Genomic DNA, 55,822 nt, shown 5'->3' with positions numbered 1-55,822 from the left:
TTCAGGCCGGCAAACAATCAGTCCGTGCAATCTCCGTTATTTTTTGTAAAATTTTTTTAGGTGAACCGACACCACACTTCTAGTACCATGCAGCGGCCTATTTGCAGAAAGGGGATATAAATGGCGACATACAAGCAACTCCTGGCTGAGAAGGAAGCGCTGGAAGCCAAGCTGAATGAAGTGCGTGCGACGGAAGTCGCCGGCGTGATCGACAAAATCCGGGACCTGATGACTGAATACGGCCTGACCGCCGAAGACATCCTGCCGCGCCGCAAGCGTGGCCGCCCGGCTGGTTCGAGTGCCAAGAAGCCCGCATCCGCCTTGCCGCCGAAGTACATGGACCCCAAGACCGGCAAGACCTGGTCGGGCCGCGGCCGCGCGCCGGCATGGCTGGGCAAGCGCCCGGAGCGTTTCCTGATCGAGCAGTAAGCCGCCAGCGCGGCCAGCGCGCGCCTGTCTCACGCGCCCGCTTCAATCGATGGTGCCATCGGCCTGCCGGGCGCGTCACTGCGCCTGGCAGACATACTCCTTGCGCAGCGCCCTGAAGCCCTGCTGGGTCGGCTCCGCCGTCAGGCGCGCGCCGCCACCGGCCAGCGGCTGCATGCGCAATACCTGCGCCGAGCACTGGCTCGCGGTTTCGTCCCGCTGGTAGCGGATCTCATACTGGCCGCCGGCAACCGGCACGAATGACACGCCCGCCGCGCAACGCAGCTCGGGCAGCGGCGGCGCCGCGGCCGAGGTCACCGCCACGTAGATGCGCCGGCCCGCCTCCACCAGCCGCTCGCGCGTGCGCGCCGGCGGCTCGGGCGAGCGCCCGGCCATGTCCAGGCTCCGGTCCCGTCCCATCGCAGACAACTGCCTGCCGGTTCCCGCCAGCACCAGCGGCCGCGCGGGCACCGGGCATTTGGCCGGATCGACCACGGTGAACGAAGTGTTGTCGTCGGTGCTGGTCAGCAGCCGCACGCTGGCGGCCGGGGCGCCGGCAGGCACCCGGTATTGCGCCACGCAGCCGGACAGCGCCACGGCGGCGGCAAGCATCGGCAACAAGGCAAGACGAGGCAGGACTGCGGACGACCGGTCATGGCGCATGGCGGCGGGCAGGTAGAACGATTAGGCCAACAGCGGACGTTGGCGGCACGATGGCGGCAAATCCGACAGGGATGCCACACGATGACGGCGCGGCCAGGCAACACGCCGCGCCCTCAAACCAACCAGCATACCTGCATCCGGCGCTTGGCGGCAGCCGCATAAACCCATGTTGAAAACCTGCGTGTGATATCCACAGAATCTGTGGATATCCTGGCCCTACATTCCCCGAAAGCCCCGGTCTGTGCGGCAACCCACCGGAGCGCCCAAATTTTAGGCAACGGGTTGCAGGCGCCCCGGAACCCGGCAACGGTGCGGCACCCCCGCCGCCAGCACGCCGTTGCGCTGCCCAGGCCACACTTCATCCCCCCGCACTCCCTTGAAGGGGGCACCGGCACCGCGTAATCTCAGTGTTACCGGGGGCTGCACTGGCGCACTTGCGCCAACTTGCCAGCCAGATAATGACAATGACACAACAAGAGCCTATCCAGGCCGGGCCGTTGCCTCGTGACCTGCTGCACGCACTGCGTGACGGCGGCTACGACGTATCGGGACTCGCGCCTGCCCCGGAATCCGATACCGACTCCGACCCCAGCGACCTCAGGCCCGCCATGCCGGCGGCCGGCCCGCAACAGGCCTGCCACGTGCTCTGCGCGGTCTACCGTGCCACCGGCGATCCAACCATCGGCCTGTGGCTGGGCAGCCGGATGCAGACCGACCTGCTCGGGCTGGCGGGCCTGACGGCCATGGCCGGGCCGTCGCTGGGCACCGCGCTGCGGCGCATCGCGCGCTACCAGAAGCTGCTCGCCGGCGACCGCATCGAACTGCGCCGCCAGGGCGACGAAGCCTGGGTCTGTATCCGCCCGAGCGATCCCGAGGCGCCCGACACCCGACCGCGCATCGACATGGAGCTGTGCTCGCTGCTGGCCTTCGGGCGCCAGTTCACGCGCAAGCCGCTGCATCCGCTGCGGGTGTCGCTGCGCATCGGCCAGCCGGACTGGCACCTGCGCTATACCGAGGCATTCGACTGCCCGGTGCGCTTTGGCGAGCCCGAAGACGCCATCGTGTTCGGCCGCCGCGACCTGGCCTTGCGCCTGGCTGCCCGCGTGCGCAGCGGACCGGCCGGCGCGGGCGCGGGCCATGCCGCGCGCGAAGCGCGGCCGGCGTCCGCGTCGCTGGACGACGTGCGCGCGGCCCTGCAGGCGCTGGCCGGCGACCGCGCCCTCAGCCTGGCCGCGGTGGCACGCCACCTGGACATCAGCGAGCGCACGCTGCAGCGCCGGCTGATGGCGGCGGGCACGAGTTTCCGCACGCTGTGTGAAGAGGCGCGCCGCGAGCTGGCTGGCGGCTACCTGGCCGGAGGCGCGATGTCGCTCGGAGAAATCGCGTTCCGGCTCGGCTTTGACGATGCCAACTCGTTCTTCCGCGCCTTCCGCCGCTGGACCGGCATGACCCCGGGCGACTACCGGCGCGCGGCGGCGCCTCCACCCGCGTAGGGCAGGCCGGCTCACCCGCCGTGGGGTTGCTCCCACGGCGGGGTGTCGCCGAAGCACCCGGCCAGGAAATCGACAAAGGCGCGCACGCGCGGGGGCACCAGCCGCCGCTGCGGCATCACGGCGTAGATGCCGGTGTCGGCGAGCGGGTAATCGGGCAGCACCTGCACCAGCCGCCCGGCGCGCAGGTCGGCGCAGACATGCCAGGTGGAATGCAGGGCGATGCCAAAGCCCGCCAGCGCCGCATCGGACAACAGCTCGCCGGTATTGGCCTCGATCCGGCCGCGCACGCGCACGGCAATCTCCCCGCCGGCGCCATCGCCCAGGCGCCAGACATCCTGCCGGCCCTGGCTGCCCACCAGCACCAGGCAATCGTGCCGCGCCAGGTCCTGCGGGGTGCGCGGCGTGCCGCGCCGGCGCAGGTAGGCCGGCGCGGCACACAGCAGCCGCCGGTTATTGGCCAGCCGCCGCGCGACCAGCGTCGAATCGTCCAGCGCACCGATGCGGATGGCCAGGTCGAAACCCGCGCTGACCAGGTCCAGCACGTTGTCGGTCAGGTTAACGCTGAGCGTCAGGCCGGGATGCAGCGCCAGGAATTCCGGCAACAGCGGCGAGATATAGAGCCGCCCGAACGAGGACGACGTGGTCACCCGCAGCGTGCCCGATACCCCGGTGCCGGCCTGCCGCAACGAGGTGCCCAGCGCTTCCAGGTCGTCCACCAGCGCACGCCCCTGCTCGGCCAGCACCACGCCTTCCGGGGTGGCGTGCAGCCGCCGCGTGGTGCGATGCAGCAGGCGCACGCCCAGTTCACGCTCCAGCCGCTGCAGCCGCTGGCTGGCCACCGCCACCGACAGGTCCAGGCTGCGTGCCGCGGCGCTGATCGAACCCAGGTCGAGCACGCGCAGGAACAGGCCGATATCGCCGATCCGGTCCATGATTTTCAAGATTCCATTGAAACTGATTATGGATCATGCCGGTTTTTACTGAAGACGGAAAGGCACAGACTGCGGGCTTCCTTCCTTTTGCCGACGCATCCCCCGAACATGGCCCCCCCAGTCTCCACCAACTCCACACCCGGCGCTGCATCCGCCCGCGGCCGGCTGCCGGTTGCGCTCTACGCGCTCACCGCCGGTTCCTTCGGCATCGGCTGCGCCGAATTCGTGATCATGGGCCTGCTGCTTCAGGTTGCCGCCGACCTGCGGGTGACCATCGCCGCCGCCGGCATGCTGGTGTCCGGCTACGCGCTGGGCGTCTTCGCCGGCGCGCCGGTGCTGACCCTGCTGACGCGGCGCATGCCGCGCAAGGCCGTGCTGCTGGCGCTGATGGTGATCTACACCGTCGGCAATGCCGCCTGCGCGCTGGCGCCCGACTACACCACGCTGATGATCGCGCGCGTGCTGACCTCGCTCACGCATGGCACCTTCTTCGGCGTCGGCGCGGTGGTGGCCACCGGGCTGGTGCCGGAGGACCGCCGCGCCTCCGCGATCTCGGTGATGTTCTCCGGCCTGACGCTGGCCACGCTGCTGGGCATGCCCGCCGGCGCCTGGCTGGGCCTGCACCTGGGCTGGCGCTCGACCTTCTGGGCGATGACCGTGATCGGGCTGCTGTCGCTGGCGGTGATCGCGCTGCTGGTGCAGAAGAGCCAGGACCACGGCGCCCCCGTGGCCCTGCGCGACGAACTGGCCACCATCGGCCGCCCGCAGGTGCTGCTGGGCCTGTTGATGACGGTGCTGCAGTCGATGGGCATCTTTGCCGTGATCACCTACGTGCAGCCGCTGCTGACGCGCGTGTCCGGCTTTGGCGAGGCGGCGGTGTCACCGATCCTGCTGCTGTTCGGCGCCGGCATGATCCTTGGCAACGTGCTCGGCGGCCGCTTTGCCGACCGCACCCCGACGCGCGCGGTGCTGGCCACGCTGACCACGCTGACGCTGGTGCTGGCGGCGATGACGCTGGCCATCCACAGCCAGGTGCTGGTGGTGGCCTTCGTCGGCATCCTGGGCATCGCGGCCTTTGCCACGGTCTCGCCGCTGCAGCTGCGCGTGCTGCGCCACGCCCAGGGCGCGGGACAGAACCTGGCATCGAGCTTCAATATCGCGGCATTCAACCTGGGCAACGGCCTGGGTGCGTGGATGGGCGGCGTGGTGGTCGATCACGGACCGGGTCTGACGGCATTGCCGTGGGTTGCGGCACTGGCGCCGATGGCTGCGCTGGGGGTGGCGCTATTCAGTGTGCGGCTGGAACTGGGGTCAGCGAAAGTAGCGCCGATTCCGGAATCGATTTGACGTTTCGCGGAACTTAGACCACAAGTCGCAGCGTCATGTCATCGGCCCGTTGGTTGGCGCCCGCGCGGTAATGCTCATTCATCCTCCGGCGAGGATTCCAGCTGTTCTAACGTTGGCAGCGCCCCGTGCAAATCTTCGGGCAGCGTTTCCGTCATTCGCACAATGTAGTCGAGGCAATAGTGCAACAACCTGTTGCACTATTGCCTCGTCTGGCCAAGCTGCAGCGAACGTCCGCATGTATTTCAGGCTTCGCGATGAAAAACCAGCCATCTCGGGGAACGATTGACGCAAATCGCCCGCAAGCCTGTCGATCACCTTTGTCCCCCAGCCTGCTGCTGTCTGCTGCGGGAGAATCGAACGCCCAAGCCTCCAGTAGAGCAGGATCAGTTCGCGGTTTACTGAAAGCGACGCGGCAAGGCGAGTACGGTGGACTTCTTCCTTGAGACGGCCCAGCCAAGCGGCATATTCGGCAGCGCCGGGCATGGCATTGCGCTGCGATGCGAGACGTTTCGACATGGCGGCCATTCTTTCATGGCGCCACAGCGGCCTGTAGGGCAAGACGCAGAAATCAGACTACTCCACTCACTCAGCCAGGCTTGCCATCGACCCGCCGCCGAATCAGGCGCGGCGCATACGCCAGCGCATAGAGGCCGAACCCGGTCACCCAGCACGCCCCGGCTCCCCACACCCAGTGCAGGTAGCCACCCGGCCAGGCCATCGGCCCGAACACCCGCAACACCGCCGCCGTGGCCACCAGCCAGTACGCCGCGGTTTCCGCGCGGCCGGCCACCAGCATGCGGCCGGTGTGACCCAGTGCGGTGCGCGTGATCATGGCGATGATCGCCACGCCAAGCACGCCGACAGTGAAGGCATGCGTCGCCAGCCCCGCCATCACCAGCCCCAGCGCACCCAGCGCCTGCAGCAGCAGCGCCACCGGCAGCCACGCATAGGCCAGGTGCAGCACCCACAGGATCGGCCGGTTGCCTACCGCATGGCTGCGCCAGCCAGCCACGCGCACGGCCAGCACCGCCGCGGCCAGCAATGACAGCGCCGCCGCCAGCCAGACCGGCAAGGGCAGCACCCCCGCAGCCAGTCCCAGCACCGCGGCCGGCACCACCATGCGCTCCACCTGCCGGTATTGCCGCAGGCGGAACCCCGGGATCGCGTTGGTCGTGAACATCGGGATGACGCGCCCGCCGATCACCACCACGAACAGCGTGACCAGCGCCACGCCCGCGCGGCAGGCCAGCATCGCACCGGCGTCATGGCCGCGCGCCTGCAGCCACAGGCTGGCGACATCGGCCGCGCCCAGCAGCCACAGCGCCAGGGCCAGCGGATAGTTGCGGCGGTTGCCGGCGCGGGCCAGCGTGCGCGTGAAGGCCAGCGCGGCCAGCGGCAGGAACGCGCCCTCGATCACGAAGGCCGCCGTTCCCGGCGCCACCCACATGCCCACGCGCCCGGCCAGCCACAGCAGGAACAGCGCGGCAAGCGCGGCGCCAGTGGGCGTCGGCTGGCCGGTCCAGGCCCGCCCCGCGGTGAACAGGAAGCCCACCACGATGGCCGCGGCAAAGCCGAACACCATCTCGTGCGCGTGCCAGAACATCGCCGGCATCACCGGCGCCGGGCCGACTGCGGCGGCGCCCGCCAGCATCGCCGACCACGCCGCGATGGCCAGCGCGGCGAACACCGCCCCGCCCAGGTAGAACGGCCGGAAGCCCAGTGCAAACAAGGCAAAGCCGCGCGGCGGCGGTCCGGCGGGCGCCTTGCCAGGCGGTGGCGAGCGCCGCACGGGAAGAATGGGAATGGTGTCCATGGCTGGCTACGGGAATCGGGTGGTGCGGCGCGCGCCGGCTTCTTGATCCGGCGCACGGTCTGCCGCAGGTGCGCAAACGGATGCCATTCACGCTGACTGCACGATAGCACCGCCGCCGCGCCGGCGACCTCCGCCGGTAGAACTACCTCCAAAGGCAGGCTGCGCGCCCGCGTGCGCTGTACGGCCGGCGAATAGGCAGCACCAGTGGCGGCCCCTACTCTGGCATCACCCCCGCCAAAGTTGACACAGGAGCATGGCCATGGCCACCCACCCACGCGCGCCGGAGCCCATTGCGCCCGGCGCCGCAATCACGCTGGCGTCCAGCACTTTCGCCTTCACCATCTGCTTTGCCGTCTGGATGCTGTTCGCGGTCCTCGGCATCCCGCTCAAGCAGGAGCTTGGCCTGAGCGACACTGAATTCGGCCTGCTGGCCGCCACGCCCGTCCTCAGCGGCTCGCTGATCCGGGTGCCGCTGGGCATCTGGACCGACCGCTACGGCGGGCGCATCGTCTTCTTCGTGCTGATGCTGGCCACCGTGATCCCGATCTGGCTGATCTCGTATGCGCACACGCTGTGGCAGCTGCTGGTGCTGGGCTTGTTCGTCGGCCTGGCGGGCGGCTCGTTCTCGGTCGGCACGCCGTATGTGGCGCGCTGGTTCCCGCGCTCGCGCCAGGGGCTGGCGATGGGCATCTTCGGCGCCGGCAACTCGGGCGCGGCGCTGACCAAGTTCGTCGCGCCGGCGATGATCCTGGCCGCCGGCACCTGGACCGTGGTGCCGCGCGTGTATTCGGTGGCGATGCTGGTCACAGCGCTGCTGTTCTGGGTGTTCTCGCGCAGCAACCCGGCGCACCTGGTCAAGTCCAGCGTCGGCTGGCGCGAGCAGCTCGCCGTGATGCGCGACCCGCGCGTGTGGCGCTACTCGCAGTACTACTCGGTGGTGTTCGGCGGCTATGTCGGCCTGTCGCTGTGGATGACCAAGTACTACATCGGCGAATACGGCTTCGACATCAAGACCGCCGCCTTCCTGGCCGCGTGCTTCTCGCTGCCCGGCGGCGTGCTGCGCGCCATCGGCGGCTGGATCTCCGACCGCTACGGCGCGCACCGCACCACCTGGTGGGTGATGTGGGTGAGCTGGGTCGGCTTCTTCCTGCTGAGCTACCCGCAGACCGATTTCATCGTCCAGACCACCAGCGGCCCGCAGGGTTTTCGCATCGCGCTGACGCCCACGGTCTTCACCTTCCTGCTGTTCGTGGTCGGCATCGCCTTTGCCATCGGCAAGGCCTCGGTATTCAAGTTCATCTCCAACGACTTCACGCACAACATCGGCGCGGTTTCCGGTGTGGTCGGCCTGGCTGGCGGGCTGGGCGGCTTCGTGCTGCCGGTGCTGTTCGGCATGCTGGCCGACCTGACCGGCGTGCGCAGCAGCTGCTTCATGCTGATGTACGGCACCGTGTGCGTGAGCCTGGTGTGGATGCACTACAGCCAGCGCGCTGAACGCCAGCGCAAGGCACAGGCCGTCGGCCTCACGCAGGCCGCCTGAGCGACGGCCCCGTTACGCACAACAACCAAGGCACACTGTCATGTCCTCTTCCGTACTGACCCGCTGGGAGCCCGAGAATAAGGTCTTCTGGAAAAGCCAGGGCGAGCGCATCGCCTACCGCAACCTGTGGATCTCGATCCCGGCGCTGATGCTGGCCTTCGTGGTCTGGATGCTGTGGAGCGTGGTCGCGGTCAACCTCGACCGCGCCGGCTTCCAGTTCACCAAGAACCAGCTGTTCTGGCTGACCGCGCTGCCGGCGCTGTCCGGCGCCACGCTGCGCATCTTCTATTCGTTCCTGGTGCCGGTGTTCGGCGGGCGGCGCTTCACCGCGATCTCCACCGCACTGCTGCTGATCCCGGCGCTGGGCATGGGCTTCGCGCTGCGCGACCCGTCCACCGGCTATCCGACGTTGCTGGTGCTGGCGCTGCTGTGCGGGCTGGGCGGCGCCAACTTCAGCTCCTCAATGGCCAATATCAGCTTCTTCTTCCCCAAGGCGAAGAAGGGGCTGGCCACCGGGCTGAACGCGGGCATCGGCAACCTCGGCGTGTCGGTGGTGCAGTTCGTCACGCCGCTGGTGGTGTCGATCGCAGTGTTCGGCGCGCTCGGCGGCGAGCCGCAGCAGTACACGGCCAACGGCGCCACGCATGACCTGTGGCTGCAGAACGCGGGCTTTGTCTGGGTGCCGTTCATCATCGTGTCGGCACTGGCGGCGTGGTTCGGCATGCATGACATCGCGGATGCCAAGGCATCGTTTGCCGAGCAGGCGGTGATCTTCAAGCGCAAGCACAACTGGCTGATGTGCTGGCTGTACGTGGGCACCTTCGGTTCGTTCATCGGCTTCTCGGCGGGGCTGGCGCTGCTGACCAAGTCGCAGTTCCCCGGCGTCAATCCCACCGCTTATGCCTTCCTGGGGCCGCTGGTAGGCGCGCTGACGCGTCCCGTGGGTGGCTGGATCTCCGACAAGCTGGGCGGCGCGCGGGTCACGCTGTGGACCTTCGTCGGCATGATCGCCGCGGTGTTCGCGGTGCTGGCGGCGCTGCCGCATGACGGCGCCGGCGGCAACTTCACATTCTTCCTGGCCGCCTTTATCGCGTTGTTCGCGCTGACCGGCATCGGCAACGGTTCGACCTTCCGCATGATTCCGGTGATCTTCCTGACCGAGCGCCAGCGCGCTGCCGCGGGCAAGGGCGACGCGGCACAGAAGCAGGCATTGCAGGACGCCGGCAAGGAATCCGCCGCGGTGCTGGGCTTCTCCGGTGCGATCGGCGCCTACGGCGGCTTCTTTATCCCCAAGAGCTTCGGCACCTCGCTGGAGTTGACCGGCGCCGCCGACGCCGCGCTGTATTGCTTTATCGCCTTCTACCTCAGCTGCGTGCTGGTGACGTGGTGGCACTACGCGCGCCGCAACGCGCCCATGCCCTGCTGACCCTGTCACCAGTCCCGCCGGCCGGGCTAGTTCTTCCGAACTAGTCCCGTGCCCGGCGCCTAGCCCGATCGCCATGCGGCGGCTGTTCCACCAGCGAATTGGCTGCCGCCCGCCTCCCCCATAAGCTGAGAGTGTCCCTGCAAAGCTCCTGAAACCACCGGAGCGCCCGCAGCAAAGCACTCGCGGAGAACAAAGCAATGAGTCATTTCCTGGATCGACTGAAGTTCATGTCGCGCGTCAAGTCCACCTATGCGGATGGCCACGGCGCGGTGGTGAACGAAGACCGCAAGTGGGAAGACGGCTATCGCAGCCGCTGGCAGCACGACAAGATCGTGCGCTCGACCCACGGCGTGAACTGCACCGGCTCCTGCTCGTGGAAGGTCTACGTGAAGAATGGCCTGATCACGTGGGAAACCCAGCAGACCGACTACCCGCGCACGCGCCCGGACCTGCCCAACCATGAGCCGCGCGGCTGCCCGCGCGGGGCCTCGTACAGCTGGTACGTCTACTCCGCGCAGCGCGTCAAGTACCCGATGATCCGCAGCCGCCTGATGGAGATGTGGCGCGAGGCCCGCAAGACCATGGACCCGATCGCCGCGTGGGAATCGATCAGCCAGGATCCGAAGAAGGCCGCGCGCTACAAGAGCGTGCGCGGCCAGGGCGGCTTCGTGCGCGCCGACTGGAACACCGCCACCGAGATCATCGCCGCGGCCAACGCCTTTACCGTGAAGAAATTCGGCCCGGACCGCGTGATCGGCTTCTCGCCGATCCCGGCCATGTCGATGGTGTCGTATGCCGCCGGCGCACGCTACCTGAGCCTGCTCGGCGGCGCCTGCCTGTCGTTCTACGACTGGTACTGCGACCTGCCGCCGGCCAGCCCGCAAGTGTGGGGGGAGCAGACCGACGTGCCGGAATCGGCCGACTGGTACAACTCCACCTACCTGATGGTGTGGGGCTCGAACGTGCCGCAGACCCGCACGCCCGACGCGCACTTCTACACCGAGGTCCGCTACAAGGGCACCAAGACCGTGGCGGTGTCATCCGACTTCGGCGAGATGGTCAAGTTCGGCGACATCTGGCTGGCGCCGAAGCAAGGCACCGACGCCGCACTGGCGATGGCCATGGGCCACGTCGTGCTGAAGGAATTCCACGCCAGCGGCAAGTCCGCCTACTTCCGCGATTACGTGAAGCAGTACACCGACATGCCGATGCTGGTGCTGCTGCGTGACAACCAGGGCACGCTGGTGCCCGACCACTTCCTGCGCGCCTCGCACCTGGCCGATAACCTCGGCGAAGCCAACCATCCCGAGTGGAAGACCCTGCTGGTCGACGACGCCACCGGCGAGATCGTCGCGCCCAACGGCTCGATCGGCTTCCGCTGGGGCGAAGGCGCCCACAACGGCGGCGAGAAGGTCGGCCGCTGGAACCTGGAGATGAAGGACGGCGGCAGCGGCCGCCCGGTCGAGCCGCGCCTGTCGCTGCTCGGCAAGGAAGACGAGGTGGTGGAAGTGGGCTTCCCCTACTTCGGCGGCGAACACGATGAACTGCTGCGCCGCCGCGTGCCGGCACGCCGGCTGACGCTGGCCGATGGCAGCACTGCGCTGGTGGCGACCGTGTATGACCTGCAGATGGCCAACTACGGCGTGGATCAGGGACTCGGCGGGCCGAACGTCGCCGCCTCGTACGACGATGACGTGCCCTACACCCCCGCCTGGCAGGAAAAGCACACCTCCGTCCCGGCCCGCCTGGTGACGCAGGTTGGGCGCGAATTCGCCGACAACGCCGACCGCACGCAAGGCAAGAGCATGGTCATCGTTGGTGCCGCGCTCAACCACTGGTACCACAACGACATGATCTACCGCGGCATCATCAACCTGCTGATGATGTGCGGCTGCATCGGCAAGAGCGGCGGCGGCTGGGCCCACTACGTCGGCCAGGAAAAGCTGCGCCCGCAGTTCGGCTGGGCCCCGCTCGCCTTCGGCCTGGACTGGTCGCGCCCGCCGCGCCAGATGAACGGTACTTCGTTCTTCTACAACCACACCAGCCAGTGGCGCCACGAGAAGCTGGCCGTCGACGAGATCCTGTCGCCGACTGCCGACCGCAAGCGCTATGACGGCCTGTCGCTGCTGGACCTGAACGCGAAGTCCGAACGGATGGGCTGGCTGCCGTCGGCCCCGCAACTGGGCACCAATCCGCTCGACGTGGTCGATGCGGCCGAGCGCGCCGGACAGGACCCGGTCGCCTACACGGTCGAGCAACTGAAGTCCGGCAAGCTGCAGTTCGCCTGCGACGATCCCGACAACCCGGCCAACTTCCCGCGCAATATGTTCGTGTGGCGCTCCAACATCCTGGGCAGCTCGGGCAAGGGGCATGAGTACTTCCTGAAGTACCTGCTGGGCACGCAGAACGCCGTGTTCGGCGACGAGAACGACGCGATCAAGCCAAGCGAAGTCAACGTGCGCCCGGCCGCCGAAGGCAAGCTGGACCTGCTGACCGTGCTGGATTTCCGCATGAGCACCACCTGCCTGTACGGCGACATCGTGCTGCCCACCGCCACCTGGTACGAGAAAAACGACCTCAACACCTCCGACATGCACCCGTTCATCCACCCGCTGTCCGAAGCCGTGCAGCCGCTGTGGGAAAGCAAGACCGACTGGGAGATCTACAAGGCCATCGCGAAGAAATTCAGCGAGATCGCCGGGCCCTATCTCGGCACGCGCAAGGACCTGGTGTGCACGCCGCTGCTGCACGACACCCCGGGCGAACTCGGCCAGCCGTTCGAACCGAAGGACTGGAAGGCCGGCGAGTGCGATCTGGTCCCCGGCAAGACCGCGCCGTCGATGACCGTGGTCGAACGCAACTACGCCGACATCTACAAGAAATTCACCTCGATCGGGCCGCTGCTGGACAAGCTCGGCAATGGCGGCAAGGGCATCAACTGGAACACCCAGCATGAAGTCAAGGAGATCGGCCAGCTCAGCCACACCGTCAAGGAGCCCGGCGTCAGCCAGGGCCGCCCGCGGCTGGAGAGCGCGATCGATGCCGCCGAGATGATCCTGACCTTCGCGCCCGAGACCAACGGCCATGTCGCCGTCAAGGCATGGGAGGCGCTGTCGAAGATCACCGGCCGCGACCACACCCACCTGGCCGAAGGCCGCGAGCACGACAAGATCCGCTTCCGCGACGTGCAGGCGCAGCCGCGCAAGATCATCTCCGCGCCGACCTGGTCGGGCCTGGAATCGGAAGAGGTCAGCTACAACGCCGGCTACACCAACGTGCACGAGCTGATCCCCTGGCGCACGCTGACCGGCCGCCAGCAGTTCTGGCAGGACCACCGCTGGATGCTGGACTTCGGCGAAGGCGCGTGCGTGTACAAGCCGGCCATCGACACCAAGACGGTGGCGCCGATGCTGGGCAAGAAGCCCAACGGCAACCCGGAGCTGGTGCTGAACTGGATCACGCCGCACCAGAAGTGGGGCATCCACTCCACCTACTCGGACAACCTGCGCATGCTGACGCTGTCGCGCGGCGGCCCGCACGTGTGGATCTCGGAAACCGAGGCCAAGGCAAACGGCATCCGCGACAACGATTGGGTGGAAGTGTTCAACGTCAACGGCACGCTGACCGCCCGCGTGGTGGTGTCGCAGCGCGTGCCCAAGGGCATGTGTCTGATGTACCACGCCCAGGAAAAAATCGTGAACGTGCCCGGCGCCGAGACCAGCGGCATGCGCGGCGGCATCCATAACTCGGTCACGCGCGCCGTGACCAAGCCCACTCACATGATCGGCGGCTACGCGCAGCTGGCCTACGGCTTCAACTACTACGGCACCGTGGGCAGCAACCGCGACGAGTTCGTGATCCTGCGCAAGATGAAGAGGGTCGACTGGCTGGAAGGGCCGCTCGTGGAAAAGACTAAGGAAGGAGCCTCGCAATGAAGATCCGTGCCCAGGTGGCCATGGTGCTGAACCTCGACAAGTGCATCGGCTGCCATACCTGCTCCGTGACCTGCAAGAACGTCTGGACCAGCCGCGACGGTGTCGAGTACGCGTGGTTCAACAACGTCGAGACCAAGCCCGGCATCGGCTACCCCAAGGAATGGGAGAACCAGGACAAGTGGCAGGGTGGCTGGAAGCGCAACGCCGACGGCACGCTGGAGCCGCGCCAGGGCGGCAAGCTGAAGATCCTGGCGAACCTGTTCGCCAACCCCAACCTGCCGCAGATCGACGAGTACTACGAGCCCTTCACCTACGACTACGAGCACCTGCAGAAGGCGCCGCTGGTGCAGACCCCGCCCACCGCGCGCCCGGTCTCGGTGCTGACGGGCCGCAAGATGGAGAAGATCGAGTGGGGCCCGAACTGGGAAGACGACCTCGGCGGCGAGTTCAGCTCGCGCGGTCGCGACAAGCTCTTCGACGACGTGCAGAAGGAGATGTACTCGACCTTCGAGAACACCTTCATGATGTACCTGCCGCGCCTGTGCGAGCACTGCCTGAACCCGGCCTGCGTGGCCTCGTGCCCGTCGGGCTCGATCTACAAGCGCGAGGACGACGGCATCGTGCTGGTCGACCAGGACAAGTGCCGCGGCTGGCGCATGTGCATCTCGGGCTGCCCGTACAAGAAGATCTACTTCAACTGGCAGAGCGGCAAGGCCGAGAAGTGCCTGTTCTGCTATCCGCGCATCGAGGCCGGCCAGCCCACGGTCTGCTCCGAGACCTGCGTCGGCCGCATCCGCTACCTCGGCGTGATGCTGTACGACGCCGACCGCATCGAGCAGGCGGCGTCGGTGGCCGATGAGCGCGACCTGTACCAGTCGCAGCTCGACGTCTTCCTCGATCCGCACGACCCGGCGGTGCAGGCCGAGGCGCTGCGCCAGGGCATCCCGCAAACCTGGCTCGATGCCGCGCGCAAGTCGCCGGTCTACAAGATGGCATGCGAGTGGAAGATCGCCTTCCCGCTGCACCCGGAGTACCGCACCCTGCCGATGGTCTGGTATGTCCCGCCGCTGTCGCCGATCCAGTCCGCGGCCGAGGCCGGCCACATGGGCATGAACGGCGTGATCCCGGACGTGAAGAGCCTGCGCATCCCGGTGAAGTACCTGGCCAACCTGCTGACCGCGGGCGACGTGATGCCGGTACTGTCCGCGCTGGACCGCATGCTGGCGATGCGCGCCTACAAGCGCTCGCAGGTGGTGGACGGCGTGCAGGACCTGGGGGTGCTGGAGCAGGTGGGCCTGACGCCCGCGCAGGTCGAGGACATGTACCAGACCATGGCCATCGCCAACTACGAGGACCGCTTCGTGATCCCGTCCTCGCACAAGGAGATGGTCGAGGACAGCTTCAACGACAAGGCCAGCTGCGGCTTCACCTTCGGCAACGGCTGCTCGGGCGGCGCCTCGGACGGCTCGCTGTTCGGCAAGAAGCCACAGGGCAGCGTCCACTTCGCCGACATGCCCAAGTCGCGCAAGAAGGCAGTGATGAGCTGATGCCTGCCACGAACCGCACGGAGAACAACATGCCCCTCTATCCCATCCTCAGCGCCCTGCTCGGCTATCCCGAGCAGGAACTGCTCGACGCCCTGCCCGAGATCGACACCGCGCTGGCCGAATGGCCGCAGGCGCGCGCGCTGCTGGCCCCCGTGACCGGCCTGCTGCACAGCGAGTCGCTGATCGCGCTGCAGGAGAACTACGTCGCCACCTTCGACCGCAACCCGGCGCACTCGCTGCACCTGTTCGAGCACGTGCACGGCGAAAGCCGCGACCGCGGCCAGGCCATGGTCGACCTGATCGACGAGTACCGGCGCGAAGGCTTTGAACCCGCCGCGTCCGAGCTGCCCGACTACGTGCCGCTGTTCCTGGAGTTCCTCGGCGCGCTGGTGGCCGACGGCAAGGAAGCGCGCGCCGAGCAATTGCTGGGCGACGCGATCCACGTGCTGGCCGCGATCGGCGAGCGCCTGGCGCGCAACGAAAGCCCGTACGCCGGCGTGTTCGCGGTGCTGCGCACGCTGACCGACGTGCAGCCGCAACCGCAGCAGGAGCCGCCGGTGCGAGATATGGATGAAGCGCTGGAGACCTTCGGGCCGGGGGCTGATGGCGTGGAGCCGTTGCTGGCGCCGCAAGGCGGGCCGCAGGCGGTGAAGTTCTATCCGCGCGATCCGCGTGTCAGGGCGCCAATGCCGGCTGCCTGCTGACTCCTCATGCGGACCCGCGGTGTTCTCCCCTCTCCCGCTTGCGGGAGAGGGGCGGGGGAGAGGGCAGGAGCTTCCACGAAGCGCCGGTGCTTAAACCACCCCTCTCCCCTACCCCTCTCCCGCTGAGGGGAGAGGGGAACACAGTTGGCAATTGAGACGACCGAACCTGCCTCAAAGGCAGCTACAGAGCAAACACCATGGCAACCCTCCACCAATTCCTCTACGGCATCTATCCGTACATCGCTGCCGCCATCTTCCTGTTCGGCAGCCTGGCCCGCTTCGAGCGCGAGCAATACACCTGGAAGACCGACAGCTCGCAGGTGCTGTACCGCGGCAACCTGCGCACCGGCAACATCCTGTTCCACGTCGGCATCCTCGGCCTGTTCTTCGGCCACCTGGTCGGCCTGCTGACGCCGGTGGCGGTGTGGGATGCGCTGGGTGTCGCGCACGGCTTCAAGCAGGCCGTGGCAATGGCCGCGGGCGGCGTGATGGGCACCATGTGCCTGGCCGGACTGCTGATCCTGCTGCACCGCCGCCTGACCAACGCTCGCGTGTCGGCCGTGACCCGCACCGGCGACAAGGTGCTGCTGCTGTGGCTGCTGGTGACGCTGCTGCTGGGCCTGTCCACCATCTTCGAATCCGCCAGCCACATGGACGGCCACATGATGGTGCAACTGATGACCTGGGCCCAGCACCTCGTCACGCTGCGCGGCGACGCCGCCAGCTATATCGCCGATGCGCCGCTGCTGTTCAAGGCGCACCTGTTCATGGGCATCACGCTGTTCGCGATCTTCCCGTTCACGCGGCTGGTGCATGTGTGGAGCGGCTTCGCCTCGGTCGGCTATCTCGGCCGCGCCTGGCAACTGGTGCGCAGCCGCTGAGCGCCGCCACCCGACAAGGAGAAACAGCATGCCTGTCACCGTCAACGGCGTGGAACTGCGCGACGCCGATATCGAACGCGAGCTGGACCACCATCACGATGCCGCCAACCCGGCGCGGCTGGCCACCATCTCGGCCATCCTGCGCCAACTGGTGCGCACCGAAGCCGACCGCATCGGCCTTGCCGCCGAAGGACTGGATGACGACGCCCTGGCGCTGGCCCTGCTGGAACGCGAGGCCGGCATCCCCGAGCCCGACGAAGCCAGCTGCCGCCGCCACTACGACAGCCGCCCCGAGCGCTTTCGCGACGGCGAATGGGTCGAGGCCGACCATATCCTGTTCCAGGTCACGCCGCGCGTGCCGCTGGACGCGCTGCGCGAGATCGCCGCGCAGACGCTGGCACTGGTGCGCGGCGATCCTTCCACCTTTCCCGAGCACGCCCGCGCGCTGTCCAACTGCCCGAGCGGCGCCAACGGCGGCCGCCTTGGCCGCGTGTTCCGCGGCGAGACCGCGCCGGAATTCGAGCGCGCGCTGTTCGCGGCGCAGCAGGACGGCGTGCTGCCGCATTTGCTTGAAACCCGTTATGGCCTGCATATCGTGCGCGTACTGGAACGCTGCCCCGGCACGCGCCTGCCCTTCGATGCGGTGCGCGGCGACATTGCCCGCGCCCTGGCCAGTGCCGCGCGCGACCGAGCCTGGAAGCAGTACGCCAGCCTGCTGATCGGGCGCGCGCGCATCGAAGGCATCGAGCTGGAGGGCGCCGACAGCCCGCTGGTGCAGTAGCGCCTGGATGCCGCCATGCATCACATCGAACAACTGCTCAAAGGTTTCGAACGCTTCCAGCAACGCTATTTCGACGACGAGCCCGGGCTGTTCGACACGCTGCGCACCGGCCAGCGCCCGCCCACGCTGCTGATCGGCTGCAGCGATTCACGCGTCGATCCTGGCCTGCTGCTGGGCTGCGATCCGGGCGAGCTCTTTACCGTGCGCAATATCGGCAACCTGGTGCCACCGTGCACCGGCCGCCATGAAGGCAGCCTGCACGGCGTATGCGCGGCGATCCAGTTTGCCGTGCAGCAGCTGCGCGTGGCCCGCATCATCGTGATGGGCCACGGCGGCTGCGGCGGCATCCGCGCCTTGCTGGCGCAGCCGGCCGACGCCGGCGACCATGCGCCCGACGAAAGCGAAGACCCCGACTACATCGGCGCCTGGGTGCGCATCGCGGCACCGGCGCGCAGGCAGGTGGAGGAAGCCCTGGCCGCGGCCAGCGCCGCCGAGCGCCAGCGCGCCTGCGAACAGGCGGCGATCCTGGTGTCGCTGCGCAACCTGCAGACTTTCCCGTTCGTGCGGCGCGCACTGGAGGCCGGCACGCTGACGCTGCACGGCTGGTATTTCGACCTGCAGGCCGGCGCGCTGCTGGCCTATTCGCAGCGTGCCGACAGCTTCCTGCCGCTGGTGTGCCCGCTGCCCGCCCAAACTGAACTCCGCGAACCCTGCGAACCCTGACCCCATGCATCCCTTCATCCTTGGCATTACCGGCACCTCCGGCAGCGGCAAGACCACGCTGATCACGGCACTGCTGCCGTGGTTCCGCGCACAGGGCCTGACCGTCAACGTGATCAAGCACAGCCATCATCCGCTCGAACTGGAGCCGCCGGGCAAGGACAGCGCGCGCTTTCGCGGCGCCGGCGCGGCCGAGGTGATGGTGGCATCGCCCTATCGCTTCGCCATCGTGCGCGAACTGGCCGACGAGGCCGAGCCGACGCTGGCCGAGCAGGTGGCGCGCCTGCGGCCGGCCGATATCACGCTGGTGGAAGGCTTCCGGCGCGAGGCGATTCCGCGCATCGAGGTCTACCGGCCGGCGCACGGGCGCGCGCCCTACTACCCGGGCGACCCTTCGATCGTCGCACTGGCCACCGACGCGCGCATGGACTCGGTACTGCCTTGCATGGCCCTTGACGACATTGCACAGGTGGGGGGCTTCATCCTCGCCATGAAGGACGAGGCGGGGGCGGCGAGCGCGGCCGCCGCGTTCAGTCGCTCGCGCGACGGTGCAACGGCCAGATGACGTTCACGGCCTCGCCGTCGTTGCGGTAGGCGTGGCAGGTGTCCAGTATCCAGGGCCGGGGTACGGGCTCGTCTCCCGCCAGCTTGGCATGCCACGGCGACTGTTCGCGCTGCACCGACATGATGGTCTGCATCGCGGTGGTGGCCAGCGGCCCCAGCAGCTCGGTCAGGTGGGTACAGCCCTTGGCGCCCCCCAGGCGCGCCCTGGCCTGCTGCCGGAAGCCGCCGCCGATGCGCAGGCCCTCGAGCTGCCGATAGGCGGCGTTGATCTCCGCGCAGTATGGCGTCGGTCCGGTCTCGGTGCGGGCCTCGAAGCGCCGGATCACCAGGTCCGCGCCGATCGTCATGCACAGGCGCATCTGGTGAATGAAGCCCCCGTCGGGCACGCTGACAAAGGGCAGTTCGGTGGCGTCGGCGGAAATATCATCCATATCGGCCTCGATGTCATAGAGGCCATCGTCGCGCAGATAGCCGCGGCATTCGATCTGGCGGGTGTGACGCAGCGTGCGTCCGGGTTGGGGCGTGGGGGCTGTTTCCATGCGTGTGTCCGTCGGGCTTCTAATATTGCCGGTCATGATGGACGCTAGCGGCGCCGGAATCGCCCCCCAGTATCGGGTGGCGCGGCTCCGGTGCCGCGCAGGATCGCCGCCAGATGGCTACCAGCTGCTGTCCGAGCTGCCCGCGCCGGAGGCACGGTGGCTGGCAAAGTGTTCCAGCAGGAAGTCCACCAGCGCCCGCACCTTGTCCGGGCGATGGTTGCGCGCCGGGAACACCAGGTGGATATCCGCGGGCGCGAACTGCCATTGGGGCAGCACCCGGCGCAGGGCGCCGCTGCGCAGGGGCTCCGCAACATCCCACTCGGAGCGCACGATCAGGCCCTGGCCATCGAGCGCCCAGGCCAGCGCCGATTCCCCGTCATTGGTGCTCATGGTGCCGCGGACCTTGATGGTCTCCTGCTGCGCGCCATGGCGCAGGTGCCAGGTGCCGAAGGTCTCGTCGGCTTCGCGGATGAAGATGCAGTTGTGCCGCGCCAGCTCGCGCGGGCTCGATGGCTCGCCCCGCGCTTCCAGGTAGGACGGCGCGGCACAGAGCAGGCGGCGGTTGTTGGCCAGCAGGCGCGCCGTCAGGCGCACGTCCGGCATCTCGCCAAAGTGGATCATGGCGTCCAGGCCCTGCTCGACCAGGTTCAGGGGCCGGTCGGTCAGGTAGAGCTGGACCTCGATATTCGGACAGCGGCGCGAGAACCCCGACAGCGCCGGCGCGATATGCCGCCGTCCGAAGCCGAGCGTGGCGCCGATCTTCAGCAAGCCGTGCGGGGTGCTGCCGGTGCCCGCGATCGATCGCTCCAGCGCCTCCATCTCCGCGAGGATCCGCGCTCCCTCCACCAGATAGCTCTCCCCTTCCGGCGTCAGGCTGATGCGGCGCGTGGTCCGGTGCAGCAACCGGACGCGCAGCCGTGCCTCCAGCCCCGCCAGCCGCTTGCTGACGGCGGGCGGCGTCACGCCAAGCTCCTGCGCGGCGCCGGTCAGGCTGCCCTGCTTGTTGATGCACGCAAAGAACGCGACGTCCGAGAGGTTATCCATTGGTGAATACCAGGAAACAAAGAAGTAACTGAGTTTGAATTATGTGCCCATAGGTGAATGATACGATGGTTTCCATAACGATTCCTAAACCAGGAGACACCCATGAAAGTTGCCCACCTCACGGCCTTGCTGCTGTGTGCCGCGTCGATCGGCACGGCCGCGGCGCAGTCCTATCCCCAGCGCCCGGTGCGTCTGGTCGTGCCGTACGCCCCGGGCGGCAGTGCCGACATCGCCGCCCGCCTGGTCTCGGATGCCTGGTCGAAGAGCCTGGGCGGCACCATCGTGGTCGAGAACCGTGCCGGCGCCGGCGGCAATATCGGCGTCGATGCCGTGGCCAAGGCCGCCGCCGACGGCTACACCATCGGCCTGCAGACGGTGTCCCTGGCCATCAACCCGGGTCTGTTCCCGCGCATGCCGTATGACACGCTGAAGGACCTGGCCCCGATCGGCATGGTCGCCAGTTCGCAGCACGTGCTGGTGGTCAACAACAACGTGCCCGCCAGGAACCTGCAGGAACTGATCGCCGCTGCCAGGGCCACGCCGGGCAAGCTGACCTACGGGTCCGCGGGCAACGGCAGCACCTTCCATATGTCGGCCGAGCTGTTCAAGTCGGTGGCCAACGTCTCCATCGTCCACGTGCCGTACCGCGGCGGCGGCCCGGCCCTGGTCGACACCATCGCGGGCCAGGTCGACATGAGCTTCCCGGTGATCTCGGCCGCGCAGCAGCATGTGCAGGGCGGCAAGCTCAAGGCGCTCGCCGTCACCGGCAGCAAGCGCGCGCCGCAGTTGCCCAATGTGCCGACCGCGGCCGAGGCGGGCCTGCCCGGCTATGCCTTCGAGACCTGGTTCATGGTGTTTGCCCCGGCCGGCACGCCCAGGCCCGTGATCGACAAGCTGAACGCGGCGCTGAACACCGCGCTGGCCGCGCAGGCAACCCGTGAGCGCATGCTCAAGGAAGGCTTCGAGCCTACCCCGACCACGCCCGAGGCCGCGCGCCAGCGCCTGGAAAAGGAGATGCCCGTGTGGGCCAACCTGATCAGGCAGCGCGGCATCACCGCGGAATAACGACAGACAAGGCAGTTGCCATGCCCCCCAAGACGCTATACCAGAAGCTGGTCGACTCCCATACCGTGGCCAGGCTCGACGACGACAATGTGCTGTTGTACTGCGACCTGCACCTGATGAACGAGTACACCAGCCCGCAGGCCTTCGCCGGGCTGCATGAACAGGACCGCGGCGTGCTGGTGCCCGGACAGAACGTCTCGGTGGTCAGCCATATCATCCCGACGCACCCCACCGCGATCCGCGTGATCGCGGATCCGGCCTCGGCGCTGCAGGCCACCAACCTGCGTGCCAACTGCGAGCGGCACGCGATCCCGCTGTTCGACACCAACGACACGCTGCAGGGCATCGAGCATGTGATCGCGCCCGAGCACGGCATGATCCGGCCGGGCATGGTGGTGATCTGCGGCGACAGCCATACCACCACCTACGGTGCGCTCGGCGCGCTCGGCTTCGGCATCGGCACCTCCGAGGTCGAGCATGTGCTGGCCACCCAGACGCTGGTCTACCGGATGGCCAGCACCATGCGCATCCGCGTGGACGGCAAGCTGCCCGCCGGGACCACCGCCAAGGACCTGATCCTCAGGATCATCGGCGCGATCGGCGCGCAAGGTGCACGCGGCTATGTGGTGGAGTACTGCGGATCGGCGATCCGCGACCTGAGCATCGAGGCCCGCTTCACGCTGTGCAATATGACTGTGGAGGCCGCGGCGCGCGGCGCGCTGATCGCGCCGGACGCGGTCGCCACGGACTATGTGCTGCGCCGCGCCGTGGATATCGAAGGCCCGCAGCGCGACGCCGCGCTCAGCTACTGGGCGACTCTCCAAAGCGATGCGGACGCCGTGTTCGACATGGACTTCGTGTTCGACGCAAGCGAGATCGAGCCCTACGTCACCTGGGGCACCAGCCCGGACCAGGTACTGCCGGTTTCCGGCCAGATCCCGTTCCCGGAAGACCAGCTCGACGAGGCCGAGCAGCGCTCGGTCGAGCGCGCGCTGGCGTACACGCACCTGCAACCGGGCGCCGCGCTGGCAGGCACGCCGATCCAGCACGTCTTCATCGGCTCCTGCACCAACGGCCGCATCGAGGACCTGCGCGCGGTCGCCAGCGTGGTGCGCGGCCGCAAGGTGGCCGCGGGGGTCAGGGCCATGGTGGTGCCCGGGTCGGGCGCGGTCAAGGCCCAGGCCGAGCGCGAGGGCCTGGCCGAAGTCCTCACCGCCGCCGGCTTTGAATGGCGACAACCGGGTTGCTCGATGTGCCTGGCCATGAACGACGACGTGCTCGCCGACGGCGTGCGCTGCGCTTCCACCACCAACCGCAATTTCGAGGGCCGGCAGGGGCGCGGTGCCATCACCCACCTGATGAGCCCGGCCATGGCCGCTGCGGCCGCCGTCACCGGCGTCATCACCGACGTCCGCAAGCTGGAGATCACCCATGCCTGAACCCACCTGCATCGCCGGCAAAGGCGCCGCCATCCGCTTCGAGAACCTCGATACCGACCAGATCATCCCCAAGCAGTTCCTGCGCGGGATCGACAAGTCGGGGCTGGCCGAGGGCATTCTCTACGACCACCGCTTCGACGCCAGCGGCGCGCCGCGCCCTGGCTTCGTGCTGAACCGGCCCGAGTACGCCGGCGCCAGCATCCTGGTGAGCGGCGCCAACTTCGGCTGCGGCTCCAGCCGCGAGCACGCCGTCTGGGGCCTGCAGCAATTCGGCATCCGCGCCGTGATTGCGCCGAGCTTCGGCGAGATCTTCTATTCGAACGCGATGAACAACCGGCTGCTGCTGGTGATGCTGCCACGCGAGGTGATCGGGCCGTTGATGAACGACGTGGATGCGGACGCGGCCAACACCATCAGCATCGATGTCGAGGCGATGCGCGTGCGCACGCCCTCCGGCGACTACGCCTTCGAGCTGTCGGCACGGCACCGCCGCATGTTTATCGAAGGGCTGGACATGATCGGCCTGTCGCTGCGGCAGCGCGGCGAGATCGAGCAGTTCATCCAGCAATACCGGAGCGCGTTCCCGTGGACAACGAACGTGGCCAGGCGCACGCGCGACCGCCTGGGCGCGACCTGAAGCCTGCCCTGCAAGCGCGTCGCCTCCGCGGCGCGCTTGCCCCGCTGCAAACGACAAGGATCAACACCACCCCACACTTCGTTCCCGCACCGCCGCCACCGTTTGATGCCAGTCAATTCCATGTCGTCAGTGTGTCCGCATGATTTCCACACGACGACAGGTGCCCGCCACGCAGGCATGGGCACCGCGAAACAGCTTTCCTCACCGCTGATCCACGGCACCCATGAAAGCAAAAAACTGGCTGTACCCGGCAATCGCGGCATTGCCGCTCTCACTCTGGCTCGGGCTGCCACATGCAGCCACCAAGGCAGAACCGAAGGCGGAACCGAAAGCCGCCATCCCCACCCTCACTGCCGCTGAGTTCGACCACGCCCGGCAGATCTACTTCGAGCGCTGCGCCGGCTGTCACGGCGTGCTGCGCAAGGGCGCGACCGGCAAGGCGCTGACGCCGGACATCACCCGCGCACGCGGCACCGAGTACCTGAAGACCTTCATCAAGTACGGCAGCCCCGCCGGCATGCCGAACTGGGGCACCTCGGGCGATCTTACTGACCCGGAAGTCGACCTGATGGCGCGCTATATCCAGCTCGACCCGCCGACCCCGCCCGAATACTCGCTGGCCGATATCGAGAAAAGCCGCAAGGACATCCTGCCGGTGGCCCAGCGTCCGACAAAGAAGATGAACCAGTACAACCTGGACAACCTCTTCTCGGTGACGCTGCGCGATGCCGGCGAGGTCGCGCTGATCGACGGCGACAGCAAGCAGATCATCAATATCGTCAAGACCGGCTACGCGGTGCATATCTCGCGCATGTCGGCGTCCGGGCGCTACCTGTACGTGATCGGCCGCGACGCGCGGCTGGACCTGATCGACCTGTGGCTGCCCAAGCCCGATATCGTCGCGGAAGTGAAGGTCGGCATGGAGGCGCGCTCGGTCGAGACCTCCAAGTACAAGGGCTATGAAGACAAGTACGCCGTGGCCGGCTCCTACTGGCCGCCGCAGTACGTGATCATGGAAGGCGACACGCTCAAGCCGCTCAAGGTGGTCTCCACGCGCGGCATGACCGTGGACAACGAATACCACCCCGAGCCGCGCGTGGCGGCCATCGTCGCCAGCCATTTCCATCCGGAGTTCGTGATCAACGCCAAGGAGACCGGCAAGATCCTGATGGTCAACTACTCGGACTTGTCCAACCTGAAGACCACCACCATCGATTCGGCCAAGTTCCTGCATGACGGCGGCTTCGACGCCACCGGCCGCTACTTCCTGGTGGCCGCCAATGCGTCCGACAAGATTGCCGTGGTCGACACCAAGGAAGACAAGCTGGCCGCGCTGATCGACGTGGGCAAGACCCCGCATCCGGGGCGCGGCGCCAACTTCATGCATCCGAAGTTGGGCCCGGTCTGGGCCACCAGCCACCTTGGCGACGAGACCATCAGCCTGATCGGCACCGACCCGGCCGGACACCCGGCGCAGGCGTGGAAGGTGGTGCAGACCATCAAGGGCCAGGGCGGCGGCTCACTCTTCATCAAGACCCACCCGAAGTCGTCCAACCTGTGGGTCGACACGCCGCTGAACCCTGACGCCAAGCTCAACCAGTCGGTGGCGGTGTTCGACACGCGCAACCTGGAAGCCGGCTACAAGGTGCTGCCGATCGCCGACTGGGCCGGCCTGAAGGGCGCGGGCGCCAGGCGCGTGGTGCAGGCCGAGTACAACAAGGCCGGCGACGAGGTCTGGTTCTCGGTCTGGGGCACCAAGGACGGCGAGTCCGCGCTGGTGGTGGTCGACGACAAGACCCGCACGCTCAAGACCGTGATCAAGGACAAGCGCCTGATCACCCCGACCGGCAAGTTCAACGCCTATAACACGCAGCACGACGTGTACTGAGCCGGCGCCACCATGCGTAATCACATCGCCTGGCGGCGCGCTGCGCTGGCGGGGCTGGCAGCGGCCTTGCTGGGCGCAGCGCCCGGCGCGGCGGCCCAGCCCACCGCTGCCCGGCAGGCGCAGCTTGCGCACTGGCTGCGCGATGACTGCGGCGCCTGCCACGGCATGACGCTTGGCGGCGGGCTGGGCCCGCCGCTGACGCGCGAGGCACTGTCCGGCAAGCCGCCCGAGGGCCTGGTCGCCACCGTGCTGTACGGCCGCCCCGGCACCGCGATGCCGCCCTGGCAACCCTTCATGACGCAGGATGAAGCCCAATGGCTGATCGATCGACTGCAGGCCGGCAAGCCACCGGCCGCCTCGCCGCAAGGCAACTGATCCGCGGCCTGGCCGCGGCCTTGTGCGCCACCGTTGCCGCCGCGCTGGTGGCCGGTTGTGCCAGCGCCGCGCGCGGCACCGGCGACCTGGGCGTGGTGGTGGAGCGCGCCGCCGGACGGCTGCAGATCGTCGAGACCACCGGCATGACCCGGCTGGCAACCGTGGAAGGACTCGGTGATTTGTCCCATGCCAGCGTGGTGTTCTCGCGCAACACACGCTACGCCTATGTCTTCGGCCGCGACGGCGGCCTGACGCGCGTGGACCTGCTCAGCGCCCGCATCACCCACCGCGTGCTGCAGGCGGGCAACAGCATCGGCGGCGCGATCTCGCAGGACGGCCGCGTGGTGGCCACGCAGAACTACGCGCCCGGCGGCATCCGCCTGTTCGATGCCCAGACGCTTGAGCCGCTGGCTGACCTGCCGGCCATCGGCAATGACGGCCGCCGCTCCAAGGTGGTGGGCCTGGCCGACCTGCCCGGCCGCCGCTTTGCCGCCAGCCTGTTCGAATCCGGCGAAATCTGGATCATCGATGCCGGCGATCCGCGTCAGCCGCAGGTGACACGCCTGCCCGCCGGCCGCGAGCCGTACGACGGACTGGTCACGCCCGATGGCCGCTGGTACCTGGCCGGCCTGTTCGGTGAGGACGGCCTGGCGCTGGTCGACCTGTGGCAGGCGCCGCTGCAGTCGCGCCGCGTGCTGTCCGGCTACGGCCGCGGCAGCGCGCCGCTGCCGGTCTACAAGATGCCGCACCTGCGCGGCTGGGCCATGGCCCAGGGCTTGGCCTGGCTGCCGGCGATCGGCCGTCATGAGGTGCTGGTGGCCGATCCCGCCAACGGCTGGCAGCAGGCCGCGCGCGTGGCGCTGGCCGGCCAGCCGGTCTTTGTGATGGCACGCCCCGACGGGCGCCAGGTCTGGGTCAACTTCGCCTTCCCCCACAACGACACGGTGCAGGTGATCGACACCGCCACGCGCCAGGTGGTGCGCACGCTGCATCCCTGCCGCGGCGTGCTGCACATGGAGTTCACGCCCAAGGGCGAGTCCCTGTGGCTGTCCTGCCGCGACGACAACCGTGTCGAGATCTACGACACCGCCAGCCTGGCGCGAATTGCCACGCTGCCCGCCGACAGCCCCAGCGGCATCTTCTTCACCGTGCGCGCGCAACGGTTTGGCATGTAAAGGGACACCATGTACGATGAACTGAGCGTCTACGACACCCTGCAGCGCGATTTCCCGCTGCAGCCGCGGCCCTACCAGGCGCTGGCCGGCAAGCTCGGCCTGTGTGAGCACACGCTGCTGAGCCTGCTGGCGCGCGACCTGGGCAACGGGCGCATCAGCCGCGTCGGCGCGGTGTTCGCGCCCAACGTGATCGGCGTCAGCACGCTGGCGGCGCTGTCCGTGCCGCCGGCCCAGCTGGACCGCGTGGCGGCGCGCGTCAGTGCCTGCGCGGCGGTCAGCCACAACTATGCGCGCAGCGGCCATCCGTACAACCTGTGGTTCGTCGCGGGCGCGCGCGAGCGCCGCATGCTCGATGTCACGCTGGCGTCGATCGGGGAAATGACCGGCCTGGCGCCGCTGGACCTGCCCATGGCCCGCGAGTATCACATCGACCTCGGCTTCCCGCTCGCGCGCCCGGGCAGCGCACGCGCCCGCCGCGCTGCCAGCGCGGCCGCTCCCGCCGCGCCTGTCGCCCTGGACGATGACGACTGGCGCCTGGTGGCCGCACTGGAAGCCGGCCTGCCGCTGACGCCACGCCCGTTCCACGCACTGGCAGCGCAAGCGCGGATGGCGATGCCTCAGGTCCTGGAGCGGCTGACGCGCTGGTCCGCGCAGGGCGTGATCCGGCGCCTGGGCGTGGTGCTGCAGCATGGGCGCTTCGGCTTCGGCCACAACGCCATGTGCGTGTGGGATGTGCCCGACGCGCACGTGGACGCCATCGGCATGCGGCTGGCGCGGCTGGCGCGCGTGACCCTGTGCTACCGCCGCGCGCGCCGGCTGCCCGACTGGCCCTACAACCTGTTTGCGATGGTCCATGCGCGCAATGCGCAAGACTTGCTGCCCGCGCTGGCGCGCATCCATGCCACCGCCGGGCTGGAACATGCGCCCGGGACCGTGCTGGTCGGCACGCGCTGCTACAAGCAGCGCGGCACACGCTATGCCATGCAGGTGTCGGCATGACCCGTGCCATCGCCGCACTCGACCCGCTCGACCGCCGCATCATCAACGCGCTGCAGCGCGGCCTGCCCCTGGTGCCGCATCCGTATGCCGAAGCGGCGGCGGCGCTCGGCATCACCGAGGCCGAACTGCTGGAGCGGCTGCGCGCACTGCTTGCCGCAGGCGTGCTGACACGCTTCGGCCCGCTGTACCAGATCGAGCGCGCGGGCGGCAGCTTCGTGCTGTGCGCCTGCCATGCACCCGCCGAGCGGATGGACGCCGTGATCGCTGCCATCAACGCGCACCCCGAGGTCGCCCACCACTACGCGCGCACGCATCACCTGAACCTGTGGTTCGTGCTGGCGGTGGCGAGGCAGGAAGATGTCGCGCCGGTACTCGCGCGCATCGCGGCGGCGGCCGGCGTCGAGATCCTGCCGTTCCCGAAGGAACGCGAGTTCTTCGTCAACCTCTACCTGCCCGCCTGATGCCCGAGCCTGTCGATCCCGTCGACCTGGCGCTGATCCGCGCCACGCAAGCAGGACTGCCGTTGGTGCCGGCGCCCTACGCGGCAGTGGCCGGCGCACTCGGCCTGACCGAACAGGAAGTGATGGCGCGGCTCGCCGCGATGCATGCGCGCGGCGTGCTGCGCCGTATCGGCGCCGTTCCCAACCACTACCGGCTGGGCTGGCGCGCCAACGGCATGACCGTGTGGGACGTGGACGATGCGTTCATCGACACGCTCGGCGAGCGCATCGGCGCCCTGCCCTTCGTCAGCCATTGCTATCGCCGTCCGCGCCACTTGCCGCATTGGCCCTACAACCTGTTCGCGATGGTCCATGCGCGCTCCCGCCAGGACGCCGCGCCGCAGGTTGCCGCGATCGCGGCACTGCTTGGCGACGCCTGCCGCGCGCACGACGTGCTGTGGTCCACCCGCATCCTCAAGAAAACCGGGCTGCGCCTGCCGCCGCCCGGCCCAGACCAATAGGAAACCCCGCCCATGTTCCGCCTGTCCCGCTTCATGGAAGCCCTGCGCGATGCCGGCCCGGTGCCGCCGCCGCGCAAGCCCGCCGGCCCGGTGGTGATCTGGAACCTGATCCGCCGCTGCAACCTCAACTGCCGGCACTGCTATGCCACCTCCGCCGACACGGACTTCAAGGGCGAGCTGGATACCGCCGAGGCGCTGCGCGTGCTCGACCAGTTGCGCGATGCGCGCGTGCCCGCGCTGATCCTGTCCGGGGGCGAACCGCTGCTGCGGCCGGACCTCTACGAGATTGCCTCACGGGCGCGCGCACTCGGCTTCCACCTGTCGCTGTCGTCCAACGGCACGCTGCTCGATGCGGGGCATGCCGCGCGGCTAGCGGCAGCGGGCTTCGACTACGTCGGCGTCAGCCTGGACGGCCTGCCCGCCACGCACGACCGCTTCCGCCGCAGCGACGGCGCCTTTGCGCAGGCGCTGGCGGGCCTGCGCGCCGCGCGTGCGGCCGGCCTGCGCGTGGGCGTGCGCATGACGCTGACCGAAGCCAACGCGGCGCAACTGCCCGACCTGGTGGCGCTGACCGAGCATGAGGGCATCGACAAGTTCTACCTGTCGCACTTCAACTATGCTGGCCGTGCACGCAGCCATCGCGCCGAAGACGCGCACCATGCGCGCACCCGCGCCGCGCTCGACTGGCTGTTCGACCACGTCTGGCAGCGCACGCAGCAGGGCCATGCGGGCGACTTCGTCACCGGCAACAACGATGCGGATGGCGTGTACCTGCTGTACTGGATCGCCAGGCGCTTGCCGCATCGCCTGGTGGATATGCGCCAGCGGCTGGAACACTGGGGCGGCAACGCCACCGGGGTCGGCGTGGCCAATATCGACAACCTCGGCAATGTCCATCCCGACACGATGTGGTGGCACGTGACCGTGGGCAATGTGCGCGAGCGGCCGTTCGGCGAGATCTGGGCCAGCCGCGCCGATCCGCTGATGGCGGGCCTGGCCAGCACGCCGCGTCCGCTGCAGGGGCGTTGCGCAGGCTGCGCATATCGCGCCATCTGCAACGGCAATACCCGGGTGCGCGCCTTTGCGCTGACAGGCAACGCCTGGGCGGAAGACCCGGGCTGCTACCTGAGCGATGCCGAGATCGCGCATGCGCCGGGCACGGAGGTGGCGGCATGAAGACCGTGCTCCGATGGCTGGTCGGCCTGGCCTTTGCCTGCGCCACGCAAGCCGCCATGGCCGCCGACCCCGCGGCGCTCTACAGCCAGCACTGCGCCGCCTGCCATGGCGCGGACCGCCTCGGCGCCATGGGCCCCGCGCTGCTGCCGGAAAGCCTGGAGCGCCTGCGCGCCAGCGAACTTGACCAGGTGCTGCACGCTGGCCGCGCCGCCACGCAGATGCCGGCATTCGCCGGCACGCTGGCCGAGCCCGACTTGCAGGCCCTGGCGCGCTGGCTGCGCACGGCACCCGCAGCCACGCCGCAATGGAACGCGCAGGCCATCCGCGCCAGCCATATCGTCCACCACGCCCCCGGCAGCCTGCCGGCGCGGCCGCTGTTCGGCGCCGATCCGCAGAACCTGTTCGTGGTGGTGGAGGCCGGCAGCCATCATATGACCGTGCTCGACGGGGACCGGCTGGCACCAGTCCATCGCTTTGCCACCCGTTTTGCGCTGCACGGCGGCCCCAAGTTCAGCCGCGACGGCCGCTATGTCTACCTGGCCAGCCGCGATGGCTGGGTCAGCAAGTACGACCTGTGGAACCTGGCCTATGTGGCGGAGATCCGGGTCGGCGTGAACACGCGCAACATCGCCGTCAGCGATGATGGCCGCTGGGTGCTGGCCGGCAATACGCTGCCGCGCACGCTGGTGCTGCTCAATGCCGAAGACCTGTCGCTGGCGCGGGTGATCGACGTGAAGGGGCGCAATGACGAGGCCTCGCGCGTCTCCGCCGTCTACGACGCCGCGCCGCGCCACAGCTTTATTGCCGCGCTGAAGGATATCGCCGAGGTCTGGGAGATTCCGTACGCCGATGCGGCCGGTGCGCCGCTGCCGGCGCTGGCACCTCGCGTGGTGGTGCTGGACGATGTGCTCGACGACTTCTTCTTCGACCAACCCTATCGCCATATCCTGGGCGCCTCGCGCAAGGGTGGCGGCCAGGTGATCGACCTGCAGCAGGGTCGAAAGGTCGCGGCGCTATCGCTTGGCGGCATGCCGCACCTGGGCAGCGGCATCACCTGGCAGCGCGACGGACGTGAGGTGATGGCCTCGCCCGACCTCGGGCAAGGGCGCATCACGGTGATCGACATGCAGGACTGGCACACGGTCGCCACCGTGCCGACCAACGGTCCGGGCTTCTTCCTGCGCAGCCATGAAAACACCCCCTACGCCTGGGCCGACGCCATGATGAGCCCGAGGCGCGACACGCTGCAGGTGATCGACAAGCAAAGCCTGCGGGTGGTCGGCAGCGTTACGCCGAGCGCGGGGCGCACCGCTGCCCACGTCGAATTCACGCGCGACGGGCGCTACGCGCTGGTCAGCCTGATGGAGCGCGACGGCGCCATCGTGGTGTACGACGCGGCCACCTTGCAGGAGGTCAGGCGCCTGCCGATGGACAAGCCCATCGGCAAGTACAACGTCTTCAACAAGACCACGCGCTCGGCCGGCACCAGCCACTGAGCCGGCGTGGTGATGCCCGATCGCAGGAGCCCGAGATGAATCCACCCCTGAAACCCGGCAAGGTCTGGCTGGTCGGCGTCGGCCCGGGCAGCCCGGACCTGGTCACGGTACGCGCCATGCGCGCGCTGGCCGCGGCCGAGGTCTGGCTGGTCGATGACCTGATCGCGCCGGAGATGTCCTGCTATGCCAGCCCCGGCACCCATGTTGAGTGGGTCGGCAAGCGCGGCGGGCGCTGCTCGGTCAGCCAGGAACGCATCCAGCAGTTGACGCTGCAGCACGCGCTGGCCGGCCGCAGCGTGGCGCGCGTCAAGGGCGGCGATCCGCTGCTGTTCGGGCGCGGCGGCGAAGAAGCCGCCTTCCTGCGCGGCCACGGCGTGGCCGTCGAGATCGTCAATGGCATCAGCAGCGGCATGGCCGCCGCGCAGGCACTGGGGATTGCGCTGACGCACCGCGCGCACTGCCACGGCGTGACCTTCGTGACCGGCCATACCAGCGCGCACGGCTCGCCCGACTGGCAAGCGCTGGTGCGTGGCGGCACCACGCTGGTGATCTATATGGGCATGAGCCGGCTCGGGGCGATCCGCGACGGCTTGCTGGCGGCGGGCATGCGCAGCGACATGCCGGCGGCGGTGGTGATGCATGCCGGCAGCGAGCAGGCACGCAGCTGGACCGGCACGCTCGGCACGCTCGCCGAATCGCTCGCGGCGGGGCTGGCCAGCCCGGCCGTGGTGCTGGTGGGTGGGGTGGTCGGAGACACGCTGCAGGCAGTGCAGGCGATGGTCTCGGGCGCCGGCGCGCTGGCCGCGTAGCGTCGACTGTCGGCAGGTTCTACCGGGCTTCAGCGAGCCGACTGTGTGCTCCCCTCTCCCGCTTGCGGGAGAGGGGAGCAAGCCCGCAGCATGCGGATGCTGTCAGCAATCGCGCAGTGCACTCAGCTCAATATGGCAACCCCACATAATTCTCCGCCAGCACCCGCGACGCCGCCTCCGACCCCACCAGGTAATCCAGCTCCGCCCGCTGCATCCGCAACGAGAACGCATCCGCATCCGGAAACCGGTGCAACAGCGAGGTCATCCACCACGAGAAACGCTCGGCCTTCCACACACGCTGCAGGCAACGCGCGGAATAGCCATCGAGGCCGCTGGCATCGGCATGGCGGTAACGGGCCTCAAAGCCCTCTGACAACGCCAGCACATCACTGGCCGCCAGGTTCAACCCCTTGGCCCCGGTAGGCGGCACGATATGCGCCGCGTCGCCCGCCAGGAACAGCCGGCCAAAACGCATCGGCTCGGACACAAAGCTGCGCAGCGGCGCAATGCTTTTCTCGATGCTGGGCCCGGTCACCAGCGCGCTTGCCGTCTGCGGATCGAGCCGGCTACGCAGCTCCTGCCAGAAGCGCTCGTCTGACCAGTCTTCCACGCGCTCGCTAGCCGCCACCTGCACGTAGTAGCGGCTGCGGTGGCGCGAACGCATGCTGCACAGCGCGAAGCCGCGCTCATGGCTGGCATAGACCAGCTCATCGGCAACGGGTGGCGTCTCCGACAACAGCCCCAGCCAGCCAAACGGATAGACCCGCTCGAACACCTGCCGCGCCGCCACCGGCACGCTCTCGCGGCAGATGCCGTGAAAACCGTCGCAGCCGGCGATGTAGTCGCAGGCCACCTCGTGCATGGCGCCATCCTTGCGATAGCGCACCGACGGCGTGCTGCCGTCGAAACCGTGCACGCTCACCTCCTGCGCTTCATAGACGGTGGGGGTGTCATCGGCGCGGCGCGCATCCATCAGGTCGCGCGTGACCTCGGTCTGCCCGTACACCGTGACGCTGCGCCCGATCAGCGCATGCAGGTCGATATGGTGGCGCTGCCCGCCGTACGACAGGGCGATACCGTGGTGGACCAGGCCTTCCGCATGCAGCCGCCCGGCCACGCCGGCGCGTTCCAGCGCGTCGACGGTGACGCTCTCCAGGATGCCCGCGCGGATGCGGCCAAGCACGTATTCGGGGCTGCGTTGTTCGATGATGATGTTGTCGATGCCGGCGCGTGTCAGCAACTGGCCGAGCAGCAGGCCGGCCGGGCCGGCGCCGATGATGGCAACCTGGGTGCGCATGTCTTGTCTCCTTGTGGGTATCGGTCTTCTGCCGCTAAAGATAGTCGGCGCAGACCCGCCAAGGAATGGACAGATCGAACCAATGGCAGGACAATCGGAACATCGATGGTAAACACCTAAGCCACCGTGAAACCTGTCCCGACGTACTCGCTGTATGGCATCAATCCCTCGGAACTGCTGGAAAACCAGCTCCATTTCGAATCCATTGCCGCACGCAGCCGCCTGCACGGATGGGAGATCAAGCCCCATCGGCATGATCGTTTCCTGCAAATTCTGTACATTCACTCAGGCGCCGGCGAAGCCCTGCTGGAGGAGCGGCGCGAACGGCTGCGCAGCGGCTCGCTGGTGACGATGCCGCCACGGCACATCCACGGCTTTGTCTTCACGCCGGACACCGACGGCATGGTCGTGACCATGACCGACAGCCACCTGCGCACACTGCTGGCAGGTGTGCCGGATGCGCTACCGCTGTTCGCCGATCCGCGCCACGACCGCGTGCGCCGGGGCCACGCGCTGGCCGATACGCTGGCACTGGTTCGCGGCGAGATGGAAACCGTGTCCGCCTGGCGCGGAGCGTCGCTGTCGGCATTGCTGACGCTGCTGCTGATCGGCATCGCGCGGCTGGCCAATGCCGCCGCGCCGGCCGCGGCGCGCAGCGACAGCCGGCCCGCGCGCCATTTCCGGCTATTCCAGCAGTTGCTCGAATCCGACTATCGTGAGCACAAGGACATCACGCACTATGCAGGCGCCATCGGCATCACACCCACGCAGCTCAACCGCGTGTGCCGCCAGGCTTGCGGGCAGTCGGCCCTGCAGATGATCCACGCGCGCGTACTGGCCGAGGCGCAGCGCGACCTGCTGTTCAGCGACCTGGAGGTCAAGCACATCGCCCTGTCGCTCGGGTTCGCTGACGCGGCCTACTTCTCGCGCTTCTTTGCACGGCTGGTAGGACAGGCGCCGACTGAGTTCCGGCAGTCGGGGCGTGCGCGGCTGCCGGCATTTGCGATGCCACCGCCCGCGGATGCGGCGGGCTGACCGCTCAGCCTGCCTGGTCGATTTCGGCTAACACCTCCTCGGCCAGATGAAATGCCGAGTTCGCCGCCGGCACGCCGCAATAGATCGCGGCCTGCAGCAAGACCTCCTTGATCTCGTCGCGCGTCACGCCGTTGTTGGCGGCGGCGCGCAGATGGAGCTTCAGCTCCTCGGCGCGGTTCAGCGCCACCATCATGGCGATCGTCAGCAGGCTGCGCGTATGCCGCGGCAGGCCTTCGCGCGTCCAGATCTCACCCCAGGCATAGCGCGTGATGAGGTGCTGGAATTCCTCGTTGAGCGGGGTCAGCCGCGCGAGCGAACGGTCCACGTGCGCGCTGCCCAGCACCTCGCGCCGCACGGCAAGGCCGGCGTCGTAGCGCCCATGGTCGTCGGTCACCGGCAGCCGGCCGCGCACGAAATCGAGCAGCGCCGCCGTGAAGCGGCCGGGCTGCTCGAAGCTGGAAATATGCGCGGCGGGCAGTTCGACAAAGCGGGCGCCGGGAATCGCGTCGGCCAGCGCGCGGCCTTCCTGCGCAGGGGTCGACGGGTCCTGGCTGCCGGCGATGACCAGCACCGGCACCTGGATCGATGCGACCGACTCGCGGAAATCGGCGTCGCGCACGGCCGCGCAACTGGCCGCATAGCCGCGCGGAGCGAGCCCGGCCAGCACATCGCGCAGGCCGTCCAGCGCGCGCTCGGCCGTGGCGGCAAACTCCGGCGTGAACCAGCGCTCGACCGAAGGCGCGACCATCACGGCCATGCCTTCGCGCCGTACGGTCTCGATGCGGGTATTCCAGCCGTCGGCATTGCCGATCTTCGCGGCGGTATTGGCCAGCACGATATGCGAGAACCGCTGCGGCGCATGGATGCCCAGCCACATCCCGGTGAGCCCGCCCATCGACAGGCCACAGAACACCGCCTGCCCGATCCCCAGCGCATCCAGGATGGCGATGACGTCCTGCCCGAGCTGCGCCACGGTAAAGGCATCGCCCGGCGCGGTCGAGCGGCCGTGGCCGCGGGTGTCGTAGCGCACCACGCGATAGCGACCGGCCAGCGCGGCAGCCTGCGGCTCCCACATGGTGTGGTCGGTGCCGAGCGAGTTCGAGAAGAGGATGGCCGGCGCGGACTCGGGGCCGTCAACGGTGTAGAAGAGCCGGGCGCCGGCGTGGTCGAGGTAGGGCAATGCAGTCTCCTTGGGTGCGCGGCCGGCGGCGTGGCCGGCGCATCGCGGTAGTTCCGGGCTCAGGGCAGTCTCAGGACTGGCGTGCCGCCAGTGCGGATTGCCAGGCCTGCACGGCAGCGTCGGCAAAGGCCGCTGACTGGCCCGCGTAGTTGGCCGGGTCGGCAAGGCGATCCAGCGCGGCGTCATCGAGCAGGCCGGCATGGGCCGGGTCGGATTGCACCGTACTGGCCAGCGCGTCACGCAGGCTGGTGCCGTCGGCCACCGCACGTTGCGAGGCGCGTTCCACCAGATGGTGCGCCGGCAGCCGGCCGATCCGGCTGCCAAGTTCAAGCATCGCCGCCTCGCCGAGGATCAGGCCATGGGTGAGGCCGAGGTTGGCGCGCATGCGCGCCGCATCGACCTGCAGCCCCGCCACGACCTCGCCCATCTGGCGCAGCGCGCCGGCGGCCAGCGTCACGATCTGCGGCAGTGTGTCCCATTCGGCCTGCCAGCCGCCCAGCGCGCGTTCATGTTCCTGCACCATGCCCGCCAGCATCGTCGCCACCAGCGGCGGCACGCGCACCGCGGCCGTCAGCACCGCCGCGCAGCCGACCGGGTTGCGCTTGTGCGGCATGGTGCTGGAGCCGCCGCGGCCGGGGCCGGCAGGCTCGGCCACTTCCGCCACCTCGGTCTGCATCATCAGCGAGATATCGCGCGCCATCTTGCCGAGCGTGCCGGTCATCATGCCCAGCGTGGTGGCGATCTCGACCATGCGGTCGCGATGCGCGTGCCACGGCAGCACGGGCGCGGCCAGGTCCAGTTCGCGGGCCAGCGCGGCGGTCACCGCGGGTGCCGCATTGCCCAGGCTGGCAAGCGTGCCGGCGGCGCCGCCGAACTGCAGCACGCGGGCCTGGACACGGGTGGCATCGAGACGGCCGAGATCGCGGCGCAGCGCATCGAGCCAGCCCGCGGCCTTGAGGCCGAAGCTGGCCGGCAATGCATGCTGCAGCCAGGTGCGCGCGACCATCGGCGTGGCCCGATGCGCCGAAGCCAGCGCGGCGCAGGCTGCGCCCAGGCGCACCAGGTCGGCATCCAGCGCGCGCAGCGCGTCGCCGGCCTGGAGCACCAGTGCGGTGTCGATGATGTCCTGGCTGGTGGCGCCCCAGTGGACAAAGCGCGCCGCCTCGGCATCGCGCGCGGCCACGGCGGCGGTCAGTTGCCTGACGAAGGGAATGGCGAGATTGCCCGCGGCGACCGCGGCTTGCGCAAGCGCGTCGCGGTCAATGATGCCGGGGTCGCGGCAGACGTCGGAGATCACGGCAGCGGCCGCGGCAGGGATCACGCCGCTGTCGGCTTCGGCGCGCGCGAGCGCGGCCTCCACGGCAAGCATGCGCTGCACCGTGCCGGCGTCGGAGAAAATGTCCAGCACGGCCGGGCTGCCGGACATGGGATCGGTGAGACGCGTAGCGGTTGGCATTGGGGGCGGTGAGGAGCGTGAGTGGCCGTAACATCGACGGTCACCCGATTATGCGTCTGTTGCCGGCAGCGGGGTCTTCAGATATCGAAGAACACTGTCTCGGCCTGCCCCTGCAACGCCACGTCCCAGCGCAGCGTGCCGTTGCCGGCATCGCTGGCAATCAGCGTGCCGCGGCGCTCGGCGGGGACCAGCGCCAGCACGGCGTCGGCGGCATTGGCCGCCGCTTCGTCCGGGAAGTACATGCGCGTGGCAACATGCCTGACCAGGCCGCGCATGAACACCGACACCATGATGTGCGGCGCCTGCGGCCGTCCGTCCGGGCCCGGCACGGCGCCCGGCTTGACGGTGACAAAGCGGAACGAGCCGTCGGCCTCGGTCGGCACCCGGCCGAAGCCGGTGAAGCCGGGCACCAGCGGCAGTTCGCGGGTGTCTTCAGGATGGCGGTAGCGGCCGGCAGGGTTGGCCTGCCAGATCTCGACCATGCCGTCCGGCACGGGCTCGCCGTCGCCGTCGGTCACGCGGCCTTCGATCACGATGCGCTGGCCTGACAGTTCCGGCGCGCTGGCGGTCAGGTCGGCGCAGTTCAGGCCGCTCAGGCCGATATGGAGATAAGGGCCGACGGTCTGGGATGCGGTGGCGTAAAGCATGGTCTTACTCCATCGGCGTGGCATCGCGGCCACGCAGCACGATATCGAAACGGTAGCCGAGCGCGTATTCGGGCTGGGTGGTCTCCCAGTCGAAGGCGGCGATCAGGCGGTTGCGCGCTTTCTCGTCCGGCACGCAGTTGAAGATCGGGTCGAACGGCAGCAGGGGATCGCCGGGGAAGTACATCTGCGTCACCAGGCGCGTGGCGTAGGCATTGCCGAACAGCGAGAAGTGGATGTGCTGCGGCCGCCAGGCGTTGTGGTGGTTGCGCCAGGGATAGGCGCCGGGCTTGATGGTCTTGAACCGGTAGTGCCCGTTGGCATCGGTCACGGCGCGGCCCTCGCCCGAGAAATGCGGGTCGAGCGGGGCGTCGTGCTGGTCGCGCTTGTGCAGGTAGCGGCCGGCGGCGTTGGCCTGCCAGACCTCGACCAGCGCATTCGGCACCGGCCGGCCGTTCTCGTCGAGCACTCGGCCGGTCACGAGAATGCGCTCGCCGATGGGCTCGCCGCCGTTGCCGGCGGTGAGGTCGTTGTCGCCTTCGCGGACGAACTCGGCGCCGAAGGTGGGACCGGTCACTTCAGACAGCGACTGCGGCAGCGCAATCAGCGGCTGGTCCGGCGAGCGCTTCTGCGTCGAGGCATAGGGATCGAAGCGGTATTCGGGCTGGGTGTCCCAGTAGGGACGGCGGTACTGGGCAAGTGGGGTCATCGCGCAGTCTCCTTGTCATTGGAATGGTTTGACTTTAAACAGCACATAAAGTCATGTAAATTAAGATTACATCGAAATACGATAACTTTTAGGCATGAAACCGCAGGCCCCTCCCGCACTCGAAATCTTCCGCAATCGCGTGCGGCTGCGGCACCTCTATTGTTTCGTGGCGGTGTCGCAGACCCAGCACCTGGGCCGTGCGGCCGAACGCCTGGGCCTGACCCAGCCGGCCGTCTCCAAGACACTGAGCGAGCTCGAGGAACTGGCCGGCACCCGCCTGCTGGTGCGGCAGCGGGCCGGCACCGAACTGACCACCGCCGGCACGCGCTTCCTGCGCCACGCCCTGCGCATCCTCGCGGATATCGATGCCGCGGCGGACAGCATGGCCGGCGCGGATGCGCTGCCGCAGGAGCGCATCCGGCTGGGTGCGCTGCCGAGCGTGGTGCCGGCCGTGCTGACCGACGCCCTGCTGCGTTTCCGCGCCGCGCATCCCGAGGTCGGCCTTGCCGTGCAGACCGGCATGAACCGCAACCTCATCGACCAACTCAAGGCGGATGTGCTCGACCTGGTCATTGGCCGGATGGATGACCCGGTGGCCATGGAGAGCCTGTGGTTCGAGTCCCTGGGCCAGGACTCGCTGGCTCTGGCGGTTCGTCCCGGGCATCCCCTCGCCGCCGTATCGCGGCCAACACTGGTGGACGCGCTGGCATGGCCGCTGGTGATTCCGGCCGCGGGCTCGATTCCCCGCCACAACACGGAAAGCCTGCTCGCCCGGCACGGCCTGCCCCTGCCGGGCGGATGCGTGGAAACCTCGGATGCCTATCTCGGACGCCTGCTGGCCCGGCAGAGTGACAGCGTGTGGGCAGCGCCGCTCTCCGCAACCAGGCGCGCGGTGTCCGAGGAAGATCTGGTACTCCTGCCAATCGATACGCAGGGCACCGAGGAACCGATCGGCCTGCTGCGGCACGGCGACCGCACGCTCACGCCGATGGCCGAGGCGTTGGCGAACTGCATTCGCGCCGCGGCCCAGCCTGCTTCCGCTCAGTGACTTGCGACGCTTGCGCCGCCATTGACTGAGTCGGCGGCACCCGCAGGCCGGCTGCTGAAATGCTTCACCAGCAGTGCACCGGCGGCAAGGAATGCCGGCACGGTAAGCAGCGTAAAAATCGTGTCGAAGCCCAGGTGCAGGCGCAGCAGTTCAGCACCGAGCAGCGCGCCGGTGATGCCGCCGAAGCGGCCGATGCCAAGCATCCAGGCAACGCCGGTAGCACGGCCCTGCGTCGGGTAAAAGGCCGCGGCCAGCGAAGGCATCGAAGACTGGGCGCCGTTCATGGCCGTACCGGCGAGGAAGATCAGTACGCCCAGCAGCACCTGGCTGCCGGTGCCGTGGCCCACTGCGTAGATCAGTACGCCGGTTGCAGCATAGGTGATGGCGATGACCTTGTTCGGATTGAAGCGGTCCATGAACCAGCCGGCCGCGATGGTGCCGATGCCGCCACCGAGCGGAAACAGCGCCGTCAGGAATGACGCGTGCTGGATCGAGAAACCGGCGTCCTTCATCAGCGTCGGCATCCAGCTCGTCAGCAGGTAGAAGATGACGAGGCCCATGAAGTAAGTGGACCATAGCATCGCCGAGCCCAGGCGATAGCCGGGCGCCAGCACGGTGCCGATGGCGGATCGGGTCGCAGGGGCCTGCTCGCCGATGATGAAGTTGTTGGCCCTGGACAGGTCTGCGCCAGTCACGCGTCGCAGCACGTTGCGGATCTGGGTGGCAGGATAGTTGCGCAGGACCATGTAGCGCACCGACTCCGGCAGCAGCGCCACCAGCAACAGCGCGAGCGCAAGCGGCACGATGCCGCCAAGCAGCAGCACGCTGTGCCAGCCGAAGTGCGGGATCATCGCAGCGGCGACAAAGCCGCCGGCCGCGGAACCAAGCGGAAAGCCGCAGAACATGGTGTTCACGAGCACGGCACGGCGGCGTTGCGGCGCGAACTCTGATGTCAGCGTCACGGCATTGGGCATGGCGGCGCCCAGGCCAAGGCCGGTCAGGAAGCGCCAGACCGTGAGCCAGCCCAGCGTGGGCGCAAACGCGGTGGCGAGACTGCAGGCGCCAAAGAAGAAGACGGACAGCACCAGCACCTTCTTGCGGCCGACCCGATCAGCCAGCGGACCGGCGAAGATCGCACCGAAAGCAAGACCGAACAGGGCCGCGCTCATGACGGGCCCGAGGGCGGCTTTCTCGATCCCCCAGTCCTGCACCAGCGCCGGCGCGATATATCCGATTGCGGCGGTATCGAAACCGTCAATGGCAACGATCAGGAAGCACAGCACAAGAATGAGCCACTGGTACCCAGTGAATCGCTGTCCGTCGATCAGGGCCTGGACGTCCGTGACGCCGCCCTTCGTTTGGGTGGGATGTTGCACTGCTGTCTCCGTTTTCCTGGAAATCGCACTAGCCATCCTGCAGGCCGGACATGCGATTTTGTTCTAATGGCGAACTGCTGTTCTCCAATTGAACGGAATCTTAGGCAACGGGCATTGCGACTCAGAATTAGCGTTAACCCGGCGGGAAATTGGCCGTCCAGCATGTGGATTTCACCGGAACGCGCCATTTTTTTGGAACCAGATTGAACATCTGGATCAGGGCACAGTGCTTTCTATCAGAAAACCAACTGTTCGTGAAATTTACTATCAGACTAGCCTTGCGGTATTTCGGCGGTATAACCAAATTTCATGCAAACAGCGCCAACTCTCAATTTACATTCCGAAACCCGCGACCTATAGTCCCTGGCCCCGGTGCGCCGAGCCGATGCAATCCTGCGGTGCCGTGCCTGTCCAATGTCTCAGGACACGCGGCGCCACAAGCCGCCGGCCCGAACAAATCCATCCGATCATGCAACGCCTGCTTCTCATCCTTGGCTGCCTGCTGATCGCAGCCGCCGCTGCCTGGCCCTGGCTGTCGAAGCTGCCACTTGGGCGGCTGCCCGGCGATATCCATATCGTCCGGGACGGGTTCAGCTTCTACTTTCCGATCACGACCTGCATCCTGGTGTCGGTGCTGGTGTCGGTCGTGATCTGGATCTTCCGGCGCTGAGCACTGGCAGGCGGACTAGGCTTGCGCCTCGGTCCGGAACACCGCCACCGCCCGCTGCATATGCAGCGCCTGTTCCTGCAGCGACTGCGCCGCCGCGGCGGCCTCCTCCACCAGCGCGGCGTTCTGCTGCGTGACCTGGTCCATCTGCGTCACCGCCTGGTTGACCTGGGCGATGCCGCTGCTCTGCTCGCGCGAGGCATGGCTGATCTCATCCATCATCGCCGTCACGCGGCCGATGGCGGCAACGGTGTTCTCCATGGTCGCGGCAACGTCCAGCGCCAGCGTGTTGCCCGACGCCACGCGCTGCGCCGATTGCGAGATCAGCGTGCGGATCTCCTTGGCCGAGCTGCCGGCGCGCTGCGCCAGCCCGCGCACTTCGGTCGCCACCACCGCAAAGCCGCGGCCGGCCTCGCCCGCGCGCGCGGCCTCCACCGCCGCATTCAGCGCCAGGATATTGGTCTGGAAGGCAATGCCGTCGATCACCGCGATGATGTCGACGATGCGCCGCGAATCGGCCTCGATCTCCTGCATGGTCTGCTGCATGCGCCCGACCGCGTCGCCGCCGGCGCGCGCCACGTCAGACGCCTCGCGCGCCAGCTCGCTGGCCTGGCCGGCATTGCTGGCGTTCTGCTGCACGGTGGCCGTCAGCTGCTCCATGCTGGCCGCGGTCTGCTCCAGCGACGAGGCCTGCTCCTCGGTGCGCTGCGACAGGTCGATATTGCCCTGCGCGATATCGCCCGCCGCCGCCAGCACGTTGTGTGCGCCGGCCTTGGTGTCGCCGATCAGCGCGCGCCAGCTGTCCACCAGCGACAGCAGGTGCCGCTTGATCTCGCTCAGTTCATCGCGCCCGCGCACCGCGATGCGCAGGGTCAGGTCGCCCGCGTTGATGCGTTCGACCATCTCCGCCACCTGCCGCACGTCGCCGCGCGTGCCGCGGCTGAAGCCGATGAACAGGTAGAACGCGGCGGCCACGGTCACCAGCGCAATGCCCGCCAGCAACACGAACTGCCTTTCCTGCGCCGCGACACGCTGTGCCAGCATGGCGCCAGCGACCTCGGCAAACGCGTTGTTGGCGGCCGCCACGCCTTCGATGGCGGCGGTGGCCTCGTCGAAGTAAGCCTTGGCATCGATGTCGATGCCGGTCGCGCCCAGCATCCGGACCTTGAGCGTGCGATGGAAATTGTCCATCGCGGCGAGTCGCGCCAGCGCGGCGCCGATGCGCGGCCGGTACGCCGGTGCCGCGTTCCCGACGCGCGCGATGTCGCGCCGCACCGTTTCCAGCCCCTCGTGGATTTGCTCGGCGAGCGCGCCCAGACCCGCCTGCTGCGCGGCATCGGCATAGCCGCCCTGCGCGATGATGCCGGCCCCGCGGCCGCGCGCCAGCGCGCTCAGTTCGGCCAGGCGCGGCATCGGGCCCACCAGCAGGTTGATCAGGTAGTAGGAGCCCGCTTCGCTGTCCAGCGCCAGTTGCGAGCGCTCAGCCACGTCGCCGATAAACGCCTGCGTCTGCCGCACCAGTGCGCTGTGGCGCTCGAACAGCGGCCCGGCCATGGTGTCCAGGCCAAGCCCGCGCAGATGCTGCCAGTCCTGCTCCAGCTTGCGCGCCCCGGCCCCGAGTTCAAAGGCAGGATTCTCCGCGATGCTGCGCGTCAGCCCCGCCAGGCCGGCCGCGGCCTTGTTGTCGGCCGCGTCGAAGGTGGCGCGAAAGGCCGTATTGCCCGACAACACCGCATTGGCGGCGCCGCGCCGGACCTGGGTCTCGCGCATGAAGTCGAGCGCATGCCCGACCACGGCAAGCCCCCGCATTTCATCGCCGGTGGTGCGGATCGATCGCGCCGCATCGCTCAGCACCACGTACATCGCGCCGCATAGGGGCACCAGGAACAGCACGGCGATCAGCGCGAGCTTGCGGTTGATATTCAGGCGCGCCATCAGGCGCTCGGCAGGAAGGAAAATGGGAGTCATGGCAGTCGCGGAACTTGGCTTGGTTTTCCTCCTATCGGCCTTGATTTGCAGGCCTGAAGCACGAATTTCGAAGGTCTTGATGATGCGCAAATCCAGTGCAGAAAACGCGCTGAAGTGGGGCATAAAGCACGGGTTGCGGGCAGCGTCGGCACCGCTGCCTGCCCGCGTGCACCGAAGACGTGTGGGGCATCGGGCAAGGGGTGACGGCGGCCTGTCCGGCCTTGTGCCCTTGACGGCATCGTCTTCGGCGCCTCCCTGAGCAAGCTCATGCGCGACGGGTCCGCTCGCCGCGCTCGCGCCGCCGCGGGCCCGGGCTCCCGACCATACCTGGCGTGGGAATCGCTTGCCGCATGGCATCGACAAACAACCTGAGCTTCGCCGGATAGAAGCGCGCATAGGGGTAGACCAGGTAGATCGGCAAGGGATCGGCCTGCCACTGCGGCAGCAGGTGCAGCAGCCTGCCGCTGGCAATGTCATCGGCAAAGATCCAGGCCGAGCCGACGGCAACGCCCAGCCCCAGCCGGGTCGCCGAATGCAGCGCATAGAGGCTGTCCGTGCTCATGCGCGGCTGGAATGCGATGCCTTGTCGCGCCAGCGTCTGCGTGTTCTGCAGCACGACCTCATTGCGATAGAAGGTGCGCAGCGCCAGCCATGGCAGGTCCTCCAGGTCTTCCGGCCGGCGTGGCAGCGGCTTACCCTCAAACAGCGACGGTGCGGCAATGACCGCGCGCGGCACGTCGGCGAGCCGCACCGCCACCACGCCGGGTTCATGCACTTCGCCCACATGGATCGCGCAATCGATGGCCTCGGCGATGAAATCCGGGGTGCGGTCATGCAGCAGCCATTCCACCGAGACTTCGGGGTACTGCTGCAGGTAGCCGGCCAGCGGGCCGACCAGCAGCTCCTGCCCGAAAGCGTGCGGCACCACCACGCGCAACGTGCCGGCCGGCGCATGCCCGACCCCGCGCACGTCGGCCTCGAACATGGTCCAGTCGGCCACCAGTTCCTTGGCACGCTCATAGCAGCGCTCGCCGTCCTCGGTCAGCTTCATCGCATGCGTGGAGCGCTGCAGCAGGCGCACGCCGAGCAGCCGCTCCAGCGTCTGCAGGCGCCGGCTGACGGTGGGCTGGGTCGTCTGCAGCTGCGCTGCCGCCATCGAAAGGCTGCCGGCCTCGACGATGCGCTCAAAGGTCTGCAACAGCTCGATGCGGTCGGCGCTGGTGGCGCCGCGGGCGGCTGCCCTGCCCTGCATGGCGGTGGTTCGCTGCGATGCTGGCTGGCGTTTCATACGCATCTCGTATAACCATTGTTCATCCCGCACGTCTACCAGAATCGGCCCGCGTGGACAACACTTCGAGCCATCCAAACCTGCCTGCGGATCTCGCAACCTCGATATGTCCTCTGTTCCCGCCACCCCATCCGCCGCCACCATTGCCAGCCCGCCCCTGCCGGGACGCCTGGTGCTGCTGCTTGCCGTCGGCGCGGGCCTGTCAGTCGCCTCGCTGTACTACAGCCAGCCCATGCTCGGGGTGATGGCACCCGACCTGCATGCCTCCGATTCGGCAACCGGCGCCATCCCGACCCTGACGCAGCTCGGCTATGCGCTGGGCATCCTGCTGCTGGCGCCGCTGGGCGACCGCTATGACCGCCGCCGCATCATCGTGGCCAAGGCAGTGGCGCTGGTCGGCGCCTTGCTGCTGGCGGGCCTGGCGCCCGGCATTGGCGCCTTGCTGGTATCCAGCCTGGTGGTGGGCCTGGCCGCCACCATGGCCCAGGACATCGTGCCCGCTGCAGCGGCGCTGGCGCCCGCGGCGCAGCGCGGCAAGGTGGTCGGGACAGTCATGACCGGATTGCTGCTGGGCATCCTGCTGTCGCGGGTGGTGAGCGGCTTCGTCGCCGCGCACTTCGGCTGGCGCACCATGTTCATGATTGCGGCGGCCAGCATCGCGGCGGTCGCGCTGGTTGCCCGGCGCCAGTTGCCGCGCTTCACGCCCACCACGATGCTGCCGTATGGTGCGCTGCTGGCCTCGCTGGCGGCCCTGTGGCGCGAGCATGGCGCCTTGCGCCGCGCGGCCCTGGCGCAGGGGCTGCTGTCGGTGGGCTTCAGCGCGTTCTGGTCCACGCTGGCAGTGATGCTGCATGGCGCACCATTCCATCTCGGCAGCGAGGCCGCGGGGGCGTTCGGCCTGGCCGGCGCCGCCGGCGCGCTGGGCGCGCCGCTTGCCGGGCGCCTTGCCGACCGCCGCGGGCCGGAGCGGGTGACCCGGCTGGGCGCGGCACTGGCGGCGCTGTCGTTTGCCGCCATGCTGCTGACCCCGCTGGTATCGCCGCATGCGCAGTTGTGGCTGATCGGCGCCAGCGCCATCGGGTTCGACCTCGGTGTCCAGATCGCCTTGGTCGCGCACCAGACCATCGTCTATGGCATCGATCCGGGCGCGCGCAGTCGCCTGAATGCCGTGCTGTTCGTCTGCATGTTCACCGGCATGGCCGTCGGCGCCGCGCTCGGCAGCCTGGCACTGGCGCGTTTCGGCTGGACCGGCGTGGCCGCGCTGGCGAGCGCCGCCGCGCTGGCTGCGCTGGCCGTGCGGCTGACGCCGCGGCGTGGCGCGCGCTGAGCGCCAGCTCCCGGCCTGGCATGCAGAGCCTTCGCGCCCAGGCCGCCCGGGCCTCTACGCGACGGGCGCGATGCCCTCCCCGTCCGTGCCGGCCTCATCGCCGTCTCCCGGCGCCAGCGGAACCTCCACCGTCAGCGCCGTACTGCCCGGCGCCGACCGGATCTGCAAGCGGCCGCCGATGGCCGCCGCGCGCACCCGCATGTTGCGCAGCCCGCGCCCGCCGCGCGTGGCCCCGGTGTCGAAGCCGCGGCCGTTGTCGGCCAGCGTGATCCGGATCACCTGCGCGTCCATGTCCGCGTGGGCGGTCACGGTAAGGGCGGTTGCCCGTGCGTGCTGCAGCACGTTGGTGATGCCTTCGAGCAGCAGGTATTGCAGCTCCTGCACCTTGCGCGCGGTGAAATGCGCCAGCGCGGGCAGGCGCTCGACCTCCCAGTGGATGTCGAGACCCCCATCGGCGATGCGCGGACCCAGGCGGTAGCGCAGGTTGCCCAGCACTGCCGCCAGGTCGCCGCCGGTGTCCTGCATGGCGTCGATGGAAAGCTTCAGCGAATCCAGGGCGTGCCGGACCTGCACGGCGATTTCCGGGGAGCTGGCCTTGCCGGATTCCAGCATCGAGATCGTGGTGACAAGCTGGCTGCCCAGGCCATCGTGCATGTCGCGCAGGATGCGGCCGCGCTCGCGCAGCGCGGTCTCCTCGGCGGCGATCTTCTGCGTGCGCGCGAAGGCCGCGCGCAGCTGCGCCTCGCGCTGCGCGACGCGCTCGGTCAGCACCTGGTTGGCGTCCTGCAGGCTCTGCACCGCGCTGGTGTAGCGCTCCACCAGCATCCACGCCATCACCACGCTGAACGGCACCGACACATAGCGGGTCATGGAATGGACCCAGTAGTAGTCGCCGGTCAGCCAGACCTTGATCCAGTCCGCCAGGAACAGCAGCGCCGACACGCCCACGGTGGCGGCCAGCAGCGTCGCCTCGCGGCTGGGCCGGCGCAATGCGCCCCATACCATCGCGCCGGCCACGGTCAGGATGATGCCCACCTTGACCAGCCAGCTCAGCGGAAAGACCATCGGGTGGCTCGACATCGCGGCCAGCGGCGCGACCACCGGCAGCGCCAGCCACAGGTAGGCGTTGAGGGTGCGGTGCAGCCAGCGCCACGGCACGCGGATCACCAGCAGGCAGAAGCGGGCGATGGCGCCCAGGAATACCTCGCGCGCGGCGGCGACGATATAGCTGCGCAGCTCCGCGGGAATCGCCAGGTCATCGACAAAGTAGTCGAGCAGGCGCACGCTCCAGGCGACCTCGGCCAGCCCGTACAGGCCGAACAGCGGATCGCGCTGGCGCCACCAGATCAGCAGCGCGAGGCCGCCCAGCACGACACTGAGCACCGCCGCAATCAGCGGGCCGACCACGCGCAGGCGGAAGGCCTGCTCGAACTGCGCGCGCACTTCAGCGGCCGGACCCACCGTCACCGGCAGCAGGCCCGAGCGCGCATAGGCGCGCGCCGCCACGGTGATGCGCAGCAGGTTGCCGTGCGCGCGCGCCAGCTCGGGCGGCACGGCCACGTAGTAGGGGCGCTTGGCCAGCGCCGACGAGGGTGCGTCCAGGCGCCCGCCGGCGGCGATCAGCACGCCATTGACGCGTACCTCGTAGCTGCCGCCGGCCCATGGCACGAACAGCCCCCCGGGGTCAGCCGCGGGCCAGTTGCGGTCAAAGCGCAGTTCGTAGGCCAGCGTGCCGGACTTGCCCGGCTGCTCCCGGTCCCAGTAGTCAGGCAGCGTCAGCGGGCGCGCCGGCAGCACCGTGCCGTCGGTCAGCGTGGCCGAGCGCGTGGCCGCGGCCAGTTCCATCGTGCCCGCGGCTGCCGCCACGCCGGACAGCATCAGGCAGGCCCATGCCAGCAGCACGGCAAGCACGATCCGGAGGTGGCGCGGCCGATGCAGCATGGGGTGGGGTCACAAGGACTTGAGCAGGCCCAGCTTGGCCGCCTCGAACACGGCCTCGCCGCGCGAGCGCACTGCCAGCTTGCCGTAGATGTTCTTGATGTGCGATTGCACGGTATGCACGCTCAGCCCCAGATAGCGGGCAGTCTCGGCATAGGTATAGCCGCGCGAGATCAGGTCCAGGATCTCGTTCTCGCGCACCGACAGCACCACGGCGCCGGTGGCCGCGGCATCGCGCGCAACCGCCTCTGCCGGCGCGCCGCGCAGCCGGTTCACCACCTGCCGCGCGATCAGCGGGCTCATCGGCGAGCCGCCCGCGCGCAGTTCGCCGATGGAGGCGGCGATGCGGTCCGTGGTTTCGTCCTTGAGCAGGTAGCCGATGGCGCCCGCCTCGATGCTGGCCAGCACGTGGTGGTCGTCGCCGAACACCGTGACCACCATGCAGTCGCAGGCGGGATAACGTTCGCGCGCGGCGCGGATCACGTCGATGCCGCTGCCGTCCGGCAGGCCGAGGTCGCACAGCAGCACGTCGGGCTGGTGCTGCGCCAGCCAGGCCAGGGCCTCCGCCGCGCTGGCGGTGCAGCCTGCCACCACGGTGGCCGGCGCATGCATCTCGACGGCCTGCACCAGGCGGCTCAGCGCCGCCGGGTCATCCTCCACGATCAGGACACTAGTTGTGCTTGCCATGCCTGTCTCTTCCCGAGCCATGCCGTTGTGCCGCCCGTTGCGCCGGGCACGACGGCGGATTCTGACATATCCGTCCGCACCAGGGACGGCCGCGCGGCCTCCCTCAGGGTAAACGCCGCCGCCCCCACCCATCGCACAGTCTGCCGCGGTTTCCCATCCCATATTCTGGGGAGGCGCCTGAATCCACCTGCCCCTATGATCCGGCAAAACAGCCCAATCGGCCGCAGCCGGCAGTGCGGGCAACAAGACAGGCAAACAAGCGGGAATACGGGGAAGACCACCGTGACACATAAGACAGCCGGCACACCGGCCGCACGGGAAATCGGGCATGCAAGGGGGGAGCCCGCAGGCACCATCCCGGCAACGGCCGCGGTGCGGCTGGCTGCCGGGATGGCCGCGTGCGGGCTGGCGGCGTTGCTGGCCGGTTGCCTGGCCACCGCACCGAACACGGCCGGCGTGGCCGCCATGGAGCTGGACGTCAGCCGCAAGGGCCCGGTGTCCGGCGTCGGCCTGGACGGTCACGACATCGTGGCCATGGCTGACCAGATGATGCGCGACATCCTGGCGCAGCCGCGTTTTGCGCCGGGCAAGGATGGCAAGCGCCCGCGCATCGCCCTGGACAGCGCCAACTTCATCAACGACAGCTCACAGCCGCTGGACCGGCAACTGATCGTGGACCGGCTGCGGGTCAGCCTGAACCGCGCCGCGCAATCCCGCATCCAGTTCGTCAGCGCGCAGACTGCCCTGGTCGAACGCGAGCGCCAGGCCAAGCGCAGCGGCGCCACCGATGCCGGCACGCTGGGCCTGACCCGCGCGCGCATCGGTGCCGACTACAGCCTGTCCGGGCGCATCGGCTCGCTCGACAGCCGCAGCGCCGCCACCGGCATGGTGCAGCGCTACATGCAGATCTCCTTCGAGCTGGTCGAGGTCGAATCGGGCGAGCTGGTCTGGAGCAACATCTATGAATTCCAGCGCGCCGCGGCCGACGATGTGGTCTATCGGTAGGCGCGCCGGCGCGCTGGCGGCCTGCCTGCTGGCGCTGGCTGGCTGCTCCACCACGCCCCCCGCCCATCGCGGCTGCACGCCGTGGCGGCAGCAGCATGAGCGCCCCGCCCTGCCCGTCTCGTTCCTCTCGCCGGAGCTGGCCGACATGGTCGGCGTGCGCGAGCTTGGCATCGCACGCACCGCCAGCGGGCTTGGCTCCGTCAGTGCGGGCCTCTACAACTGCGCCGAATTCGACGTCGCGCTGCTGGTACGCACCCGCTTCCGCCCGCAGCAAGGCGGCACCGCCCCCGAGCCGCCCAGCGCCTGGCGCACGCTGGTGCTGCCGCCGCGCACGCAGCTCGACTACGCCGAGCACGCCGTCATGGCCGGCTCATTGCCGGGTGCGCTCGAAATCCTGGACGCGCAGCGGGCGCAGCAGCCCTACCGCCCGGGCCAGCTCTACCCCGCGCTGCCCGGGCCAGCACGCCCATGACGATGCGTTATGCCCGGTCCTGCCGGCACCCCTGACATCCATCCCGTTCTGCAGCCATGACCGGAGCTTGTTCCATGCCACGTCCTTCCTTGCTGGCGGCCACCCTCGCCGCCGTCCTCCTTGCCGGCTGCGCCGCCCCGCAGATGGCGCTGAAATCCACCCGCACCGGCGGCGACAGCTCGCCCCAGGTGCGCGCCGATATGGCCGGCAAGGCCGACCTGTCCAGCCTGAACGTGGGCGATACCGTGGCCGTGTCCCCCGGCAACAGCAAGGTCGTGGTGGCCTCGACCCCGCTGGTCTACACCCTGTATGAAGACGGCATGGTGACCCAGGCCGAAGTCAAGCGGCAGCTGGCGGTCAACCGCAAGGACGTGCCCAGGATCGAATTCATCAAGGGCGAACTGCACCGCGGCGACTTCATCCGCCGCGAGATCCTGCTGGACCTGCACAGCAAGGACCCCGACGAGTTCAACCGCACCATCCACTTCCTGGCCTTCAACCGCGGCGACAAGGCCTTCCGCGGCGACCTGACGGTCTATGACCTGCTGCCCGCCGAGCTGGAACTGGTCAAGCTGGGCAGCGCCAACAAGTACACCGACCAGACCATGGTCAAGGGCGTACTGAGCGGGCTGCCGTTCCTGTCGCTGGTGACGCTGGCGATGGACAACTATTCGAAATCCGATGAGCAGGTGGCGATGCGGCACGAGCGGCTGGACCAGGTGCAGAAGTTCACGTTCCAGCGGGTGGTGCTGGAGCCGGGCCAGGCGATCGGCTTCACCATGAACGTGCGCTACCAGCTGCCCGGCGAACAGGAGCTGGCCGATCTGCGTGAAACCGCCGCGCCGCTGGCACAGCACCGCTGAGGCCGGCAATGCGGATCCGCAAGACTGCCCGGGGGATGCGGCGCACCGCCGCCGCACTGGCCGCGCTGGCGCTGGCCGCGCCCCTGCCGGGGGCGGCGGCCTGGTTCGACGGCGAAGAGAAGCGGCTGGCGGCCGAAGCCGACCGCTTCGTTGCCGACAAAGCCGCCGAACTCCAGCGCATCCTGCATACGCTGTACATGGAAGGCGAGTGGAATGCCGTGCTCAACTTGAACCTGCTGGGCCTGGCCGCGATCGAGGCCGGCCAGCCGCGCCTGGCCGGGCGCGCCTTCGACATGGCCGCGGCGCGCATCCTGCGCATCTATGCCGACGACCCCAACGCACAGCAAGCCAAGTCGCTGTGGTCCGCCGAAAGCGTCAAGGACTGGAAGGGCGAACCGTACGAACGGGCCATGACCTTCTACTACCGCGGCCTGCTCTATGCCAGCGCCGGCGACTACCAGAACGCCCGCGCAGCCTTCCTGCAGGCCGACATCCAGAACGCGTTCGGGCAATACGAGCGCTATGACGGTGATCAGGGCGGCTTTGCGCTGATGGCCTGGCTGGCGGCCTGGGCCTCGCAATGCGCCGGCGACAGCGCGCGCGCGGCTGAGCTGGCGGCGCGCGCGGCCAGGCACGCACCGGAGCCGTTCTACGCCCAGCCGCGCGGCACGCTGCCGCGGCACCTGAGCGTGTTCGAGCTTGGCATCGGCCCGGAGAAAGTCACGCTGGGCGACACCAGGAGCATCCTCGGCTTCCTGCCGCAAGGCGCGGCAGGACGCACGCCGCGCATCGCCTATGCATCGGCGGTGAAGCCGATGGCCTCAGGCACTGCCGCCGACCTCGACCGCGTCGCGCTGACCCGGGGCGGGCGGCCAATCCAGGGCATCCTGGATGGCAAAGCCGTCTTCAAGGAAAACACCGCGACCATTGCCGATGCCGCGGGAGCGCTGTCCTCGGGCCTGGTGAATGCTGCGTTGTCGGGAGCCAACAGTGGCAATGCCGGCCTGGCGCAGGGACTGGGCGCAGCCGGGGCTGCCGGCTCGCTGATCAGCCTTGCCGCGGGGGCGATGTCCAGGGCGGCCAATGCCGAGGCCGATACCCGCTACTGGGCATCGCTGCCCAAGATCGTCTACCTGCAAGGCCTGGCTGCGCCGCTGGCATCGCCGGCCGTGCAGTTCACCCCTGGCGGCGGCGGCAAGCCGCGCTCTGCCCTGCTGCAAAGCCGCCATGGCGAATGCTCGCTGGCCTGGGGCCGTGAATATTCCGCCTTCGATGCCGAGCATGGCGGCGTGGCCAATCCCTCGCCCTGGCCGGCCGAGCCGGTCGAGTCCGGGCGCGAGCGCGCCAACGCGGTCCTGCGCACCGAACTGCTGGCCCTGCCGTTCGGCCAGTAGCACAGCCCCCGTTTGGGGGATATTTCCCACTTTTCCACGAAATTAGAGCGCTTTTGCCAGTTCTGTCGAATTTTGCAACCTGTACGCTACAATGCCTCGTCGTCAGCCGACGGGGCTGGCGGATCTGGAGAAAAACAGAATGAAGACGGGAAAACTGGTGGTAGGGCTGGCGCTGGCCGGGTTGCTGGCGGGATGTGAATCGATGGACGGCGCAATGTCCTCCATCAGCGGCGTGCTCGACGGCACCGGCGACGTGCTGAGCGGCGACTTCCGCATGCTGGCGGATCCGAAGCCGGCTTCGCTGGGCGATATCTGGTCGGACTGGAAGAAGAACGAAATCACCGCGAAGAAGAAGTGGGATTCGCAGGCAATCCTGGTATCGGGTACGGTCTCCCGCATCACCAAGGTGGATGGCCTGGGCAAGTCGGACGACACCATCGCCGTCTACTTCAAGGACTCGGTCAATCCGCAGTGCACCGGCAAGGCGCTGATGCGCGACGCGCTGATGGTCAACCAGAAGAAGATCAGCAACCTGCAGACCGGGGACAAGGTCAACGTCACCGGCGTGCTGGCGACGCGCGATTCGGAAATGGCCAACAGCAGCAATACCGAATGCTATTTCGCGTTCAGCAAGTCGAAGATCGAATCAGCGGCCAATACCACGGCAGCTGCCGGCAGCGCGGCCGCTCCCGCCAAGGCAGCCACGACCACCAAGTCGACCAAATCGACAAAGTCGACCAAGACCAGCAGCACGAAGTAAACCAGCCAAAGGCGGCGACGGGCGGCAGTATGGCCGCCTCGCCCCAGGCTGCGCGTCTGGGCGTCCCTGCCTCGCACCATGTGGATCCTGCGGCACGGCACGCCCGTCCGGCCCTGCATCCCTTACAAGCTCTGAAACCGTTGCACGGTAGCGCACGCCAAAGTGCCGCAAATCCCCGTCCGCGGGGCACCCCCCTCCACACGGTACGAATCTTGCCCCTTCCTGATTACCCGCCAGCGGTTCGCGCACGGCATGTGCGCCCGCACATGGCGCCACACGCACACTGTCAGGAAAACAGCATGGGCTACTACTACGATGAGCGCAATGCGCGCAACGCGCGCCAACGCCGCCAGGCATGGCAGGACGATGACTGGCAACCTGAATCCGAACAGGAGCGCTGGCAAGCGCGGCGTCGGCGCCAGCAAATGGCCCCGGGCCAAACCAGCTACGGCGGCCCCGCCCGCCCGGACCGGGATTTCAACGAAGCGTACGGCGCCCGCAGGTACCCGGCACACCCGTCCGGCGAGCGTTACGGCAGCAACCTGCGCTACGGCCTGAACGGCGGCTATGGCTGGGAGCGTGCCAGCGAATGGCGCGACCCGCAGGCGTGGCAACGCGACGACGACAACGCCGAGCGCCAGTGGCGCCGCAGCGCCGAACGCGCACGGGATCCGCGTGAATCGCCGCGCACGCGCGGCCATGACACCCACTTCGGCGACCTGCGCAGTGACACCCGCTACTGGGTCGACCCGCACGAGGACTGGGAAGAGAAGCAGCGCTATGAAATCCGGCGCCACAGCCCGGGCTACCGGGAATATGCGCAGCGCCGCGGCTGGGAAACCGACAGCCCCGATGACGAGCGCGAAGGCTCGCATGGCGTGCTCTACAACCTGGGCCGCCGCATCGGCGAAGCCGTGGGCGACTGGTTCGGCAGCTCCGAACGCCGCACCGGCCCGCGCGGCTACCAGCGCAGCGACGAGCGCATCCGCGACCAGATCTGCGAGCAGCTCAGCTACGCTCGCGGCGTTGACGTCAGCGACGTCAGCGTCGACGTCAGCGAAGGCGTGGTGTCATTGACCGGCACCGTGCGCGACCGCGGCCAGAAGTTCTATATCGAAGACCTGGCCGACGGCACCTACGGCGTCAAGGAAGTCAACAACGACATCCGCGTGCGCCGCGAGGCCCCCGAAGCCCGCAGCACCAGCGATGTGACCGGCAGCACCTGGCGCGGATAACGCCAACGGTGGCGGGGGCCCCAGGCCGAGATCGGCCTAGGCGCCCGCCACGCCAACCTCCGCCGCCAGCCGTTCGCGGATAAACCCCAGGAACGCACGCACACCCTCAGGCAATGTGCGGCCGGCCAGCGTCTGCAGTTCGACCGCGCGGCTGCGCATGCCGCGCTCCCGGATCGAGGCGGCGTGCAGTTCACCGCGGCGCAACCTGTCGCCCACGGTGACGGCGCCGGAGATCGACAGCCCGCCACCGTGCAGCACGAAGCTGGTCAGGGTCTCGAAGTGGTTGGTCACCAGCACCGGCTCGAACACCACCCCGCGTTCGCCGCAAGCGATGTCGAACAGCTGGCGCACGGTGTTGTCGCCCTCCGGCAGCGCCAGGGGATAAGGCTGCATCTGCGCCAGCGTGACGCTGCGAAAGCGCGCCAGCGGATGGTCCGGCCGCATGATGGCGATCACCGGCGCGGGCTGCCGGTGCTCCACGCGGATGCCCTGCTCCGCGGCGCGGCTGTAGGTGATGCCGATGTCCGCATCGCCATGCAGCACGATGCCGGTGACCTCGGCCGGCGACGCCACGCGCACATGGAACTGCAGGCCCGGATAGCGCTGGCGGAATTCGGCAATGATGCGCGGCAGGAACTCGATCGCAAACCCCGCCGAGCTGGCCACCCGCACCCGGCCCCGGCGCAGGCCCTGCAGCGCGGCAATCTCTGACACCACCCGATCGGCTTCCAGCGCGCCGCGCAGCGCATAAGCTGCCAGCAACTCCCCGGCGGCACTCGCCACCATACCACGCGGCCGGCGGTCGAACAGCGGCACGCCGAGCAACGCTTCGAGCGCGCCGACCTGGCGGCTCACGGCCGACACGGTGACATTCAGCCGCTGCGCCGCCTCGGTCAGCGAGCCGCTGCGTATCACCTCCAGGAAATAGCGCAGCGAGGTTTCCTGCAGGCGATGCGACAGCATGGGCGGCTCCGGGGGCTGGTTTGCGTTTTACGCAAGGATATTTGAAAAAATCATCGATTGCGGGAAACCGTGCGCCGCCCGTATGCTTTTTCCCGACACCACAGGAGACCCCCGAGCCATGGCGCCCACCCGGAC

The 55,822-nt window shown here is 68.5% G+C and carries 51 protein-coding genes; 34 read left to right on the top strand and 17 right to left on the bottom strand.

Annotated elements, in window-relative coordinates; translation table 11 throughout:
• Positions 1-120: 120 nt before the first annotated feature.
• Positions 121-429 (top strand): H-NS histone family protein, encoded by a 309-nt coding sequence (locus AC3WRR_RS25120; RefSeq protein ID WP_010810880.1) that lies wholly within the window; start codon positions 121-123, stop codon positions 427-429.
• Between the two features lie 75 nt (positions 430-504).
• On the opposite strand, the gene AC3WRR_RS25115 is transcribed toward AC3WRR_RS25120, so the two are convergent.
• Complete coding sequence (locus tag AC3WRR_RS25115; protein WP_010810879.1) at positions 505-1,038, bottom strand: hypothetical protein; 534 nt, start codon at positions 1,036-1,038, stop codon at positions 505-507.
• A 515-nt stretch (positions 1,039-1,553) separates the two neighbouring features.
• Between AC3WRR_RS25115 and AC3WRR_RS25110 the strand changes: the two genes are divergently transcribed.
• Positions 1,554-2,582 (top strand): AraC family transcriptional regulator, encoded by a 1,029-nt coding sequence (locus AC3WRR_RS25110; protein WP_231881463.1) that lies wholly within the window; start codon positions 1,554-1,556, stop codon positions 2,580-2,582.
• A gap of 11 nt (positions 2,583-2,593) precedes the next feature.
• Here the strand turns inward: AC3WRR_RS25110 and AC3WRR_RS25105 are convergent, their stop codons facing one another.
• On the bottom strand, positions 2,594-3,514 hold the full coding sequence (locus AC3WRR_RS25105) for a LysR family transcriptional regulator (protein ID WP_492298415.1): 921 nt from the start codon (positions 3,512-3,514) through the stop codon (positions 2,594-2,596).
• A gap of 108 nt (positions 3,515-3,622) precedes the next feature.
• Here AC3WRR_RS25105 and AC3WRR_RS25100 point away from each other — a divergent pair, with 108 nt between their 5' ends.
• Complete coding sequence (locus AC3WRR_RS25100) at positions 3,623-4,861, top strand: MFS transporter (protein ID WP_492298413.1); 1,239 nt, start codon at positions 3,623-3,625, stop codon at positions 4,859-4,861.
• 78 nt (positions 4,862-4,939) lie between these two features.
• On the opposite strand, the gene AC3WRR_RS25095 is transcribed toward AC3WRR_RS25100, so the two are convergent.
• Both AC3WRR_RS25095 and AC3WRR_RS25090 read right to left on the bottom strand, forming a co-directional pair.
• Positions 4,940-5,377, bottom strand: coding sequence for a DUF1016 N-terminal domain-containing protein (locus tag AC3WRR_RS25095; RefSeq protein WP_439669384.1), 438 nt, complete (start codon positions 5,375-5,377; stop codon positions 4,940-4,942).
• Between the two features lie 70 nt (positions 5,378-5,447).
• Positions 5,448-6,674, bottom strand: a complete 1,227-nt coding sequence (locus AC3WRR_RS25090; protein ID WP_439669385.1) for an NnrS family protein — start codon at positions 6,672-6,674, stop codon at positions 5,448-5,450.
• A gap of 259 nt (positions 6,675-6,933) precedes the next feature.
• Between AC3WRR_RS25090 and AC3WRR_RS25085 the strand changes: the two genes are divergently transcribed.
• The 9 genes from AC3WRR_RS25085 (at position 6,934) to mobB (ending at position 18,773) form a co-directional block, all read left to right on the top strand.
• Positions 6,934-8,214 carry an MFS transporter gene (locus AC3WRR_RS25085; RefSeq protein ID WP_010810873.1) on the top strand — a complete coding sequence of 427 codons (1,281 nt, stop codon included), beginning with the start codon at positions 6,934-6,936 and terminating at the stop codon, positions 8,212-8,214.
• Positions 8,215-8,254: 40 nt separating this feature from the next.
• Positions 8,255-9,640 (top strand): NarK family nitrate/nitrite MFS transporter, encoded by a 1,386-nt coding sequence (locus AC3WRR_RS25080; RefSeq protein WP_010810872.1) that lies wholly within the window; start codon positions 8,255-8,257, stop codon positions 9,638-9,640.
• A 197-nt stretch (positions 9,641-9,837) separates the two neighbouring features.
• On the top strand, positions 9,838-13,575 hold the full coding sequence (locus AC3WRR_RS25075; protein WP_492298411.1) for a nitrate reductase subunit alpha: 3,738 nt from the start codon (positions 9,838-9,840) through the stop codon (positions 13,573-13,575).
• The gene (gene narH, locus AC3WRR_RS25070) at positions 13,572-15,122 is read left to right on the top strand and encodes a nitrate reductase subunit beta (RefSeq protein WP_010810870.1); all 1,551 of its coding nucleotides are present in this window, start codon (positions 13,572-13,574) and stop codon (positions 15,120-15,122) included. Before AC3WRR_RS25075 ends, narH begins: the two co-directional genes overlap by 4 nt.
• A gap of 29 nt (positions 15,123-15,151) precedes the next feature.
• Positions 15,152-15,826: a nitrate reductase molybdenum cofactor assembly chaperone gene (gene narJ / locus AC3WRR_RS25065; RefSeq protein WP_492298409.1), complete on the top strand. Its 675-nt coding sequence runs from the start codon at positions 15,152-15,154 to the stop codon at positions 15,824-15,826.
• A gap of 197 nt (positions 15,827-16,023) precedes the next feature.
• Positions 16,024-16,707 (top strand): respiratory nitrate reductase subunit gamma, encoded by a 684-nt coding sequence (gene narI, locus AC3WRR_RS25060; protein WP_010810868.1) that lies wholly within the window; start codon positions 16,024-16,026, stop codon positions 16,705-16,707.
• A gap of 28 nt (positions 16,708-16,735) precedes the next feature.
• Positions 16,736-17,488 carry a peptidylprolyl isomerase gene (locus AC3WRR_RS25055; protein WP_010810867.1) on the top strand — a complete coding sequence of 251 codons (753 nt, stop codon included), beginning with the start codon at positions 16,736-16,738 and terminating at the stop codon, positions 17,486-17,488.
• Positions 17,489-17,503: 15 nt separating this feature from the next.
• Positions 17,504-18,211, top strand: a complete 708-nt coding sequence (locus AC3WRR_RS25050) for a carbonic anhydrase (RefSeq protein WP_010810866.1) — start codon at positions 17,504-17,506, stop codon at positions 18,209-18,211.
• A gap of 4 nt (positions 18,212-18,215) precedes the next feature.
• Positions 18,216-18,773 (top strand): molybdopterin-guanine dinucleotide biosynthesis protein B, encoded by a 558-nt coding sequence (gene mobB / locus AC3WRR_RS25045; RefSeq protein WP_011617750.1) that lies wholly within the window; start codon positions 18,216-18,218, stop codon positions 18,771-18,773.
• Here mobB and AC3WRR_RS25040 read toward each other — a convergent pair.
• Positions 18,739-19,311 (bottom strand): DUF2889 domain-containing protein, encoded by a 573-nt coding sequence (locus tag AC3WRR_RS25040; protein ID WP_011617751.1) that lies wholly within the window; start codon positions 19,309-19,311, stop codon positions 18,739-18,741. The two genes, mobB and AC3WRR_RS25040, sit on opposite strands and share 35 nt — an antisense overlap.
• 117 nt (positions 19,312-19,428) lie before the next feature.
• Positions 19,429-20,355 carry a LysR family transcriptional regulator gene (locus AC3WRR_RS25035; RefSeq protein WP_010810863.1) on the bottom strand — a complete coding sequence of 309 codons (927 nt, stop codon included), beginning with the start codon at positions 20,353-20,355 and terminating at the stop codon, positions 19,429-19,431.
• Between the two features lie 102 nt (positions 20,356-20,457).
• Between AC3WRR_RS25035 and AC3WRR_RS25030 the strand changes: the two genes are divergently transcribed.
• The 12 genes from AC3WRR_RS25030 to cobA all read left to right on the top strand — a co-directional run bounded on the left by AC3WRR_RS25030 (position 20,458) and on the right by cobA (position 32,375).
• Positions 20,458-21,420, top strand: coding sequence for a tripartite tricarboxylate transporter substrate binding protein (locus AC3WRR_RS25030; RefSeq protein ID WP_011617752.1), 963 nt, complete (start codon positions 20,458-20,460; stop codon positions 21,418-21,420).
• Between the two features lie 20 nt (positions 21,421-21,440).
• A complete protein-coding gene (gene leuC / locus AC3WRR_RS25025) occupies positions 21,441-22,859 on the top strand; it encodes a 3-isopropylmalate dehydratase large subunit (RefSeq protein WP_492298405.1) in 1,419 nt (472 codons plus the stop codon).
• Positions 22,852-23,496, top strand: a complete 645-nt coding sequence (gene leuD, locus AC3WRR_RS25020) for a 3-isopropylmalate dehydratase small subunit (RefSeq protein ID WP_058697323.1) — start codon at positions 22,852-22,854, stop codon at positions 23,494-23,496. The genes leuC and leuD overlap by 8 nt, the downstream gene beginning before the upstream one ends.
• Before the next feature lie 223 nt (positions 23,497-23,719).
• On the top strand, positions 23,720-25,384 hold the full coding sequence (locus AC3WRR_RS25015) for a cytochrome D1 domain-containing protein (protein WP_439669393.1): 1,665 nt from the start codon (positions 23,720-23,722) through the stop codon (positions 25,382-25,384).
• Positions 25,385-25,396: 12 nt separating this feature from the next.
• On the top strand, positions 25,397-25,759 hold the full coding sequence (locus AC3WRR_RS25010; RefSeq protein WP_010810858.1) for a c-type cytochrome: 363 nt from the start codon (positions 25,397-25,399) through the stop codon (positions 25,757-25,759).
• Positions 25,699-26,934 carry a cytochrome D1 domain-containing protein gene (locus AC3WRR_RS25005; protein ID WP_010810857.1) on the top strand — a complete coding sequence of 412 codons (1,236 nt, stop codon included), beginning with the start codon at positions 25,699-25,701 and terminating at the stop codon, positions 26,932-26,934. The genes AC3WRR_RS25010 and AC3WRR_RS25005 overlap by 61 nt, the downstream gene beginning before the upstream one ends.
• A 9-nt stretch (positions 26,935-26,943) precedes the next feature.
• On the top strand, positions 26,944-27,933 hold the full coding sequence (gene ahbB / locus AC3WRR_RS25000) for a siroheme decarboxylase subunit beta (protein ID WP_492293638.1): 990 nt from the start codon (positions 26,944-26,946) through the stop codon (positions 27,931-27,933).
• Positions 27,930-28,394, top strand: coding sequence for an Lrp/AsnC family transcriptional regulator (locus AC3WRR_RS24995; RefSeq protein WP_010810855.1), 465 nt, complete (start codon positions 27,930-27,932; stop codon positions 28,392-28,394). The genes ahbB (AC3WRR_RS25000) and AC3WRR_RS24995 overlap by 4 nt, the downstream gene beginning before the upstream one ends.
• Entirely contained in the window at positions 28,394-28,894 is a 501-nt protein-coding gene (gene ahbB / locus AC3WRR_RS24990) for a siroheme decarboxylase subunit beta (RefSeq protein WP_058697327.1), read from the top strand. Before AC3WRR_RS24995 ends, ahbB (AC3WRR_RS24990) begins: the two co-directional genes overlap by 1 nt.
• Positions 28,895-28,906: 12 nt before the next feature.
• Complete coding sequence (nirJ, locus tag AC3WRR_RS24985; RefSeq protein WP_492298404.1) at positions 28,907-30,070, top strand: heme d1 biosynthesis radical SAM protein NirJ; 1,164 nt, start codon at positions 28,907-28,909, stop codon at positions 30,068-30,070.
• On the top strand, positions 30,067-31,566 hold the full coding sequence (locus AC3WRR_RS24980) for a cytochrome D1 domain-containing protein (RefSeq protein WP_492298403.1): 1,500 nt from the start codon (positions 30,067-30,069) through the stop codon (positions 31,564-31,566). The genes nirJ and AC3WRR_RS24980 overlap by 4 nt, the downstream gene beginning before the upstream one ends.
• 35 nt (positions 31,567-31,601) lie before the next feature.
• Positions 31,602-32,375 (top strand): uroporphyrinogen-III C-methyltransferase, encoded by a 774-nt coding sequence (gene cobA / locus AC3WRR_RS24975; RefSeq protein WP_492298401.1) that lies wholly within the window; start codon positions 31,602-31,604, stop codon positions 32,373-32,375.
• A gap of 127 nt (positions 32,376-32,502) precedes the next feature.
• On the opposite strand, the gene pobA is transcribed toward cobA, so the two are convergent.
• The gene (gene pobA, locus AC3WRR_RS24970; RefSeq protein ID WP_058697330.1) at positions 32,503-33,672 is read right to left on the bottom strand and encodes a 4-hydroxybenzoate 3-monooxygenase; all 1,170 of its coding nucleotides are present in this window, start codon (positions 33,670-33,672) and stop codon (positions 32,503-32,505) included.
• 126 nt (positions 33,673-33,798) lie between these two features.
• Here pobA and AC3WRR_RS24965 point away from each other — a divergent pair, with 126 nt between their 5' ends.
• Positions 33,799-34,707: a helix-turn-helix domain-containing protein gene (locus AC3WRR_RS24965; RefSeq protein WP_010810849.1), complete on the top strand. Its 909-nt coding sequence runs from the start codon at positions 33,799-33,801 to the stop codon at positions 34,705-34,707.
• 4 nt (positions 34,708-34,711) lie between these two features.
• Here AC3WRR_RS24965 and pcaDC read toward each other — a convergent pair whose 3' ends face one another.
• From pcaDC to pcaH, 4 genes are all read right to left on the bottom strand, one after another.
• Complete coding sequence (gene pcaDC, locus AC3WRR_RS24960) at positions 34,712-35,887, bottom strand: bifunctional 3-oxoadipate enol-lactonase/4-carboxymuconolactone decarboxylase PcaDC (protein WP_010810848.1); 1,176 nt, start codon at positions 35,885-35,887, stop codon at positions 34,712-34,714.
• A 70-nt stretch (positions 35,888-35,957) separates the two neighbouring features.
• Positions 35,958-37,343 (bottom strand): 3-carboxy-cis,cis-muconate cycloisomerase, encoded by a 1,386-nt coding sequence (locus tag AC3WRR_RS24955; RefSeq protein WP_492298399.1) that lies wholly within the window; start codon positions 37,341-37,343, stop codon positions 35,958-35,960.
• A 77-nt stretch (positions 37,344-37,420) separates the two neighbouring features.
• Positions 37,421-37,990, bottom strand: coding sequence for a protocatechuate 3,4-dioxygenase subunit alpha (pcaG, locus tag AC3WRR_RS24950; protein ID WP_492298397.1), 570 nt, complete (start codon positions 37,988-37,990; stop codon positions 37,421-37,423).
• A gap of 4 nt (positions 37,991-37,994) precedes the next feature.
• Entirely contained in the window at positions 37,995-38,696 is a 702-nt protein-coding gene (gene pcaH / locus AC3WRR_RS24945) for a protocatechuate 3,4-dioxygenase subunit beta (protein WP_492298395.1), read from the bottom strand.
• 94 nt (positions 38,697-38,790) lie between these two features.
• Here pcaH and AC3WRR_RS24940 point away from each other — a divergent pair, with 94 nt between their 5' ends.
• Positions 38,791-39,744 carry a LysR substrate-binding domain-containing protein gene (locus AC3WRR_RS24940; RefSeq protein ID WP_492298393.1) on the top strand — a complete coding sequence of 318 codons (954 nt, stop codon included), beginning with the start codon at positions 38,791-38,793 and terminating at the stop codon, positions 39,742-39,744.
• Here the strand turns inward: AC3WRR_RS24940 and AC3WRR_RS24935 are convergent.
• Complete coding sequence (locus tag AC3WRR_RS24935; RefSeq protein WP_011617765.1) at positions 39,738-41,120, bottom strand: MFS transporter; 1,383 nt, start codon at positions 41,118-41,120, stop codon at positions 39,738-39,740. The genes AC3WRR_RS24940 and AC3WRR_RS24935 overlap by 7 nt on opposite strands.
• Positions 41,121-41,589: 469 nt before the next feature.
• Between AC3WRR_RS24935 and AC3WRR_RS24930 the strand changes: the two genes are divergently transcribed.
• On the top strand, positions 41,590-41,790 hold the full coding sequence (locus tag AC3WRR_RS24930; RefSeq protein ID WP_010810842.1) for a DUF2905 domain-containing protein: 201 nt from the start codon (positions 41,590-41,592) through the stop codon (positions 41,788-41,790).
• Positions 41,791-41,805: 15 nt separating this feature from the next.
• Here AC3WRR_RS24930 and AC3WRR_RS24925 read toward each other — a convergent pair whose 3' ends face one another.
• Positions 41,806-43,755 carry a methyl-accepting chemotaxis protein gene (locus AC3WRR_RS24925; protein WP_492298391.1) on the bottom strand — a complete coding sequence of 650 codons (1,950 nt, stop codon included), beginning with the start codon at positions 43,753-43,755 and terminating at the stop codon, positions 41,806-41,808.
• 265 nt (positions 43,756-44,020) lie between these two features.
• A complete protein-coding gene (locus tag AC3WRR_RS24920; protein WP_492298390.1) occupies positions 44,021-45,043 on the bottom strand; it encodes a LysR family transcriptional regulator in 1,023 nt (340 codons plus the stop codon).
• A gap of 106 nt (positions 45,044-45,149) precedes the next feature.
• Between AC3WRR_RS24920 and AC3WRR_RS24915 the strand changes: the two genes are divergently transcribed.
• Positions 45,150-46,370, top strand: coding sequence for an MFS transporter (locus AC3WRR_RS24915; protein ID WP_010810839.1), 1,221 nt, complete (start codon positions 45,150-45,152; stop codon positions 46,368-46,370).
• Between the two features lie 54 nt (positions 46,371-46,424).
• Here the strand turns inward: AC3WRR_RS24915 and AC3WRR_RS24910 are convergent, their stop codons facing one another.
• Entirely contained in the window at positions 46,425-48,311 is a 1,887-nt protein-coding gene (locus AC3WRR_RS24910) for a sensor histidine kinase (protein WP_492298387.1), read from the bottom strand.
• 9 nt (positions 48,312-48,320) lie between these two features.
• Positions 48,321-48,995 carry a response regulator gene (locus AC3WRR_RS24905; RefSeq protein WP_011617771.1) on the bottom strand — a complete coding sequence of 225 codons (675 nt, stop codon included), beginning with the start codon at positions 48,993-48,995 and terminating at the stop codon, positions 48,321-48,323.
• Between the two features lie 282 nt (positions 48,996-49,277).
• Here AC3WRR_RS24905 and AC3WRR_RS24900 point away from each other — a divergent pair, with 282 nt between their 5' ends.
• The 6 genes from AC3WRR_RS24900 (at position 49,278) to AC3WRR_RS24875 (ending at position 54,724) form a co-directional block, all read left to right on the top strand.
• Positions 49,278-50,000: a penicillin-binding protein activator LpoB gene (locus AC3WRR_RS24900; protein WP_246840229.1), complete on the top strand. Its 723-nt coding sequence runs from the start codon at positions 49,278-49,280 to the stop codon at positions 49,998-50,000.
• Positions 49,984-50,472, top strand: coding sequence for a putative periplasmic lipoprotein (locus AC3WRR_RS24895; RefSeq protein WP_010810835.1), 489 nt, complete (start codon positions 49,984-49,986; stop codon positions 50,470-50,472). Before AC3WRR_RS24900 ends, AC3WRR_RS24895 begins: the two co-directional genes overlap by 17 nt.
• 74 nt (positions 50,473-50,546) lie before the next feature.
• Positions 50,547-51,335: a hypothetical protein gene (locus tag AC3WRR_RS24890; protein ID WP_010810834.1), complete on the top strand. Its 789-nt coding sequence runs from the start codon at positions 50,547-50,549 to the stop codon at positions 51,333-51,335.
• Positions 51,336-51,343: 8 nt separating this feature from the next.
• Positions 51,344-52,729, top strand: a complete 1,386-nt coding sequence (locus tag AC3WRR_RS24885) for a hypothetical protein (RefSeq protein ID WP_492298384.1) — start codon at positions 51,344-51,346, stop codon at positions 52,727-52,729.
• 139 nt (positions 52,730-52,868) lie between these two features.
• Complete coding sequence (locus AC3WRR_RS24880; RefSeq protein ID WP_010810832.1) at positions 52,869-53,489, top strand: OB-fold protein; 621 nt, start codon at positions 52,869-52,871, stop codon at positions 53,487-53,489.
• A 299-nt stretch (positions 53,490-53,788) separates the two neighbouring features.
• Positions 53,789-54,724 carry a BON domain-containing protein gene (locus AC3WRR_RS24875; RefSeq protein ID WP_011617774.1) on the top strand — a complete coding sequence of 312 codons (936 nt, stop codon included), beginning with the start codon at positions 53,789-53,791 and terminating at the stop codon, positions 54,722-54,724.
• Positions 54,725-54,760: 36 nt separating this feature from the next.
• Here AC3WRR_RS24875 and AC3WRR_RS24870 read toward each other — a convergent pair whose 3' ends face one another.
• Positions 54,761-55,687, bottom strand: a complete 927-nt coding sequence (locus AC3WRR_RS24870) for a LysR substrate-binding domain-containing protein (RefSeq protein WP_010810830.1) — start codon at positions 55,685-55,687, stop codon at positions 54,761-54,763.
• Positions 55,688-55,822: the final 135 nt, after the last annotated feature.

It is taken from the genome of Cupriavidus sp. FW305-3-2-15-C-LB2 (genome assembly GCF_058787575.1).
The sequence above is the reverse complement of the archived record's forward strand: the minus strand, read 5'-3'. Positions and strand labels throughout refer to the sequence as shown.

What these genes read in the sequence shown, in the direction of transcription:
- AC3WRR_RS25120 (WP_010810880.1), top strand. Translation starts at nt 121, where the DNA reads ATGGCGACATACAAGCAACTCCTGGCTGAGAAGGAAGCGCTGGAAGCC.
- AC3WRR_RS25115 (WP_010810879.1), bottom strand. Translation starts at nt 1,038, where the DNA reads ATGCTTGCCGCCGCCGTGGCGCTGTCCGGCTGCGTGGCGCAATACCGG.
- AC3WRR_RS25110 (WP_231881463.1), top strand. Translation starts at nt 1,554, where the DNA reads ATGACACAACAAGAGCCTATCCAGGCCGGGCCGTTGCCTCGTGACCTG.
- AC3WRR_RS25105 (WP_492298415.1), bottom strand. Translation starts at nt 3,514, where the DNA reads ATGGACCGGATCGGCGATATCGGCCTGTTCCTGCGCGTGCTCGACCTG.
- AC3WRR_RS25100 (WP_492298413.1), top strand. Translation starts at nt 3,623, where the DNA reads ATGGCCCCCCCAGTCTCCACCAACTCCACACCCGGCGCTGCATCCGCC.
- AC3WRR_RS25095 (WP_439669384.1), bottom strand. Translation starts at nt 5,377, where the DNA reads ATGTCGAAACGTCTCGCATCGCAGCGCAATGCCATGCCCGGCGCTGCC.
- AC3WRR_RS25090 (WP_439669385.1), bottom strand. Translation starts at nt 6,674, where the DNA reads ATGGACACCATTCCCATTCTTCCCGTGCGGCGCTCGCCACCGCCTGGC.
- AC3WRR_RS25085 (WP_010810873.1), top strand. Translation starts at nt 6,934, where the DNA reads ATGGCCACCCACCCACGCGCGCCGGAGCCCATTGCGCCCGGCGCCGCA.
- AC3WRR_RS25080 (WP_010810872.1), top strand. Translation starts at nt 8,255, where the DNA reads ATGTCCTCTTCCGTACTGACCCGCTGGGAGCCCGAGAATAAGGTCTTC.
- AC3WRR_RS25075 (WP_492298411.1), top strand. Translation starts at nt 9,838, where the DNA reads ATGAGTCATTTCCTGGATCGACTGAAGTTCATGTCGCGCGTCAAGTCC.
- narH (WP_010810870.1), top strand. Translation starts at nt 13,572, where the DNA reads ATGAAGATCCGTGCCCAGGTGGCCATGGTGCTGAACCTCGACAAGTGC.
- narJ (WP_492298409.1), top strand. Translation starts at nt 15,152, where the DNA reads ATGCCCCTCTATCCCATCCTCAGCGCCCTGCTCGGCTATCCCGAGCAG.
- narI (WP_010810868.1), top strand. Translation starts at nt 16,024, where the DNA reads ATGGCAACCCTCCACCAATTCCTCTACGGCATCTATCCGTACATCGCT.
- AC3WRR_RS25055 (WP_010810867.1), top strand. Translation starts at nt 16,736, where the DNA reads ATGCCTGTCACCGTCAACGGCGTGGAACTGCGCGACGCCGATATCGAA.
- AC3WRR_RS25050 (WP_010810866.1), top strand. Translation starts at nt 17,504, where the DNA reads ATGCATCACATCGAACAACTGCTCAAAGGTTTCGAACGCTTCCAGCAA.
- mobB (WP_011617750.1), top strand. Translation starts at nt 18,216, where the DNA reads ATGCATCCCTTCATCCTTGGCATTACCGGCACCTCCGGCAGCGGCAAG.
- AC3WRR_RS25040 (WP_011617751.1), bottom strand. Translation starts at nt 19,311, where the DNA reads ATGGAAACAGCCCCCACGCCCCAACCCGGACGCACGCTGCGTCACACC.
- AC3WRR_RS25035 (WP_010810863.1), bottom strand. Translation starts at nt 20,355, where the DNA reads ATGGATAACCTCTCGGACGTCGCGTTCTTTGCGTGCATCAACAAGCAG.
- AC3WRR_RS25030 (WP_011617752.1), top strand. Translation starts at nt 20,458, where the DNA reads ATGAAAGTTGCCCACCTCACGGCCTTGCTGCTGTGTGCCGCGTCGATC.
- leuC (WP_492298405.1), top strand. Translation starts at nt 21,441, where the DNA reads ATGCCCCCCAAGACGCTATACCAGAAGCTGGTCGACTCCCATACCGTG.
- leuD (WP_058697323.1), top strand. Translation starts at nt 22,852, where the DNA reads ATGCCTGAACCCACCTGCATCGCCGGCAAAGGCGCCGCCATCCGCTTC.
- AC3WRR_RS25015 (WP_439669393.1), top strand. Translation starts at nt 23,720, where the DNA reads ATGAAAGCAAAAAACTGGCTGTACCCGGCAATCGCGGCATTGCCGCTC.
- AC3WRR_RS25010 (WP_010810858.1), top strand. Translation starts at nt 25,397, where the DNA reads ATGCGTAATCACATCGCCTGGCGGCGCGCTGCGCTGGCGGGGCTGGCA.
- AC3WRR_RS25005 (WP_010810857.1), top strand. Translation starts at nt 25,699, where the DNA reads ATGGCTGATCGATCGACTGCAGGCCGGCAAGCCACCGGCCGCCTCGCC.
- ahbB (WP_492293638.1), top strand. Translation starts at nt 26,944, where the DNA reads ATGTACGATGAACTGAGCGTCTACGACACCCTGCAGCGCGATTTCCCG.
- AC3WRR_RS24995 (WP_010810855.1), top strand. Translation starts at nt 27,930, where the DNA reads ATGACCCGTGCCATCGCCGCACTCGACCCGCTCGACCGCCGCATCATC.
- ahbB (WP_058697327.1), top strand. Translation starts at nt 28,394, where the DNA reads ATGCCCGAGCCTGTCGATCCCGTCGACCTGGCGCTGATCCGCGCCACG.
- nirJ (WP_492298404.1), top strand. Translation starts at nt 28,907, where the DNA reads ATGTTCCGCCTGTCCCGCTTCATGGAAGCCCTGCGCGATGCCGGCCCG.
- AC3WRR_RS24980 (WP_492298403.1), top strand. Translation starts at nt 30,067, where the DNA reads ATGAAGACCGTGCTCCGATGGCTGGTCGGCCTGGCCTTTGCCTGCGCC.
- cobA (WP_492298401.1), top strand. Translation starts at nt 31,602, where the DNA reads ATGAATCCACCCCTGAAACCCGGCAAGGTCTGGCTGGTCGGCGTCGGC.
- pobA (WP_058697330.1), bottom strand. Translation starts at nt 33,672, where the DNA reads ATGCGCACCCAGGTTGCCATCATCGGCGCCGGCCCGGCCGGCCTGCTG.
- AC3WRR_RS24955 (WP_492298399.1), bottom strand. Translation starts at nt 37,343, where the DNA reads ATGCCAACCGCTACGCGTCTCACCGATCCCATGTCCGGCAGCCCGGCC.
- pcaG (WP_492298397.1), bottom strand. Translation starts at nt 37,990, where the DNA reads ATGCTTTACGCCACCGCATCCCAGACCGTCGGCCCTTATCTCCATATC.
- pcaH (WP_492298395.1), bottom strand. Translation starts at nt 38,696, where the DNA reads ATGACCCCACTTGCCCAGTACCGCCGTCCCTACTGGGACACCCAGCCC.
- AC3WRR_RS24940 (WP_492298393.1), top strand. Translation starts at nt 38,791, where the DNA reads ATGAAACCGCAGGCCCCTCCCGCACTCGAAATCTTCCGCAATCGCGTG.
- AC3WRR_RS24930 (WP_010810842.1), top strand. Translation starts at nt 41,590, where the DNA reads ATGCAACGCCTGCTTCTCATCCTTGGCTGCCTGCTGATCGCAGCCGCC.
- AC3WRR_RS24925 (WP_492298391.1), bottom strand. Translation starts at nt 43,755, where the DNA reads ATGACTCCCATTTTCCTTCCTGCCGAGCGCCTGATGGCGCGCCTGAAT.
- AC3WRR_RS24920 (WP_492298390.1), bottom strand. Translation starts at nt 45,043, where the DNA reads ATGAAACGCCAGCCAGCATCGCAGCGAACCACCGCCATGCAGGGCAGG.
- AC3WRR_RS24915 (WP_010810839.1), top strand. Translation starts at nt 45,150, where the DNA reads ATGTCCTCTGTTCCCGCCACCCCATCCGCCGCCACCATTGCCAGCCCG.
- AC3WRR_RS24910 (WP_492298387.1), bottom strand. Translation starts at nt 48,311, where the DNA reads ATGCTGCATCGGCCGCGCCACCTCCGGATCGTGCTTGCCGTGCTGCTG.
- AC3WRR_RS24905 (WP_011617771.1), bottom strand. Translation starts at nt 48,995, where the DNA reads ATGGCAAGCACAACTAGTGTCCTGATCGTGGAGGATGACCCGGCGGCG.
- AC3WRR_RS24895 (WP_010810835.1), top strand. Translation starts at nt 49,984, where the DNA reads ATGTGGTCTATCGGTAGGCGCGCCGGCGCGCTGGCGGCCTGCCTGCTG.
- AC3WRR_RS24890 (WP_010810834.1), top strand. Translation starts at nt 50,547, where the DNA reads ATGCCACGTCCTTCCTTGCTGGCGGCCACCCTCGCCGCCGTCCTCCTT.
- AC3WRR_RS24885 (WP_492298384.1), top strand. Translation starts at nt 51,344, where the DNA reads ATGCGGATCCGCAAGACTGCCCGGGGGATGCGGCGCACCGCCGCCGCA.
- AC3WRR_RS24880 (WP_010810832.1), top strand. Translation starts at nt 52,869, where the DNA reads ATGAAGACGGGAAAACTGGTGGTAGGGCTGGCGCTGGCCGGGTTGCTG.
- AC3WRR_RS24875 (WP_011617774.1), top strand. Translation starts at nt 53,789, where the DNA reads ATGGGCTACTACTACGATGAGCGCAATGCGCGCAACGCGCGCCAACGC.
- AC3WRR_RS24870 (WP_010810830.1), bottom strand. Translation starts at nt 55,687, where the DNA reads ATGCTGTCGCATCGCCTGCAGGAAACCTCGCTGCGCTATTTCCTGGAG.